Consider the following 55,861-nt stretch of genomic DNA (forward strand, 5'->3'; position numbering starts at 1 on the left):
CCGCGCATCTGGCCACCCATCGGGTCACCGAAGACAGCATCGCGGTCTCGCATTGGGACGACACGCCGCTCGACCGCCCGGCCATCGAAGCGATGATGCGCGCCGCTTCGCCCGAACAGGTCGCGCTCTGCATCCAGTCCTATTCGTCGACCTCTGTCGACGACATCCGCGACGTGTTCCGCCTCAGCTCGCGCGATCGTCGCGGTCCGAGCCTGGCGCCGGATCATATGGACGACGCTGCGGTCTTCGAGGTTCCGAAGGCACGATAGGCCGCCTCAGACGTCCCTCGTGAACTTGCTGATCACGTCCATGAACGGCTTCGGCTTGAACTCGCCGTCGAGCGGCAAGGGGCGATTCGGCTGCTTGTCCGCCCGGGCGAAGGTTCCGTTGATCCAGCTATAGCGATCCGAGAGGCCCCAGGTCAGGATCGAGCGCACCGGGCCGCTGGTCGAGATCGCGGTCAGCAGGTCGTCGACGCGCTTGGCGACGATAGCGTCGCGCTCCGCCGGATTGCCCGTCAGCTTCTGATCGTCGACGTCGAGCTCGGTGACGAGCACCTCAAGGCCCCACGAGCGCAGCTCGGTGACGAATTCGGCGAGGCCATGCGTGTCGATCTCGAGCTCGGCATGCAGATGCGACTGCAGGCCCACGGCGTGCAGCGGCGCGCCCTGGTCGAGCAAATCCATGATCAGGTTGCGGTACGCCGCGCGCTTGGCGATGAATGAGTCCTTCGCCGACTCGATGTCATATTCGTTGATTGCGAGCTTGACGAAGGGGTCGGCTGCGGCCGCCGTTCGGAAGGCCAGCGGAATCCAGCTGTTGCCCAGATGCTGCGTCCAGAACGTATCGCGCCGGTCGGTGACCTTCTTCGGATTGTCCGGGATCGGTTCGTTGACGACGTCCCACGACGTCAGCTTGTCCTTGTAGTAGGACACGACGGTGCCGATGTGGTCGACATAGGCACGTTCGACGCCCTTGGTGTCCCTGATCTGCTTGGTCCAGTCCGGAATGTCGTGATACCAGGCGAGCGCGTGGCCGCGCATCGTCAGGTCGTTGTCCCGCGCGAAATCCAGGATGGCGTCGGCGCGCTCGAAATTGAACGTGTGCGCGTTCGGCCGCAGCATCGGCCATTTCAGCTCGAGTACCGGCACCACCTGCGTGCAATAGGTGCTGATGGCTTCGCCGAGCCTGGGATCGGCTTGCAGGTCCCAGAGCGTGGCGGCAGCGCCAAAGCCCGGGCGGCGCTGCGCGAGTTTTGATGCCGGGGCGGCGGAGGCCGTTGCGCCCGCCGCGAGTGCTGCGGCGCTGCCGAGGAGAAATTCGCGTCTGTCGAGCCTGGTCACGTCAGGACGTTCCTTTTGGAACCAACGCGCCATCGTACCAAGCGACGCCTTGCGGCGCCGGGGTTTTCCTTTGTTGGGTTAACCTTTGCGGAGGTTCGGCGGGTCAACGCGCGTGGCGCTGCATCCCTGTTCCAGTCTGGATCATGGTTTCATTCATGATCGCGGAAACCGCTTCAGCGAAAGGGCAAATTTAACGCTAACGGCCGAAAGCGGCGCTGAAACCTCATTCGCCGCGCGATCTGCAGACTTATGTGACACTCTTGAGAGATGCTGGGACGCAGTTCGTTCGCCCTGCCAAGGCCCATTGATTATCGGCCGTCATCATCGCAACGGTCCCGCATGCTGAACCGCCATTTCTCGATTTATCTCGTTGCCTACATCCTGCCCGCAGCGGTGGGTTTCTTCGCCGTCACGGCCTACACGCGGCTGCTGACGCCGGCCGAGTACGGCGTCTATGTCGTCGGCATCAGCCTCGCCGGCATATTGGGCGCGATCTTCTTTGCCTGGATCAAGCTGTCGGTGTCGCGCTATCAGGCGATGTCGGCGGAGGTGGATTTTCGCGGCACGGCGATGGTTGCCTTCGCGCTGACGGCCGCGGTGCTCTGCGCCACCACGCCGCTGGTCTTCCTGTTCCGCAGCGACCTCAGTGTCGAGCTGCTGCTCGCCAGCATGTTCGTCGCGATCATGGCCAATGCCGTCGATGTCGGCCAGGAATTCGAACGCGCCAAATTGCGCCCCTACAGGTTTGCGGCAATCTCGATCGTCCGCAGCGTGTCGAGCGTCGGCTTTGGCCTGCTCGGCATCTGGCTCGGCTGGGGAGGGCTGGGACTGCTCGCCGCATTCGGCCTGGGCTCGCTCACCGGCATCATTCTCAATCTCGTCGGCGACCGCACGAAGATCGCGCGCTTCCAGCGCAGCCAGTTCTTGCAGCTGGCGCGCTACGGCCTGCCGCTGACGCTGGCCGGATTGTCCGTTGCGGTCTATTCGGCCTGCGACCGGCTCATCGTCGCTTATCTGCTCGGCAAGGACGCCGCCGGCATTTTCGGCGTCGCCGCCGATCTGCCGCGCCAGTTCATGGTCATGATCGCCTCCAGCGTCGCCGCGGCAACTGTGCCGCTGGTGTTCCGGTCGCTGTCGGAGAAAAACAGCGAGACGACGCGGGAGCGGTTGACCGAGAGCTTCGAGTTGCTGCTCGTCGTCGTCGCGCCCGTCGCCGTCTGGCTCGCGCTCGCGGCCGACCAGGTCGCGGGTACGCTCGTCGGCGTCGACTTCCGGGCCGGCGTCTCGGCGCTGCTGCCGACGCTGGTGCTCGCGCGCTTCTTCGGCATCGCCAACCAGTTCTACGTCCAGATCAGTTTCCAGCTCGCCGAGCGGCCCTTCATGCTGGCGGCGCAGTCGTTCCTCACGCTCGTCCTGAGCGTGGCACTGATGTTCGCGCTGGTCGCCGGCTACGGCCTCTACGGCGCGGCACTCGCCACGCTCGCCACCGAAGCGCTCGGCCTCGTCGTCGCCGTCGCCCTGATGCACCGCGCCCATCCCGTGCCGTTCGACTTCAACCGTCTCGTGGGCGTTGCCGCTTCGGCAGCGGCGATGGCCGCTGCTATCCTACTCGCGCGGTCGCAGGCCAGCGGCACCGGCATCGTGTCGCTGATCATCGTCAGCCTCGCGGGCGGCCTTGCCTATGCCGCTGCGGCCTGGCTGTTGAACGTCGCGAACGTGCGGACGTTGTCGCTCCGATTCCTGCGGACGTTCAACCGGAAGGCGCTCGGCGCATAGGGCTGCGCACTACCCCGCCAGAAACCCGCCATCCACGGCAACGACGGTGCCGGTCGCGTATTGCGAGGCCGGCATGCAGAGGAAGGCAACTGCGCCGGCAATGTCTTCCGGCTGCCCCCAGCGCTTGAAGGCGGTGCGATCGGCGATGCGCTGATAATGTGCGAGATCGGTGCGGCCCGCGGCATTGATCGCGGTTTCGATATAGCCGGGCGCGACGGCATTGACGCGGATGCCTTCCTCGGCCCACTTCAAAGCCAGTGCCTTGGTCAGCATCACGACGCCGCCCTTGCTGGCGCAATAGGCGGGAATTCGCGGCAGCGCCAGCGTGGCATTCATCGAGGCGATGTTGACGATCGAACCCTTACGCTCCGCGAGCTGGGGACGGAACGCCATGCAGGTCCGGAACGTGCCGGTGAGATTGACGTCGAGCACCTTCATGAAGGTCTCGATCTCGAATTCCTTGTCGCGCGCGAGAATCCCGGCGCAGTTGACCAGCGCGTCGACGCGCCGGTGCTGCCGGGCGAAGGACGTGACGGCCTGATCATCGGTGACATCGAGCGTCGCGAGCGTGAGGCCAGCGCGCGGCTTGAGCAGGGTGCGGGCCAGATCGGCCTCGTTCGCGCCGGTTGCAGTGACAGTCGCGCCGAGGTCGCAAAACTGGTTGCTGATCGCTGCGCCAATGTCGCCGGCGCCGCCGATCACGACGGCATGAAAGCCGGGCCCGAGGGAAAAATTTGAACTCATGGGGAGGGTCTCTCTTCAGGATTTCGCGGGCGAAGCCGTCGATTCGCGGACCACCAGCGAGAAGTCGATCTCGCGGTGCATGATGGTCTGCTCGCCGGCAAGGCTCCGCACCAGGTATTCGCCGGCGCGCTGCCAGGTCTCTCCGGTCGGAACATGGATCGTGGTCAGGCTCGGCCGCAAATGCCTGCTCCAGTCGAGGTCGTCGAAGCCGACGACAGACAGGTCGCGCGGCACGGAGAACCCGTCGCGCTCCGCCTCGAGCAGCACGCCGTAGGCGATGACGTCATTGCCGCACACAACGGCCGTCGGGCGGTCCTTGAGATTCAGGAGATAGCGCGCCGCCTCGCGCGCGTCGTCCAGCGTATAGGGCACCTCGACATGCCATTGCGGGGGAAGTGCGAGCCCGTTCTCGGTGAGCGCGCGGCGAAAGCCGGCGACGCGGGCGCTGGCGCGGTCGTTGTTACGCTGGAGCGCCGAGACGATCCCGATGCGGCTGTGGCCGAGTTCGATGACATGCGCGGCGGCGCGATGGGCGGCGGCTTCGTTGTTCGTTCCGACGCAAGGGTAGGGTCTGTCAGGCTGGTAGATGCCGACGTTGATGAAGGGCACCGCATTGTCCGCGAGCAGCTTGCGCAATCCCTCGTGATGGCAGTCACCACGCAGCACAAGGCCGTCGACGCCGCGGCTGATCAGATTGCGTGCCTGCTGCAGTTCGACGTCGAGATCGTATCCGCTGGTGGTGAGAAACAGCATGTATCCGACCGAGGAGAGATATTGCTGCAGCGAAGCGATGCCGCGCGCGAACATCGTGTTGTCGATCGTCGGCACGATCGCGCCAAGGGTACGCGAGCGACGTGACGACAGAATGCGCGCCGGCGCGTGCGGGATATAGCCCAGCGCGTCGATGGCCTGCTCGATGCGTGCACGCAAGGAGGGGCTCACCGCATCTGGATTGTTGAGGGCGCGCGAGACCGATGCGGTCGAAACGCCGGCCCGGGCCGCCACGGCGCGGATGCCCTGTTTCATGGACTTGGCGTTGGTCAGTCTCATGAATGTAACGTTACATCCTGTGCTGGGTGCGGCCTGGTAGCGAGAATGTCGTAAATCTGCCGCAGATTGTGCGGCTTGTCCATCGCTTGACACGGCGGATGTGAGGTCTATTTTGTAACCGTTTTCAAGTGGTGTGCAAACGAGTTCAAAATGGTCCGCCAACTTAAGGCGGCCAGCCGGGAGGAGAGTTCAATGAAGGCAAGGATGTTCGCGACCCACGTCGCGTTGCCCGTTCTCGCGATAGCCGCCGTCAGCGTGCAGGCGAACGCGGCCGATTTCGACTGGATGAAGTTCAAGGGCAAGACCGTCACCTTTCTCGCCAACAACAATCCGGTGGCGCAGGCACTCCTGACCTACAAGGCCGATTTCGAAAAGCTGACCGGCATGACCCTGAAGGTCGACGGCTATCAGGAACAGCAGATGCGCCAGCGTCTGGTCACCGTCATGAATGCGAACAGCGACGAGGTCGACGTGTTCATGACGCTGCCCTCGCGCGAGGGCGAGCAGTTCGCCGCCGCCGGCTGGTACGGCGATCTCACCGCCATGGCCAAGAACGAGGTCGCCAAGGAATACGACCCGGCCGGGCTGAGCCAGGCCCTGCTCAAGGCCGCGACCTTCGGCGGCAAGCTGACCAGCATGCCCATGAATCTCGAAGGGCCGATCTTCTATTACCGCACCGATATCTTCAAGAAGTGCGGCCTCGAGGCGCCGAAGACGATCAAGGACGTCGAGGCCGCCGCCGAAAAGATCAAGGCTTGCGACAGCGCGGTGACGCCGTTCGTCTCGCGCGGCCTCAAGCCCGCGGTTGCGTACACCTTCAGCAACATGCTGCACAATGTCGGCGGTACGTACATCGCCAACGGCAAGTCGAACCTCTGCTCGGCCAAGGGCAAGGAGGCGCTCGACACTTATAGCCGGTTGCTGCGCGACTTCGGACCGCCCGGCGTCGTCAACTACAGCTTCCAGCAGATTTCCGCGCTGTATCGCGGCGGCCGCGCTGCGATGGCGTTCGAATCTTCCAATGAGCTGCGTACAGTCATGGAAGGCGGCGCGCGCCTGAAGGACACCGGCCTGCTGCCATTCCCGGCGGGTGAAGCCGGCCAGGTGCCGACCACGATCGGCTGGGGCATGGCGGTGTCCTCGCACAGCAAGCAGCCGGATGCGGCCTGGTACTTCGTGCAATGGGCGACCAGCCCCGAGGTGCAGAAGAAGATGGCGCTCCAGGGCATTGCGCCGCCGCGTCCGTCCGTCGCGAACGATCCTGAATATCGCAAGTGGATCGACGAGGAACCGGTGCGGAAGGAATGGCAGGCTGCGCTCGACGTGCTCGCTACCAAGGGCTCGTCCGAAGTCGGCTATCCCATCGTCGCGAACCCGCAATCGCGCGAGTTCATCGGGCAGGCGGTGCAGGATCTGATCCTGAAGCAGAAGACCGTCGATCAGGCTTGCGCGGATGCCGACAAGGCGCTGGACGCGCTGATCGCGCTGAACTAACCGCCCGATGCCGGCCGGCTTCCCGCCGGCCGGCACCTAACTCGATCGAGGACACGAACGCATGTCTGACACGGCTGCGACACTCACGCAGGACCGGCAGAAGCTGGAGATGGCGGCGCTCTCGGCGCCGGCCGTGATCTTCACGGTCGCGATGATCGCGTTTCCGGTCATCTATACGGTCTGGCTCGGCTTCCAGACATTTTCCTCGACCGGCAAGCAGTCCTTTGCGGGCCTCGCCAATTATTCGAAGCTGATCTCCGACTACGAATTCTGGCACGGGCTGTGGATCACCATCGCGCTGTTCGTGCTGTCGCTGGTGCTGCAGCTCGTCTTCGGCGTCTGGCTTGCGCTGGTGCTGTTCCACGCCAAGCGCCTGCCGGGCATCGTGCGTTCGCTGTTCATCTCGCCCTTCATGATGCCGCCGGTGGTCGCGGGCATGATGTGGCTGGTGATCCTCGATCCCTCGCTCGGTGCCGCCAACTACATCCTCCAGTTGTTCGGCCTGCCGCCGTCGGACTGGCTGGCCTCGCCGATTTGGGTCATCCCGACCGTCGCGCTGATCGACAGCTGGCAGTGGACGCCTTATGTCGCCCTGATCGTGCTGGGCGGCTTGCAATCGCTGCCGCCGAGTGTTTACGAGGCCGCGCAGATCGACGGTGCATCTCCGTTCAAGACGTTTCAGCGCATCACGCTGCCGCTGCTGCTGCCGACCATCGTCACCGCGGCGATCCTGCGCAGCGTCGATCTCTTGCGCTTCTTCGACATCATCTACATCACCACCCAGGGCGGCCCGGGCAACGCCTCGAACACGCTCAACATCTACGGCTTCCGGGTCGGCTTCGAATTCTTCAACATCGGCTATGCCAGCGCCCTGATGCTGACGCTGACGGCGATCGTGTTCGGCGCCGTGCTCGCCTTCAATCGCCTGCGCGGCGCAGTGGCGTGGTGATGTCATGACCGATGCCGCCAACACCGACCGCTGGATCCGCTGGCTCAACACCGTGCAACTCGTGATCGCCGGCGTGCTCATCATGGCGCCGACGGTCTGGATGGTGCTGTCCTCGTTCAAGCCGTCCTTCGAGGTCACCGCCTATCCGCCCACGCTGATCTTCTCGCCGACGCTCGACAATTATGTCGAGCTGACCAGGACCACGCCGTTCCTGAGCTATGCGCTCAACAGCCTCATCGTCACCGTCGGCTCGACCGCGCTCGGGCTGCTGTTCGGAATCCCCGCCGCTTTCGCCGTGTCCTGGACGCGCATTTCGTGGCCGGCGATCCTGACGCTCGCGGCGCGCATGGCGCCCGGCACGCTGTTCCTGCTGCCCTGGTACGTCATGTTTCGGCAGGTCGGCATGATCGGCTCCTACACCGCGCTGATCCTCAGCCACGCCGTCATCACGTTGCCGATCGTGATCTGGGTTCTGCTGCCGTCGTTCGACGGCATTCCGCGCAGCGTGTTCGAGGCTGCGCAAGTCGACGGATGCAGCGTCACGCGCATCCTCTGGCGCATCGCGCTGCCGCTGGTGGCGTCCGGCGTCGCGGTTTCGGCGATCCTCGCCTTCGTGTTCTCGTGGAACTACTTCCTGTTTGCACTGGTGCTCTCCAATGGCGACACCAAGACGCTGATCGCGGCGGCCTTCAACTTCATCGGCGAAGGCTCGACGCAATGGGGCGCCCTCATGGCGGCTGCGACGCTGATCGCGTTGCCGCCGCTGGTGCTGGCGGCCCTGGTTCAGCGCTGGCTGGTGTCCGGACTGACCCTCGGTGCGGTGAAAGGCTAGGTATCGAAATGAACATGTCGCCCCGTCCGAATTCGATCATGCAGGCCGCGGTCTTCCACGGCAATGACCGCATCACCATCGAGCGCGTGGCGATGCCCGATGTCGGCGCCGGCGAGGTGCTGGTGCGAGTCTCGCGCACCGCGCTGTGCGGCTCGGACTTCAAGCTCTGGCACAAGGGCGCCGAGTTCACCGCCGGCCACGAGATCTTTGGCGTCGTCGAGCAGCCCGGTCATCGCCTGAACGGCCGCCGCTGCGCCGTCTACATCCCCTTGCACTGCGGTCATTGCGCCGCTTGCAAGCGGGGCGATACCCAGATGTGTCTGGAAGTCTCCAGCCTGATCGGCTGGAACAGGCCGGGCGGCTATGCCGAATATGTGCCGGTGCCGGAAAACTGCCTGCTGCCGGTGCCCGATGATATCGAGGATAGCCTCGCGCCGCTGCTGCTCGACACCATCGGCACGTCAGGACACGCCGTCCGCTTCGTCAGCCGCGTGGTGCCGGCGAACGAGGCCGGACCTGTCCTTGTCATGGGCGCGGGGCCTGTCGGCCTCGGCGTCGTGCTGGCGCTCCGCGCGCTCGGCTACAACGACATCCATGTGGCTGATCCCAACCCGGCGCGCCTGAAGATCGCGCAATCCTTCGGGGCGAAGGCGCATCCGGTCGGCGATACCTCGAAGCGCTTTGCCCTCATCATGGAATGCTCGGGCGCGCATGCGGCGCGCAACCTCGGCATCGAGCTCGTGCTGCCGCGCGGCGCGCTGGTGCTGGTCGGCGAGAATGCCGCGCCCTGGACCATCGAGGAGGGCAAGGTGTTCCGCCGCAAGGATTTCTACATGATCCGGACCTTCTATTTCCCGGTCTCGGATTTCGAGCCGAATGTCGAGCTGCTGCGCAAGTACAAGGACGAGTACCGCGTCCTCGTCGACGGCGAGTTCGGCCTACAGGCTCTGCCCGAAAATTTCGCCCGCTTCGCCAAGGGCGAGCTGATCAAGCCCGTGCTGGCGTTGGACTGACCGATCATGGCCTCGATCTCGATCCGCAACCTCACCAAGCGCTACGGCAATTTCACCGTGATCCCCGATCTCAATCTCGAGATCGCGGACCATGAGTTCGTCGTCTTCGTCGGCCCGTCCGGCTGCGGCAAGTCGACCTTGCTGCGCATCATCGCGGGCCTCGAGCCGATCTCGTCAGGCGACCTCTATATCGGCGACAAGCGCGTCAACGGCGTACAGGCCGCGCAGCGCGATATCGCCATGGTGTTCCAGGACTACGCGCTCTATCCGCACATGCGCGTCTACGACAACATGTCGTTCGCGCTGGAGCTGCGGGGCACGCCGAAGGCCGAGATCGAGGCCCGCGTGAAGCGCGCCGCCGCGCTCTTGCACATCGAGCCCTATCTCGACCGCAAGCCGAAGGAGCTCTCCGGCGGCCAGCGCCAGCGCGTCGCCATGGGCCGCGCGATCGTGCGCAATCCCAAGGCATTTCTGTTCGACGAGCCGCTGTCCAATCTCGACGCAAAGCTCCGCGGGCAGGTGCGCGCCGAGATCAAGGCGCTGTCGCAGCAGCTGAAGACCACCATGGTCTTCGTCACCCACGACCAGATCGAGGCCATGACCATGGCCGACCGGATCGTGGTGCTCCAGAACGGTACCATCCAGCAATACGACACGCCGGAGACGGTCTACGAGCGGCCGGCCAACCAGTTCGTCGCCGGCTTCATCGGTTCGCCCGCAATGAACTTCTTTCCGGTCGAATGGCGCCAGGAAAGGGCAGTCCTCTCGCAAGGTAGGACGGTGGTGCCGCTGGACGGCGAGACCGCAGGCCACTTGAGCAAGGCTGGCAATGCCGTGCTCGGAATTCGTCCCGAACATTTCGCCGTCGCTGCCGACGCCGCCGATGGCATCGCCATCGACGTCAAGTTGGTCGAACCGCTCGGCTCGGATACGCTGATCCATTTCGATCTCGCCGGTGGCTCCGCCATCGCGCGCGTCGATCCGGCGCTGCGGCCGAAGGTCGGCGATCGCATCACGCTGCGTCCGCAGCCGGGCAAGACGCATCTGTTCGATGCGGCCAACGGACAGGTTCTGCGGTGAGCACGTCGGCCAACATCGGAGATCTCGCGGACGTCGCGTCCCGCACGAAGCCCGTGCACGTGATCTGCCTCGGGCTGTCGGCGCTCGATCAGGTCTGGCGTGTCGATCGGCCGTTCGCGGGTGGAAGCGAGAAGATCAAGGCCATCGAGTACGGCACGCTCGGCGGTGGCATGGCCGCCAATGCGAGCGTGGCGGTGGCAAAGCTCGGCGCGTCCGTCGCATTCTGGGGGCGGGCAGGGAATGATGCCGCGGGGCACGAGATGCGATCGGCCTTCGCCGCTGAAGGCGTCGATGTCGAGAGCTTCCGGCTGTTTCCCGACGGCCGCTCGTCCGTCTCCGGAATCATCGTCGACAGCTCAGGTGAGCGGCAGATCGTCAATTTCCGAGGTCTTTACCCGGAGGCCGCGGATTGGCTTCCACTCGAAGCCGTCGCGCGCGCATCATCCGTGCTGGCCGATCCACGCTGGGTCGAAGGCGCGGCGACACTGTTCCGCGAAGCGCGCTCACGCGGCATCCCGACTGTGCTCGACGGCGACATGGCCGATGCCGAGGTGTTCGAGCGGTTGCTGCCCCTGACCGACCACGCGATCTTCTCCGAGCCTGCGCTCACATCCTTTGCCGGCTCGGCCAGGGATGATTCTCTGGCCGCGCTCGCGCGCTTCGGCTGTCGCGTCATCGCCGTCACGCGCGGCGAAGGGGGCGTGAGCTGGTACGAGAACGGCCGCCTGCTTCGACAGGCCGCCTATGCCGTCGACGTCGTCGACACCACCGGCGCGGGCGACGTCTTCCACGGCGCCTATGCGCTCGCGATCGGCGCCGGCCTCGATGTGCACGCCGCCATGGCGTTTTCGGCGGCGACCGCTGCCATGAAATGCCGCCACGCCGGCGGCCGCAATGGAATCCCCACCATCAACGAGTGTCTTGTATTCATGAGGACGAAGCCATGAGAACGATTGGAAAGAACCGCGGCCTGGCACGGCTTGCTGACGCGGACGGCCACTTTCGCATGGTCGCGCTGGATCAGCGGCCGCCACTGTTCGATGCCATTGCAAAGGCGAAGGGCATCACGCGCGACCAGGTCGAATATTCCGACGTCACGGCGGCCAAGCGTCTCCTCGTCGAGAACCTCGCGCCGCATTGCAGCTCGATGCTGTTCGATCCGAACTTTGCCGTGCCTGCCGCGATCGATCTGCTGCCGCCGCGCTGCGGCTTGATCATGACGCTGGAGGAGCATCGCGTCGAGGAAACCGCGGGCGGCCGCAAGTCGCGCGCGATCACCAACTGGAACGTGGAGAAGATCCGCGCCATGGGCGGCGACGCCGTCAAGGTGCTGGCCTGGTACCGGCCGGACGCCGATGCCGCGGTGAACGAGCATCAAAAGAAGTTCGTGCGCGAGATCGGCGAGGACTGCGCCCGCCACGATATCCCCTACGTGCTCGAGCTGCTGGTCTATCCGTTCCTCGGCACAGCCAATCACACCGCCGATTACGTGGAATCGCCGGGCAAGCTTCCGGGCCTCGTCATCGACAGCGTGCGCGAGTTCGCCAAGCCGGAATACAACGTGGATCTCCTCAAGCTGGAGAGCCCGCTTGCGGCCAACGGCCTGCCGGCCCGTGACGGCAGCGCGGAAGCAAAGGCCGCGCAGAAGGAGTTCGATGCGATCGGTGATATCTGCCGCGACCGCAGCATCCCCTGGGTGTTGCTGTCGGGCGGCGCTGCGCCCGAAAAGTTCGAGCGCGTGCTCGACTACTCCTATGCCGCAGGCGCAAGTGGCTTCCTGGCGGGCCGCACCATCTGGCTGGATGCCGTCCTGAAGAACTTTCCGGACCGCGCAGCGGTGTCGGCCAGCCTGCGCAAGGATGGCCTCAACGTGCTGGAACGGCTCAGCGAGTTAACCACGGCCAAGGGCACGCCGTGGAAGGCGCGCTATCCTGTCTTCACCGATATCAAGCAGGAAGGTGACTTCGCGCGCGCCTACTGAGATGGTAGCGATCCCGCGTGGTCTCATCCCGATCGCAGGATCTATAACATGACTGACAGCTTCACCATCCGCTCGATCGAGGCCTTCTGCTATCGCTATCCCCTGGCGACGCCGGTGGTGACGTCGTTCGGCAAGATGCTCAACCGTCCGGCCGTCTTCGTTCGCGCGCTCGACGAGGACGGCGTCGAGGGGTGGGGTGAAGCCTGGTCCAACTTTCCTGCACCGGGCGCCGAGCACCGTGCCCGGCTCGTCAACGAAGTGCTCGCTCCGGGTCTCGTCGGGCGCAGGTTCGACGGTCCCGCTCAGGCCTTCGAGACCCTGACCGAGGGTACCGAAGTGCTGGCGCTTCAATGCGGCGAGCCCGGTCCGTTCGCGCAGGCGATCTCCGGCATCGATCTCGCGCTGTGGGACCTTTTCGCGCGCCGTCAGAACTTGCCGTTGTGGCGGCTTCTCGGTGGACAGTCGCGCAGGATCAAGGTCTATGCCAGTGGCATCAATCCGGGCGGCGCCGCGCAGACGGCCGAAGCCGCGCTCGCGCGTGGCCATCGCGCGCTCAAGCTGAAGGTCGGATTCGGTGCCGGGACCGACCTCGCCAATCTGGCCGCGCTGCGCGCGATCGTCGGTGCGGGCATGCTCGCCGCCGATGCCAATCAGGGCTGGTCGGTAGATCAGGCGCTGGAGATGCTGCCGCGGCTGGCCAAGTTCGGTCTGCGCTGGCTGGAGGAGCCCATCCGCGCCGATCGACCGCGCGAGGAATGGCGCAGGCTGCGGGCGAGCGCGACGATGCCGATGGCCGCGGGCGAGAACATTTCGAGCGTCGAGGCATTCAAGGACGTCCTGGCCGAAGACGTGCTCGGCGTCGTTCAGCCTGACATCGCGAAATGGGGCGGGCTGAGCGCATGCGCTGGCCTCGCGCGCGACATTCTGAAGTCGGGCAAGACGTTCTGCCCGCATTATCTCGGCGGTGGCATCGGACTGCTTGCCTCGGCGCACCTGCTGGCGGGCATCGGCGGCGATGGCTGGCTCGAGGTCGACGCCAACGACAATCCGCTGCGCGACCGGTTCTGCGGTGCCGTTGCCAATGTCACTGATGGTACGATCGTCCTCGGCGAGGAACCCGGGCTCGGGTTCACGCCGGACCTGTCAGGGATCGCGGACTATCGCAGCCTGTAGACGGCTCCGACACCGGCGTCGTCGCGCCGCACGGACGAGTTTCCCCTTGCGTTCTATTCCTCGTCGCGGAAAGCTGCCGACGAGACGGGCGGCCGCCTTCACATTTCATAGCGACGGCCGGAGCCATGTCTTGCGGAGCTTGAAAACTAAAGTTCGTTCTGCTCATTAGAGGTCTGAAATTGCGCTGCAACATGCGCGAAAGATCCATCGACTAAAGTCGATAGCCAGCGAGGAAACGAAATGATGCGCAAGCTCACTTTGGCCATTGCCGTGGTCGCCCCGATGCTCGGCCATGCCGCGTCGGCCCAGGACACTCTCAAGATCGGCTACATCGATCCGCTCTCTGGCGGTGGCGCCAGCGTCGGCGAGGGCGGCCTGAAGACATTCCAGTATCTGGCCGACGAACTCAACGCCAAGGGCGGAATTCTCGGCCACAAGATCGAGATCGTGCCGCTCGACAACAAGACCAATCCGCAGGAGAGCCTGGTGCAGGCCCAGAAGGCGATCGATGCCGGGGTCCACTACATCACCCAAGGCAACGGCTCGTCCGTCGGCGCGGCGCTGTCGGACTTCGTCACCAAGAACAACACGCGAAATCCCGGCAAGGAAGTGCTGTACTTCAACTACGCCGCCGTCGATCCCAGCCTGACCAACGAGAAGTGCAGCTACTGGCATTTCCGCTGGGATGCGAGCTCCGACATCAAGATGGAGGCGCTCACCAACTACATGAAGGACACCGCCTCGATCAAAAAGGTGTACCTGATCAACCAGGACTATTCGTTCGGCCAGTCGGTGCGCACCGACGCGCGCAAGATGCTCGGAGCCAAGCGGCCGGACATCCAGATCGTCGGCGACGAGCTGCACCCGCTGCTCAAGGTCACGGACTTCTCGCCCTATATCGCCAAGATCAAGGCGTCCGGCGCCGACAGCGTCGTCACCGGTAACTGGGGCCAGGACATCGCGCTGCTGCTCAAGGCTGCGGCCGATGCCGGCCTGAAGGTCAATTGGTATACCTATTATGCCGGCGGCGCCGGCGGCCCGACTGCCATCAAGCAGACCGGTCTCGATCATCAGGTCTTCCAGATCACCGAAGGCTTTGCCAATTCCGGCAACAAGGCGGCGATGGATTACGAGAAGGCGTTCCGCGCCAAGGTTAATCTGTCGCTCTGGTACCCGCGTGCGGTCAACGAGATGCGCATGTTCAAGGCGGCGGCCGAGAAGGCCAACTCGATCGACCCCGTGAAGGTGGCGGCGGCGCTCGAGGACCTGAAGTTCGAGGTTCTGGACGGCGGCACCGGCATCATGCGCAAGGACGACCACCAGTTCCTTCAGCCGATCTACATTTCCTCCTTCGGCAAGCTGACCGAGAATGAGCCGTTCGATGAGGAAAACACCGGCTGGGGCTGGCACCTCGTCTCCAAGGTCGACACGGAGAAGGCCATGGTCCCCACGACCTGCAAGATGGCGCGGCCGTAATCACGACATCCGTCGTTTTCCCGCGGCCGCCATCGGTCGCGGGAAGGCGGTGGCCGGACTATTCTTGATTGGGCGATGTTCACCGGGGCCATCAGGCCCCGGACAGAGACGAGTGCGCTGTGCTTGAACTCATTGTCATTTCGACCTTGAACGGCGTGCTGTTCGGCATGCTGCTCTTCCTGCTGTCGAGCGGGCTGACCGTCATCTTCAGCATGATGGGCGTGCTCAACTTCGCGCATGCCAGCTTCTACATGCTCGGCGCCTTCTTCGGCTTCCAGCTCACCAAGTGGATCGGCTTCTGGCCGGCGCTGGTGCTGGCGCCGCTGCTGGTCGGCGCCATCGGCATGGCGGTGGAGCGCTACGGCCTGCGCAATACCCACAAGCACGGCCATGTCGCGGAATTGCTGCTGACATTCGGTCTGGCTTTTGCGATCGAAGAAATCGTGTCGATGATCTGGGGCAAGAGCCCGGTCGACTATCGCGTGCCGGCGCTGCTCGACTTCCCGGCCTTCACGATCTTCTCGACCAACTATCCCGCCTACAAGATCTTCATGCTGGCCGTGTCGGTCGTGATCTTCGTGGCGCTCCTGATCGTGCTCAAGCGCACCCGCGTCGGCCTGATCGTGCAGGCGGCGCTGACGCATCCGCACATGGTCGGGCATCTCGGCCACAATGTCGGGCGCGTGTTCATGGTGGTGTTCGGAGTCGGCAGCGCGCTCGCCGGCATTGCCGGCGTCATTGCCGGACCGGCCCTGGTGACGCAGTCGGACATGGCCGCGGCACTCGGGCCTATCCTGTTCGTCGTCATCGTGTTCGGTGGCCTCGGCTCCTTGCCGGGCGCCTTCGTCGCCTCGCTCGTCATCGGCCTGGTGCAGACTTTTGCGGTGGCGCTGAATGGCTCGCTCGCCAGCGCCTTCGGTCCGCTCGATCCGTCGGCGGGGCCCTCCGTGCTTACCGACATCTGGAACGTCACCATCGCCCAGGTCGCGCCGATCGTTCCCTATCTCCTGCTCGTGATCATTCTGATCGTACGCCCCATGGGCCTGATGGGGACGCGCGAATCATGAATACGGCCACGACCTCGACATCGAAAGCCCCGGCAAAGCCCGCCGGCGACGGCCTGCGCTTCTACGGCGTCTGGCTGGTCGGCATCGCCTTGCTGATCGTCCTGCCGATGATCTTCTCGTCCGGCGGCTCGCTGACGTCCTTCAGCCTGATCGGCATCGCGATCGTGTTCGCGCTGTCCTACAACATCCTGCTCGGCCAGACCGGCCTGCTGTCGTTCGGCCATGCCGTGCACTATGGCCTCGGCGGCTTCGCGGCCTGCCACATGATGAATGCGGTGGTGTCGCATGGCTGGCCGATCCCGCTGCCGTTCATCCCGCTGTTCGGCGGGCTCGGCGGTCTCGCCTTCGCGATGATTATCGGCTGGGTCATGACCAAGCGCGCCGGCACCGTGTTCGCGATGATCTCGCTCGGCATCGGCGAGTTGGTGGCGTCGTCCTCGCTGATCCTGCGCTCGGTGTTCGGCGGCGAAGCCGGCATCACGACGGATCGCACGGCGTTGCCCAAGATGTTCGGCTGGTCGTTCGGGCCGCAGCTTCAGGTATATTACCTCATCGCGTTCTGGCTGGTGCTGTCGGCGATTGCGATGTACGCGCTGACGCGCACGCCGCTCGGGCGGATCAGCAACGCGGTCCGCGACAATCCCGAGCGCGTCCAGTTCATCGGCTACGATCCGCACGTCGTCCGTTATATCGCCTTCTGCTTCGCCGGGTTCTTCGCGGGCGTCGCCGGCGGGCTCGCCGCGATCAATTTCGAGATCGCGAACTCCGCCTATCTCGGCGCGATCCAGTCGGGCCTCGTGCTGTTCTCAACCTTCATCGGCGGCACCGCCTATTTCTTCGGGCCGATCCTCGGCGCGATCCTGGTGACCTATCTGCAACTCGGGTTGACCAGTGTCACCAGCGTCTGGCAGCTCTATTTCGGCATCATCTTCATCGGCATCGTGATGTTCTCGCCGGGCGGTATCGCAGGCTTGTTGATGATGCACCGGCCGCTGGTTCGCGCGGGAACGCTGTGGACGGTGATCCCGTCCTATCTCGTCGCGATCGTGCCGACCGTGGCGCTCGCCTGCGGCGTCATCCTCACCATCGAGACGGTCGCGCGCTATTCCGGTGGCGACCCGATCAACCTGTTTGGCATTCCCTTCGATGCGAAGTCCCCGGTGACGTGGATTGCCGCAGCGGTTCTCGTGGTCGGCGGCTCGTTCGTCGCGCGGCTGACCTGGCGGAGGATCGCGGACGCGTGGGACAGGGCTGCGACGGTCGCCCGTGACCGGGGGTATCTGGCATGAGCGCAGCCATCGAAGTCCGCGCCGTCGAAAAGCGCTTCGGCAATGTCGGCATCATCCGCGACCTCAATCTCAGCGTCGCGAAGGGCGAGCGTCACGCCGTCATCGGTCCGAACGGCGCCGGAAAATCCACGACGTTCAATCTGATCAGCGGCCACATCAAGCCGACATCGGGCGAGGTGAAGCTGAACGGCGATGTGATCTCCGGCCTGCGGCCGTTCGAGATCAACCGGCGCGGCCTGTCGCGCTCGTTCCAGGTCACCAACGTGTTCGCGCGCATGTCGGTCTGGGAGAACGTCCGCTGTGCCGTGCTGTGGGCGACGGGGCATCGCTATGCCTTCTGGAAGAATGTCGACAGCCTGCCTGAAGTGCGCGAGCGCACGGCCCAGATCCTGGATGACATCCATCTGACGCATCGGCGCGATGTTCCGGCCGGACTTCTGACCTACGCCGAGCAGCGCGAGCTCGAGATCGGCATAACCATTGCGAGCGGGGCCACGGTCGTCATGCTGGATGAGCCGACTGCGGGCATGAGCCACGCCGAAACGGATCGCGCGGTGTCGCTGATCCGGCGACTGACCGAGGGCAAGACCCTCGTCATCGTCGAGCACGACATGAGCGTCGTGTTCGGCCTTGCCGACCGCATCTCAGTGCTGGTTTACGGCCACATCATCGCATCGGGCACGCCGGAGGAGATCCGGCGCGATCCGAAGGTCAAGGAAGCCTATCTCGGCGAGGAAGCGCACTGATGCTCGAGGTCAGGGATCTCCACGCCTATTACGGCAAGAGCCACATCCTCCAGGGCGTCGACCTCGACGTCGCCGCGGGTGAGGTCGTGAGCCTGCTCGGCCGCAACGGCGTCGGCCGCTCCACCACGGTCAAGGCGATCATGGGCGAGGTCGCGCCGCAAGGCACGATCCGCTTCAAGGGCAAGGACATCGCCGGCCTTCCCAGCTACAAGATCGCGCGCCTCGGCCTCGGCTATGTTCCCGAGCATCGCGATATCTTCCCGAGCCTGACGGTTCGCCAAAACCTCCTGCTCGGCGTCAAGGACACGCGCCGTCCCGGCAAATGGCGGCTTCAGGACATGCTCGACATGTTCCCCAATCTCGCCGCGCGTGCCGATACGGCCGCGGGCGTGCTGTCCGGCGGCGAAAAGCAGATGCTCACGACCTGCCGCACGCTGATGGGCGATCCGGACCTGATCATGATCGACGAGCCGACCGAAGGTCTCGCGCCGCTGATCGTGCATCAGGTCGGCGATCTCATCGCCCGCATCGCGCAGGCCGGCGTCGCAATCCTGCTCGTCGAGCAGAAGCTGTCGATCGCGATGCGGATCTCGAAGCGCGTCTACATCATGGGCCACGGCCGCGTCGTGTTCGAGGGAACGCCGGACGAGCTCAAGGCCAATGCCGCCGTGCGCCAGGAATGGCTTGAAGTCTGACGCATGGCTTGAAGTCTGACGCATGGCTCGAGGTCTGACGCTCACATTGTGGTGTGACGCACGCCCAAAATAGAACGGCTGCAAGCTGCGCATACGCATCTGAATTCTTCGCTACATCTCACGCTTCATAATCAAGGTATCGTCGCGCTCGCCGGCATCGCGATCGATGCGGCCGATGACAACCAAGAAGAAAGTGGAGGGCGCCGGCGGCAGCCTGTGAGCTCGCGCGTCGATGTGTCTTGCCTGGAGGAGATGCCGAGCATGCCGGGAAAACAACTGGTCCGTGGAGCTGTCGCTCTGCTTGCCGCACTGAGCGCCGCTTCGGTCGCTACGGCCGGAAATTACGACACCGGCGCGACCGACACGTCGATCAAGCTCGGCCAGACCATGCCCTACTCGGGACCGGCCTCGGCCTATTCCGCGATCGGCCGCGCCGAGATCGCCTATTTCAAGATGCTCAACGACAAGGGCGGCATCAACGGCCGCAAGGTCGAGCTGCTCAGCATGGACGATGCTTATTCGCCGGCGAAAACGGTGGAACAGGTGCGGCGCCTCGCCGAGAGCGACGAGGTCTTCGCGATGTTCTCGATGCTCGGCACCGGCCCGAACATCGCGGCGCAGAAATATCTCAATGCCAAGAAGATCCCGCAACTGTTCCCGTCGAGCGGCGCCAGCCGCTGGAACGATCCGCAGCATTTCCCCTGGACCACCGGCTCGCAGCCGACCTACCGGACCGAAGGGCGCATCTACGCCAAGTGGATCCTCGCGAACAAGCCGAATGCTAGGATCGCGGTCATCACGCCGAACGAGGATCCCGGTCGCGACTATCTCGCAGGCTTCAAGGAAGGGTTGGGCGAGCACGTCAACCAGATCGTGTCGGAGGCCGTCTACGAGACGACGGACCCGACCGTCGACTCCCAGATCGTGAAGTTCAAGGCCGCCGGCGCCGACGTTGTCTTCAACGAGTGCACGCCGAAATTCGCGGCGCAAGCGATCAAGAAAATCGCTGAGCTGGGCTGGAAGCCGCAGATCATCCTTCCGGCGGTCTCCAATTCCGTCGGCTCCGTGCTGGCGCCGGCCGGGCTCGACAATGCCGTCGGCATCGTCACCGGGGCCTTCCAGAAGGACCCCGGCGATCCGTGCTGGGAGAATGACGCCGGCATGAGGGCCTGGCGCGAATGGATGAAGACCTACAATGCCGGTGCCGACCCCGCCGACATCTTCAATGTCACCGGCTACACCATGGCGCAGATGATGGAGCTGGTGCTGCAACGCGCCGGCAATGATCTGACGCGGGCGAATTTGATGAAGCAGACGCAGTCGTTCAAGGACATCGAATTGCCGATGCTGCTGCCGGGCATCAAGCTCAACACGTCGGCCGAGCAGGTCACGCCGATCCGGCAGTTGCAGATGGCGCGCTTCAACGGCAAGTCCTGGGAGCTGTTCGGCGACGTGATCGGCGAATAGGATCGACGCATCGTGACGGGCGGGCAGGGCACCAGCCTTGCCCGCGTGTCGTGTCCACATTGATCGCTTCCTCCAGCCACAGTGAACAGATGATGACACCGACCGGCCCCCTCAGCGGTATCCGCGTTCTCGATCTGACGAGCGTGCTGTTCGGCCCCTATGCCGCGCAGATGCTCGGCGACTGGGGGGCCGACGTCATCAAGGTCGAGCCGCCCGCGGGCGACACTTGGCGCTACACCGGCGTGTTCCGCAACCGCGGCATGAGCGGACAGTTCATGGCGGTCAACCGCAACAAGCGCAGCCTCGCACTCGACCTGAAGCATCCGGACGGCAAGGCGGCCCTGGCCAGGCTGATCCCGACGGTCGATGCGCTCGTCACCAATGTACGGCCGGCCGCGATGGCGCGGCTCGGCTTCGGTTACGAGGCCTGCGCAAAACTCAACCCGCGGCTGATCTATGCCGCGGCGACCGGCTTCGGCCAGGACGGCCCGTGGGCGGCGCGCCCCGCATTCGACGAGATCATCCAGGCGGCTTCGGGTTTGGCGTCGTCGATCGGATCAGACGAGGAGCCCGAATTCATCCCGAGCCTCGTCGGCGACAAGATCTGCGCGCTCGCAATGGTCGGCGCGGTGTCCGCGGCCTTGTTCCGGCGCGAGCGCACCGGGCAGGGCCAGATGGTCGAAGTGCCGATGCTGGAAACCATCGCGGGCTTCAACAGTATCGAGATGCTGGGCGGGCACGCGTTCGATCCGCCGATCGGCCCGACCGGCTACAAGCGGATGAAAAACCGGCGCCCGGTGCAGACCAAGGACGGCTGGCTGACGATGCTGCCTTACTCCGGAGACAATTGGTGCGCCTTCTTCGAGGCTGTCGGCCGCCCCGAGCTGATCGAGGAGCTTGGGGTGCGCGATCCCGTGCTGCGTTCCCAGAACATCGACAAGGTCTACGACCGCATGAGCGAGATCGGGCCGACCCGCACCACGGCGGAGTGGGAGGAGCTATTGCTCCGGCTGGATGTGCCGCACACGGCCTTCGCCCGACTCACCGAGATCGGCGAGCAGCCGCATCTCGCGGCCGTCGCACTGTTTGCGGACATCGATCATCCCTCGGAAGGCCGGATCCGGCAGGCGCGGCCCGCGACGAAATTCTCGGAAAGCCCGGCCGGCATCCATCGTATGGCGCCGCGCCTCGGCGAGCACTCGCGCGAGGTGTTGCGGGAGGCGGGCTTGAGTGATGCGGAAATCCAGGCCGCGGTCGACAGCAAGGCGGTTGGTGTTGCGTCCTAGGCCGGCCGGTGTTCAGGAACCGTCACGCGTCTCTGTGATGACCGTCACATCCTGCTGTCTCGGGCGGATCTAGCGTAGGTCTGTTCATCTTCGCCCCGGATACGGTCATGACCGCCACCGACTTTGCTTTCGTTCTGCGCAGGCTGGGTCTTGCCGCCGCCCTCATCTGCGTCCTCCAGAGCCTTACCGTGTTCGCGGTCCTGCTGGTCGTGGAGCACGAACCGGTTGGGCAGGCTGCCGCGCTTGCTCTGCCGCTCATGGTGTTTGCGCTGTTCGGCCTGTTCGGGGTTGCAATGACACGGCTGATCGGGCGCCGCAGCCATTAGCCGGACATTGCGCCGCAGCGATTCGTGACCAGCCCCGGTCCAGCCCCGACCCCAGGCCACCTTCCGCCTGCGCGAGCCCTCGTATATGAGAGATTTGCCGCCGAACCGGTCCGAATATTGCCGGATACGGAACGCAAGGTGGCTGCGAATTCTTAATCCTAAGATCGCAATCTGACGTGACGTAAGGCGCGGATTGGTACCGGACCGGGGAATGGCATGAAAGACCTGATGACGACGGCGCAATCCACCACCGAGATGCGGCGTTGGCGGCCTCCCGGACTTGCTGCGCTCGCGACGGTCGCCGCCCTGACGGCACTGACCGGCAGCGCCGAGGCGGCCAAGCAGGCCCGCCAGCCGGTCGAGGCGGTGGCGCCGCGCGAGGCCGGCGAACCGATCATGGCGATCGTGTCGATCAAGAGCCAGCAGGTCACCTTCTACGATTCCGACGGCTGGATCCTGCGTGCGCCGGTCTCGACTGGCACCACGGGACGCGAGACGCCGGCCGGCGTCTTTGCCATCGTCGAGAAGGACAAGGACCACCGCTCGACCATGTATGACGATGCCTGGATGCCCAACATGCAGCGCATCACCTGGAACGGCATCGCGCTCCACGGCGGGCCGCTGCCCGGCTATGCCGCCTCGCACGGCTGCGTGCGCATGCCCTTCAACTTCGCCGAGGGCCTGTTCGACAAGACCAACATCGGGATGCGCGTGATCATCTCGCCGAACGACGCGGCCCCGATCGATTTCACGCATCCCTCGCTGTTCGTGCCGAAGCGCGAGGCCATTGCAGCCGTGCCGAGCCGGGCCGACAAGCTCTCCGCTGAAGCCGAGGAGGCGATCCAGGCTGCCGCCGAGGCCAAGAAGGCTGCGACCGCGGCCGCGAAGGAGGCCGCGTCGCTTCCCGCGTCGCTGCGCAAGCTGGAACAGCAGAAGGCCAAGGCCGACGCCGAACTCGCTTTTGCCGACAAACAGCTCGCCGCCGCCAAGACCGATCAGGCCCGCGCCAAGGCCGAGGAGCTGAAGCAGAAGGTTACGACCAAGGCCGCCGACGCTGCGTCGGCGCTCGATGCCGCCAAGGCCGCCGCACAGCCGAAGCGCGACGCCGTTCTCGCCACCAAGGAGGCCGCAAAGGTCGCGGCAACCAGGAAGGCCGACGCCGTGACGGCTGCGACCGACGCCAAGCTCGCGCTCGAGCCGGTGTCCGTTTACATCAGCCGCGCGACGCAGAAGCTCTACGTGCGGCGGAACACGCACAAGCCGGCGCCGGATGGCGGCGGCGAAGTGTTCGATACCAGCATCGAGGTTCCGGTCACGATCCGCAATCCCGACCAGCCGCTCGGCACGCATATCTTCACCGCGATGGCGAAGAACGATACTGGCCTGCGCTGGAGCGTGGTCACGATCGACAACGGCGACGACGCCAAGGACGCGCTCGACCGCATCACCATCCCGCGAGACGTGTGGGATCGCATCGGGCCGACGGCATTGCCGCGTTCGTCGATCATCATCTCGGACGAGCCGCTGAGTGCCGAAACCAACTACCGCACCGAGTTCGTGGCAGTTCTGAGCAATCATCCGCAGGGCGGCTTCATCACCCGCAAGCCGACCGCGCCGCCGCCGATGGAAATGGCAAGCGACGACAGCTGGGGCAATGGCGGCAACGGCTTCGGCTTCTTCTTCCAGCAGCAGCCGAACCCGCAGCCCGTCAATCCGCGCCGGCGCGGCCAGTATCAGTATTATCAGCCGGCCCAGCCAATGCAGCGGGGTTTCTGGTAGGACGCGGCACGCAGCATCCGGATGATCTCATCCGAGATCTGCCACCGCCGCACCAAGCCGCAACTCGATGTCAGAACGCCGCTGCAATCCGCGTTCCAGCAGGGACGCGGCCCGCGCTCGCGTCGCCGGATGAGTAGCCGAGGTGAAGAAGGCCTTTAGCGCCGGCGGGAAGACGCTGTCCGCCGGCAGTGTCACGTCATTCATGAGCGCCTTGGCGCCAACCAGCGCATGCTTCTCGAATGAGGCCATCCGGCGAGCGAAGGCCTCGACGAACGCCTCGATCTCCGCGTCGGGCAGCGCGCGGTTGACGTAACCGTAACGCTCGGCGAGTTCGGCCGAAAAATCTTCCGCGCCCAGGATCACCTCGAGGCCGCGCCCGCGCCCCATCAGGCCGGCGAGCCGCGCCATGGGATTTCCGCCGGGGACCGAGCCGAGCCCAACCTCGAACTGTCCGAGAATGCCCCGTTCGATGCTGGCGAAGCGCATGTCGCAGGCAAGGACAAATTCGCTTCCCGCACCCCGCGCGCGGCCGCGGATTTCAGCGATGGAGGCGACCGGTGCGCGCGCCAGTCGCACGAGCACGTCGATCCATGGATGCATGCCGGTCGGGCCGGGCGGCATCGCTGCCACTTTCGCCTTGTCGGCGAGCACGTCCCAATGCGCCAGGAAGAAGTCCGGGTCCGTGCTTCGAAACACCACGACCTTGACGTCCGCATCGCTCTCCAGCGCCGTGAGCAGGTCCTGGAGCTCGCCGATCGTGTCGGGGTCGATCAGATTGATCGGCGGATTGCTGAAGGTCGCAATCCACAGTCCGGAGGACGGCTTGTCGATGATGATCTGTGGGCTCATAGGAGTCTCCTTGTTTGTCGATTTCACTGAATCACCTCGTCGGCGCGTGCGAGCAGGCTTGCCGGAATATCGAGCCCCGCCACGCCGGCGGCCTTTGCGTTGATGACGAATTCGAACGTCGTCGGTTGGACGACAGGCAGGTCGGACGGCGAGATGCCTTTGAGAATCTGGCCGGCGTAAAGTCCGATTTGCCGGTAGCCGTCGGGCGGGGAGACGCCGTAGCTCATCAAGGCGCCCTGAACGGCGTATTCGCGGAATTGGTGGATCGCCGGAAGCCGTTCCTGTGCCTCGAAAGCCACGATGTGCTTTCCGCGCGTGTCGAAAAACGGGGACGCGCAAACGAGCAGGCCTTCGGCGCCCACGGTCTTCAGTCGCTCGAAGACAATCGCGAGATCGTCGTCGTTGCTCGCGTACACGATCTCGACGGGCTGCTCGATGTCCTCCGCGGCCCGCGTGATCTCGAGGATTTGCGTTCCGGACTCCTGAAATTCGCGGTCAATGAGAACGCCGAGCACTTTTGCGCGAGGCAATAGCTCGTGCAGGATTCCGAGCCGCTTGGCCTCCAGCTCCGTGGCCAGCAGGCTCACGCCCGTCATGTTGCCGCCGGGCCGGTTCATGCTTCTGACGAGGCCGATCTTCACGGGATCGCCACCGACGGAGAAGACAGTCGGGATCTCGGCCGATGCGGCCTTGGCCGCGAGCGCGGAGGGCTCGCCCCCGGCGGCGATCAGCACGGATGGTTTAAGCCTGACGATCTCGGCCGCCAGCGCCGGAAGCCTTTCATAGTCGCCTTCGGCCCAGCGGTAGGCGATCGTCGCGTCCTGGCCTTCGACGTAGCCGGCCTCGGTGAGCCCCTTGCGAAAGGCAGCGACGATGCGGGCCGAATCCTCCGGCGTCCGGCTGCTCAGGAAGCCGATGACAGGCTTGCTGTGCTCCTCCTTCGCAAAGGAGGGCCACAAGGCAAATCCGGCGAAAATTCCAAGAAAATCGCGGCGTCTCATGATCGAGCCTCCAGATTTGGTTCTGAGCTGCTCTTGCCTCGCCGGATCCGGCCAGGCTGTGTGGCGTGGTTGCCCGTCCGGATCCTTCGTATCGGTTGGCCCGACTACGCAGCGACCACTGCGGACGGATCCGACGCCAACGCCTCGACGATCTCCTTCGTGGTCACGATGGCGCTGGCGTAGTTCGGCATGTTGATCTCGAGTGCGGCATGCATCATCTCGTCGGAGTAGTCGGCGACGGCGTCCTTGATGACCGTGACGTCGTAGCCGAGCTCGGCGGCGAAACGGACGGTCGCTTCGATGCAGGTGTGCGCGATCAGTCCGATGACGATGAGGCGCTGGATGCCGTGCCGTTTGAGCTGCAGATCCAGGTCGGTGTTGGCGAAGCCGCTGGAGCACCAATGTTCGCCGGCGACGATTTCGCCGGGCTCAGGCACGAACTCGGCGCGGAATTCGCCACCCCAGGTGCCAAACTCGAAGCTCTTGGCCTTCCACGCCCTCCGCTGGACCGGCGCGACGTACTTCCAGGATTCGTAGTCGCCGGGGCGGTAGCGGTGATGCATGGCGTAGAAGACCCGAAGCTTCGCATCGCGTGCGGCATGCAGAACCTGCTGCATGTGCGGAACGCAATTGTTCGCTTCGGCCACGGCCTTGATCCGTGGCCAGATCTTGCCGCCCTCCGAAATGAAGTCGTTGTAGGGATCGACCACGAGGAGGGCGCTGATGCTCCTGTCGTAGGAAGAAGGTGTCATGGAACTCTCCATTGCGACGATGCAGACGGATTGTCAGGCGTTCGCCAGCGCAGCGCGTTCGATGCTGGCGGCGAACAGGGGTGTTTCGCTCTGATTGTGGGCGATCGAAGCAGGCTGGCGCTGCGCGCGGAACAGGTCGAACGGGATGCCCTGCTTGTCGATGAAGGCCATGAACTCGTCGGTCGCGTGCGACCGGACGCGGTTGGTGAACTCGCACTTGCCGGGTTCGATTTCCTTGACGCTCAATTCCCAGGTGACGTGAATGGTCGTCCGTCCGGTGGGTGTGAAGACGTCGGAGGTCGAATCGAGGATCAGATGGTCCTTCTCGCCGAGCGTCTCGACGTAGTGCTGTACCATCAGGCTGCCGCCGATGGTCTCGACGTTGATGGACATCCGCTTGCCGTCCGGCGCAGTCGTGAAGCCGGCGGCGATGTGCGCCGGCGAGCAACCCTGATATTCACGTTCGGACAGGTTGAAGCACCATTCGGGAATGTTGATCTTGTCCTTCGGGGCATTGATGATGGCGGTGAAGCTGGAATCGACGATCTGGTTGCTGGTCATGTCTCAATCTCCTCGTTGCGTTGCGCGCCGTTGACGGGCTCAAGACTTCACGGCTCCGTGTTCCGACCTGCGCGGCGCATTCGCAGATCTGTCGAACGGGTCGATTGGCCGCTCGTCCTGCAGCTAGCTTGGTGCAGACGATCGGAATTTGCTCGTTATGGATTGTTATGGATCGTTAGCCCCTCACGGAGCCGCGAGCAGCCTGCGCCAAACTAGCCGGCGGCGCCTTTCCGGCGGTCGGAAGGCTGCGTGTTAGAGGCTGCGAGATATTGTTATGACCGGCGGTTTCAGCGTCGATGCCGCCCGCTCGTCCTTCCAGGCCAAACGGGTCCCGCACAGAATGCCGGAGAATTCACAAGGCATTGTCGCCCAAGCCGAAAATGCAGGCGCCATTGCTGCGCAAAACGGCGGGCCGCCATGTCGGGACGTGGTGTCGTAGCCCTACTCTTTGCCCCGGAGATCGGATATCACGATCAGTACCATGCCGGTCTCCACCGCCTTTCCGCGATCACCCGATTGCAGCGCGCGACGCCGAGAACACGCCCATAGATGCCAACAGCGCAGAACACGGAGATCATTTCGTTCGGTTCGTTCCGTCTGAATCTGACCGAACGGGTGCTGACCCGGAACAGCGAGCACGTGGAGTTGAGGGGGCGGGCCTACGACCTCCTGGTCGCGCTGCTATCGCGGCCCAACGAATTGATCAGCAAAGCCGAGTTGCTGCGTCAGGTCTGGCCTGGCCTGGCTGTCGAAGAAGGTGCCTTGCGCTTTCACATGACCAACCTACGCAAGGCGCTCAGTAAGGGCGGCGAAGTCAGCCGCTACATCGTGACCTCCTCCGGGCGCGGCTACACTTTCGTTGCCCAGGTTGCCCGTTCGGTCGATCAAGAGCCCCAAGCAACCGCCGCGCCGTCCTTTCAGCAAGCCAATCTGCCGGTGCGCCTTCCGATGATCGACCGCGAGGTCGAGATCGAGGAAATCCCCGCGCGACTGAAGGCGACACGCTTTGTGACCATCGTAGGGGCCGGCGGCGTGGGCAAGACGACGCTCGCGATCGCCGTCGGACACCGGTTGATGCAGAGTTTCGATGGAGCGGTCCTCTTTGTCGATTTCAGCATGGTCAGCGATCCGGCACTGGTCGGCACGGTCGTCGCCTCCCTTCTCGGATTGTCGGTGCAATCCAGCGACGCGACGCCCAGCATCGTCGCCTATCTCCGAGCCAAGCGGATATTGCTGATCCTAGATACCTGCGAACATCTGGTCGAACCTGTCGCCGCGTTCGCATCGTCGGTGTTCGCGACTGCGCCAAACGTCCATATTCTCGCGACGAGCCGCGAAGCGCTTCAGGCCGATGGAGAGAATGTCTACCGTCTCGAGACCTTGGCCTGTCCGCCCGAGGGTACGGACTTGACGGCAGAAATTGCCAGGGCATTTCCGGCCATCCAGCTATTCGTCGAGCGAGCCCGCGCGAGCGGCGCCCAGCTGCAGTTCAGCGACGACGAGGCGCCCATCGTTGCCAACATGTGCCGCAAGCTTGACGGCGTGGCGCTTGCCATCGAGCTCGCTGCCCGCCGTGTCGAGAGCTATGGCGTACATGGGACAGCCTCGCTGCTGGACCAGAGGCTTGGGCTGTCCTGGCTTGGACCGAGGAGCGCGCCGCCCCGCCAGAGAACGCTGCATGCGACGCTGGACTGGAGTTTTGGCCTTCTCTCCGATCTGGAGCGAATAGTTCTCCGCCGGCTTGCCGCCTTCGTCGGGCACTTCACGCTTGATGCCGTGATCTCCGTCTGCGGACGCGATGTCAGCGAGAGGGATATTCTCGGCGCGATCGACAGTCTCATCGCGAAATCGATGGTCGCGACGCGTCCGGTCGGAACCGTGATGAGCTACCGTCTCCTGGATACCACGCGCGCCTACGCGCGGGACATTCAAATCGCTGAGGACGAAGCCCATGACCTCGCAGTCCGGCATGCGACCTACTACCGCAATTGGCTGGAACAGCGGGGCCGCGACTGGTCGACCTTCGCGAGCGGAGCGGAACGAGCGTTGCACTTCGCCAGCATGAGCAACGTGCGTGCGGCGCTCGAATGGTGTTTTGGAGAGCGCGGAGAGATCAGGCTCGGCATTCAACTCGCCGCGGCGGCCGTTGACGTCTTCCTGGCGATGTCCCTGCTTGCGGAGTGTCATCGCTGGTCCCAGCGTGCACTGATCGCGCTCGACGCAGCCACCGTCGGAAGTTCCGACGAGATGCGGCTCCAGGCCGGCCTTGGGGTCTCCTCGTCGCAGATGTACGGGGAGAGCGACGCCGTCAATGACGCCCTGAACAGGAGCCTCGCGATTGCCGAGGCGCGGGGCGATACGGCCTACGAGGCCGGACTGCTCAACATGCAGTACATCTTCCACGGCCGCAGCGGGCATTTCAAGATCTTGCTCGACTACGCCCAGCGGTGCCACGGGCTCGCCGAAAGATCCGGCGATCTTGCGATCAGAACGCTGGCTCATTCCGCCCTTGGCATGGCCTTGCAGTTTTCAGGCGATCTCGCTGGCTCGCGCCGCGAGCTCGAGTCCTTGATGGGTATCCTGTCGCACGCTCAGCAGGGATCCGTCTTGTTGGGCTACGATCCGCACTACCGGTCGATCGTCGCGCTGGCGCGAACGCTCTGGCTGCACGGCTATCCGGATCAGGCAGCGGATCGCGCGAGAGAGGCGGTCAAGGCCTCGGAAGCTATGGGGCATTCGGCTGCGCTGGCTCTGGTGCTGGCCGGCGCGGGAACCGTCTTCCTCTGGCGCGGCGATCTCGACGCCGCGCAGCACTACGTCGATCGCTCTTATTCGCTGGCTGAGGCAAACGCCATGGGACCGCTGATGGCGATCGGGCGTTGCCGCAAGGCCGAACTGACAATCCGGCGAGGAGATGTGAGGCGAGGCGTCGACGATCTGCGGGCCGGCCTCAAGCCGATTCACGCGGCGCGCCACGAACTGCTCACCACCGAGTTCAACATGGAGCTCGCGCTGGGCTTGCTCACGCTCGGGCAAGCCGGGGATGGGCTCCCTCTCGTCAACGCGGCGATCGATCGGGTGAACGGGAGTGGTGAGCTGTTCCAGATGCCGGAATTGCTCCGCGTGAAGGGCAAGCTGCTCAGTGCGACGCCGGCGGCGAGCCGAGACGAGGCGGAAGCGTGCTTCCAGCAATCAGTCGACCTGGCGCGCGCGCAGGGCGCGCGTTCCTGGGAACTGCGCGCGGCAACGGATCTGGCGGCGCTGATGGCCGATACCGAACGATGCGATAGCGCGAAACGGCTGCTTCGAGACGTATACGGTCGATTCTCCGAGGGCTTTGAATCGGCGGATCTCAAGCTTGCTGCCAATCTGCTCGCGACGCTGGCCTAGCAGCTCCTGCAACTACCGCGCCTCGATCACGATCGCCTGGATCTTGCCTTCGACCGCTCCGGACCCGTGGCGCGTTCGAAGCGCCTCGGCAACGAGGTCAGTTGCAGCCTGGAGCTTGCTGGCATCCCTGGCCTCGATCTCGCTGCGCAGCGGCGTGCCCTGGCAGAGTGCGATCGCGACATACTCGGATGACGGGGCGTGGCTGATTTCAGATCGTGTTTCGATCGATATGTCGCGGAAGCCCGCACGTTCGAGATCGGTTCTGATGGCGGCCTTGTCGTGATAGCCATGCGGCGTGCGGATCATGAAGCGGGGCGGATCGTCGGGAAACATCTTGCCGAGCGCGATCGTCGCTTCATGCGTCAGCACATTGTCCTCGATGCGATCCCAGACGTTGAACACGAACGTGCCATCCGGCTTGAGGACGCGCTTCACTTCCCCGTATGCCTTGACGCGGTCCGGAAAGAACATGGCGCCGAACTGGCAGCAGACCACGTCGAATTCGGCGTCGCCAAAGGGCAGGGCCATTCCGTCCGCCTGGCGCCAGGTGATGCGATCATCCCCCGCCTGACGCTGCGCGGCGACTGCAAGCATCGGCTCGTTGAGGTCGGTCGCGACATACCGGACGTCGCGCGGCAACGCCGCCGCCACGGCGCGCGTCACGGCACCGGTGCCCGCGGCGATCTCGAGCAGCACCGAAGGAGAGAGAGCCGCGACGCGCCTTGCGATGTCGTCTGCATAGACGGAGAAGATCATCGGGACGAGATACTCGTCGTAGAGCTTCGGGATCGAACCGGCGAAAACCTTGTCAGTATCGGACATGCTTGCCTCGCTGAAGGTTCAGACACGAGGCTCATGCTACCATGGATCGCGGTCTTGCCGCACCTGCGCCTCTTCCGGTCGCCATCCGGCGGTCGGATCTTAAGGTTTCGCTCCGCCGACCTCGCGGATCGGCCGCGTCCCGTCCCAGGTCATCGCCGCCTGCCGGACCTTCTCGAAGAACGGCCCCTTGGTGCCGCTGATGTCGGAGATCTCGATGACGGTTCCCGGATGGGCCTGCGTGTCGAAATAGGCAAAGCGCCCCTTGTCGCCGCCGATCTGGCCTTCGTGGCCTATCCTGTAGCCGAGCCCGATCGCCTTGTCGTAGAGCGCCTGGTAGTCGTGGCTCCAGTAGGACATGTGCTGGAGGCCTTCGTGGCCGGCGTCGAGAAACTCCTTGTACAGCGAGGGCGCGTCGTTGCGCTGCTGGATCAGCTCGATCTGGAGATCGCCGGAATTGGCGAGCGCAATGCTCATCTCGACCGCGGAGTCCTGGCCGCGATGGCGGAACCAGTCGGTCTTGACGCGGTCCATGTAGTACCAGGGGCCGACGCCCATCACCTCGATCCAGTGCTTCATCGCGGCTTGGATGTCCCGCACGACGTATCCGTTCTGGCGCACCGCGCCGAAAATGCGGCTCATGCCCGCGCTCCCTTCTGATCGCTCGCGATCGTCACTTCACTTCGATGCCTGCGTCCCTGGCAACCTGCTTCCAGGCCGCGATGTCGCGGGCGTTGATGTCGCGCTGCTCGTCGCCCGGCACGAATTGCGGGGTGATGCCGAGCCCCAGAAGCTTCTCCTTCACCTCGGCATCGCCCAGCGCGTCCTTCAACGCAGCCGACAATTTCTGTGCGATCGGTGGAGCGAGGCCGGCGGGCGCATACATCGCCCAGGACAGGCTGCGGTCGAACGGCACGCCCTGTTCCTTGTAGGTTGCGACGTCAGGCAGGCTCGGCGAGCGCTCGCCGCAGGCGGCCAGCGCCTTGATAGAGCCCTCCTTCACCAGCGGCGTTGCGGTTGCCATGTCCAGCGTTGCAAGCGAGATGTGGCCGCCAAGCAGGTCGCCCGCGAGTTTGGCGATGCCGTTGAACGGCACGTGATCCATCTTGATGCCGCTCTGCTGCATCAGGATTTCCGCACAGAATTGTCCGGTCGAGCCGACGCCCCAGCTTCCGTACTGGATCGGCTCGCCCTTCTTGGAAAGCGCGATCAGGCTCTTGATGTCATTGGCGGGAAAATCCCTGGTTGCCACCAGCATGATCGAGGACGTCCCGATACGCCCGATCGTCGTAAAATCCTTGATCGAATCGTAGGGCAGTTTTGGATAGATCGCCGGCGCCAGCACATGCGTGGTCATGCCGCCGACGGTGATGGTATAGCCGTCGTTCGGCGACACCGCGACCATCTGCGTGCCGAGTGTGCCGGCAGCACCCGTGTGGTTCTCGATATAGACGCTCTGTCCTAGCGTCTTGCCCATCTTGTCGGCGAGCAGCCGGCCGATCACGTCGCCGCCGCCGCCGGCCGCATAGGGCAGAAGCATTTTGATCTTGTGGGTGGGGTAGGCGGCAGGATCCTCGGCCCGTGCCGGCAGCGCCGCCGACAGCAAAGCGAGCAATGACAGCGTGACGGTGCGCAACTTCATGATGGCTTCCCCTAATCCTCGAAACGAAATCTGTAGGCCTCGCCGTGCCGGATCACGCGCCCGGCGGTCGGCGCCGGAAAATGGCCAGTGAGCAGATAGCTCGGCGTGTCCGCGAGTTCTTCGAGCAGCGCCATCCGTGTCGCGACCGCCGCGGCCGGATCGACATCGGCGGCATTCGACAGCCACGGCGCCGCGCACTGGATCGGATGATGGATGACATCGCCCGACATCACTGCATGATCGTGGCCGCCATTGAGGTGGATCTGCATATTGCCGGCGGTGTGGCCCGGCGCAGGCGCAAAGCGTAAGCCTGCGTCGCGATCGCTGAACACGCGATGATCGGTCTCGACCAGCTCGGCGAGGCCGGCTGCGACGACCGGCAGCACGGAGTCCTCGAAAGAGCCGTGGTTGACCGGGCGTTTCGGCGCGGCATTGTGCGCGGCCTCGAAGTGGCGGTACTCCTCGCGTCCCATCAGGTAACGCGCGTTGGGGAAGGTCGGTACCCAGCGGCCGTCGAGAAGGCGCGTGTTCCAGCCGACGTGATCGACATGCAGGTGCGTGCACATCACGAAGTCGACCTCTTCAGGGGCAACGCCCAGCGCCTGCATGTTGTCGAGATAAGGCCGGTTGAGATTGTCCCACACCGGCACGCGCGGCCGCGGCTTGTGATTGCCGCAGCAGGTGTCGACGATGGCGGTCCAGCGCGGCGTGCGCACGAGATAGGAGTGGTGGCTGAGGATGAAGCGTCCCGTCTTCGGCTCGATATAGCGGTGATCGAGCCAGCTCCGGTTCTCCGCGATCACCGCGTCGGTGACGTTGGCGAACAGCCAGGTCTTGTCGAAGGCAAGCGAAGGGATCTCGCTGACGAGATCGATCCGCATGCTGCCGATTTTGACCTGCCGCATTGGCTCAGTTCTTCAGGAGATCGCCGAACGGCACCCAGCGCGTGCCGTCGAAGCGGATCAGCTGGAGGCTCGTCATCGGCGTATAGTGCTCGGGCGAATTGTTCACCGCGGTGCCGTTGATCAGCATCGGCAGCTTGACGTCCTTGAGCGTCGTCGCCTGCTTCATCACATTGGCGCGCGTGAGGTCGTTTCCGGACGCCTTCAATACCGTCACCAGCGTCTGCGCGATGGTGTAACCATAGACATTGAGCCAGTCGCTCTTGTTGGCGTCCGGCAGGTACTTGTCCATGAACGCCAGCCATTCCTTATAGCCGGCGTCGTCCTTCGAGGCCGGGTCGGTCGCGTCCTTCAGATACTGGCTGGAGATGACGCCGGTGGAATTGTCCTTGCCGGCCGGCTCCAGCACGCCGCTGATCGAGGCGGAGACGTTGGAGATGATGGTGACAGGCTTCCAGCCGATCTCGCCGATCTTGCGGATCGCTTGCGCTGCGAATTTCGGCGTCGCCGCCACCAGCACCACGTCAGCGCCGGCGGTCTTCAGTTGCAGGATCTGCGTGTCCACGGTCGGGGCCGAGGTCTCGTAAGCGGCGCGCGCGACGATCGCCTCGCCGCTGCCGAGCCCTTCCTCCAGCGCCTTCAGATAGTCCTTGCCGAGATCGTCGTTCTGGTAGAGCACGCCGATCTTCGCATTGGCGTGGCTCGCCTTGATGTATTTGGCGTAGGCGATCGCCTCGTCGCGATAGGTCGGCTGCCAACCGACAGTCCATGGAAAGTTCTTGGGGTCGTCCCACTTCGCGGCGCCCGAGCCCAGGAAGAGCTGCGGTACCTTGCGGTCGTTGAGATATTTGTGCACGGCGCTGTTGGTCGGCGTGCCGACGCCGCCGAAGATCAGCAGCACTTCCTCGCTCTCGACCAGACGCCGCGTCTGCTCCACCGTCTTGGGCGGGCTGTAGGCATCGTCCGCGATGATCATCTGGATGCGCCGCCCGTTGACGCCGCCCTCGTCGTTCACCTTGCGGAAATAGGCTTCCGCCGATTTCGCGATCTGCGCGAAGGCCGAGACCGGGCCGCTCAGCGGCGCGGTGGTGCCGATCCTGATGGTCTTGTCGTCGGCGCCGGGATCGTATTTCGCGGTTTGGGCTTGGGCAGCGCTTGCCGCGAGCAGCGGCAACAGGATGCAGGCCGCACGAAGGCGAAGGCGGGCAAAGCGCGCCATGACGTCGTCTCCCCAGATTTGCTCTCCGCTTCTCGAAGGAGCGGAGTTGAAACGCGAGAACAGCGCCCGAAGCGGACTTGCGGGCCGCGACCGTTGCCGCCAGACTGGCGAAACGAACGATCGTTCGTACGGTTGACTAGCGAACGATCGTTCGTTAGTCAAGCCACATGGCTGTCCACACCTCCAGCGCGGCGGAAGCGGCTGCGCCAACGACCCGCGAGCGCATCCTCTCCGAAGCGCTCAATCTGTTCGCGCAGAGCGGCTATGGCGGCGCCTCGATGCGCGAGCTCGCGCGCCGCGTCGGCATCCGCGAGAGCAGCCTCTACAACCATTTCTCCGGCAAGGCCGCGATCCTGGAAGCGATCGTGGCCGAGCACGGCCCCGCCAGTTCGGCGAGCCGATTGGAAGAGCCGCGCTACAGGCAGCTCGCGCGCCAGCCCGCCGCGTTCTGCCGGCAGTTCGCGCTGGACCTCGTCGAGCAATGGTCCGATCCGCGGGAGCATCAGTTCCAGAAGGTCATCACCGCCGAGCGTAACCGCGTGCCCGGCATCCGCGCCAAATTCGCCGACCATTTCTATGCGCGCGAGCAGAGCATGATGACGGATTATTTTCGCGGGTTTGCGCTCGCCGGTCTGGTTACGACGCCGGATCCACGCGAGACCGCGCGGTTGTTCGCGGCCGGCCTGATCTATATCCGTCTCGAACATTACGTGATGGGCGCGGCACCTTCGCCGCGGCCGAAAGTGATCGAGGCGATCGACTACTATCTCGCTTTCTTCCTGTCGCTGATCGCGGCGGATGGCGGGACAAACGACAACAAGAAACGGAAACCCAAGGGAGAGACGCGTGGCAAGGCTGCCCCTGATTGATCCGGAGACGACGAGCGGCGACATCCGCGCCTCGTTCGACCGCATGCCGGTCAAGCTCAACATCTTTCGCATGATGGCCCATGCCGAGGCCAACATGATCCCGGCGATGCGGCTCGGCAATTCGATCCTGCACAAGCAGAAGCTTAGCCCGGTCAATCGCGAGCTGCTGATCCTGCAGGCCGCGCAGCTCGAAGGTGGCGCCTATGAATGGCGCCAGCACGTGCCGATCGCGCTCGGGGTCGGCTGCACGCAAGGACAGATTGATGCGGTGGAGCGCAGCGAGTACGACTCTGCTGTGTTGAGTGAGGCCGAGCGCGCGCTTCTCAAATTCGGCCGCGAGGTCGTCGAGAATGTCCGCGTTCTCGAAGCAACCTTTGCTGCTGCGCGAAAACATTTCAGCGACCAGGAGATCGTCGAATCCATCGTCGCGCTCGGCTTCTACATGATGATGGCGCGCCTCACCGAGGCCACCGAAACCGATCTCGATCCCGCGGCCGGCATGAAAGTCTATGACGGCGGCAAGAAGTAGGCGGATCGCATGTCTGAGGATTCCGAGACCAAGCCGGACCGTTACGTCCGTCCGCCGAGCGCGGAGTCATTGGGCGAAGCCCCGGGCAGGGGACGGCTGAAAGGGCGCCGCATCCTGATCGTCGGCGGCGGGCAGCGCGTGTTCGATGCCGAAACCGACCCGATCGGCAACGGCCGCGCCATGAGCATCCTTTGCGCACGCGAAGGCGCGAAGGTTGCGGTCGCCGATCTCAACCGGACCTCCGCACAACAGACCGTCAAGCGCATCACCGACGAAGGCGGTGAGGGCTTTGCCATCGCGGCCGACGTCACGTCGGAAGCCGACGTTCAGCGCATGATCGACGAAGCTCACCGCGCCATGGGCGGTCTCGACGGCATGGTGCTGAACATCGGCACCTTCGGCAAGACCGGGCTCGATGCCGTCAGCCCCGAGGAGTGGAACAGGATCTACGACGTCAATGTCCGCGGCCCCATGCTGTGCTGCCGCGCCGCGATGCCGAGATTCGACAATGGCGGCGCCATCGTCTTCATCTCCTCGATCGCCGCGCTGAAAGCGGGATCGCAGATGGCGGTGTATGACTCGTCGAAAGCCGCGCTCGGCGGCCTCATGCGCAACATCGCGCATCTCGGCTCGCGCCGCGGCATCCGCGCCAACCTCGTCTATCCCGGCCTCGTCGACACCCCTAACGGCCGCGAAGCCGGCGCCGGCCGTCCCAACCGCGGCAAGGGCCACGTCCCCTTCGGCCGCCAGGCCACCGCATGGGAGATCGCCTATGCCGTGCTGTTCTTCCTGTCGGATGAAAGCGTCTACGTCACCGCACAGACGCTCGCGGTGGATAGCGGCCTGAGCGGAATGTAAGACGCCGGCGAGCAGAGGCTCTCTTCATTGCGGCGAGGACTCAATCTTCGGAGTTTCCGACGCGTTCATCTGTTCAAGTGTTTCCAGGAGGGTCTCGCAGGCCTTCTCGGCTTCAGCGAAGGTACTGAAGGGGGAGCCGCCAAGCTTGATTGCGGACTTGTTCACCTGGACGGGTCGCCATGAGGCAACCAGGCCAGGCTTTCCATGAAGGCCAGGACCGGTGCGGCTTTCGTTGCTGATCACAAACGAAAATCCGCCGCTGCATGCCATCCAGATTTCAAGCTCATTCACCGGAGTATCGACACGAGTAAAGTGCAGGGCCATATCACTTTCTCCAGAGTATGCTCCGCAGAATTGGCCACGGGCGCGAGCCGTCAATGCCTACCCGTGCGAATCCCGGGCAGCCGCAAGGCCCGAGGTCTCTGATTCCTCGGCTCTCCATGCCGACAAGTCGCCTGGGAGTTGAATGGGATCGTTTTCAACTTGCTTGTTGCGGCTAACGCCTAAGCCAATGAGCCCGCCCAATACCAACGCGGAGCCTGCAATTATCAACCAATGCGGCAAGTCCAACACGGGCATTGCAATTCTCCCACTGAGAGGAGCGCGTTACGCAATTGCCTGGCCGAAGTGCGAGCGGATTACCTTTAAGTAAGTGTATGGATTATTGCGGCATGCCAAGCGTCGTGCAAGGCACCCAAAAGGGGTAGATGTCTGACCTAAATTGCCGCCGGCGAGGGCAAGGGGAAGCGGCCGCTCACTTGGCCGACGCCAGCTTCCATCCGTTTCCCATCCCGAGATTCAGATTGCGCGCGATGGCCATACCGCCTAATAGTCTTGGACAATTGACCAAATAAGATGGTCGCGCGTTGAAGCCGCGACCGCGGAGGAGCGGCCGGCATGCGCGCGGGTGTGCGCGCCGGCGGCCAGGTTGAGGATGGATATCGCAGCATGTCGCAGGCAGACGGCTTCGCATTGGCCGGCGTGATCGGGCTCCCCGTCGCGCATTCGCGCTCTCCCGTCATTCATAATTTCTGGCTGAAGGCGCACGGCATCCGCGGCACCTATGTGCCGCTCGCGGTGAGGCCGGAGCGGCTGGAGGATGCGCTGCGCGGTCTCGTCGCGCTGGGCTTCCGCGGCTGCAACGTCACCATGCCGCACAAGCAGACGGCGATGCCGAAGCTCGACCGTGTCAACGAGACCGCCCGGCGCATCGGCGCCGTCAACACCATCGTCGTCGAAGAGGACGGCACGCTCTCCGGCTTCAACAATGACGGCAACGGCTTTGTGCAGAGCCTGCGCGATGCCAGGGCGGATTGGCGCGGCGACGCCGGGCCGATCCTGCTGCTGGGTGCGGGTGGCGCATCGCGCGCGGTGGTCGTGGCGCTGCTGGAGAGCGGCGCGCGCGAGATTCGCATCGCCAACCGCACCCCCGACAAGGCGCAGGCGCTGGCGAAGGACTTCGGCTCCGCGATCAGCACCGTTGCGTGGGACGATCGCGGCGCGGCGCTCGGCGACGTCGCGCTGCTCGTCAATTGCACCGATCGCGGCATGGTCGGCAAGAGCGCGCTCGAGATCGACCTGTCGCGCCTGAGGCCCGAGACGCTCACCGCCGATCTCATCTACACGCCGCTGGAGACGCCGTTCCTGGCAGAAGCCCGTGCGCGCGGCTGCACCACCGTGAACGGGCTCGGCCTGTTGCTCAACCAGGCCCGGCTCGCCTTCAAGGCCTGGTTCGGAGTCACGCCCGACGTGACGCCCGAGCTGATCAAGGCCATCGAGGCGACGTTCTGACACGGCTGCCGGGAGCTTTGCGCCATGACACTGCCGGCGTCCCCCACGATCGATTGCCACATCCACGCCATCGATCCCGTCCGCTTTCCCTACGGGGCTGATGCGCCGTACCGTCCGAGCGGACAGGAGATCGCACCCGCCGCGCAGCTCATCCGCGTCTTCGACGCCTTCGATGTCAGGCACGCGCTCGTCGTCGCCACCAACACCGGTTACGGCAGCGACAGCCGCATCCTGCTCGATACCCTGAGCCAGGGCTGCGGCCGCTTCAAAGGCGTCGCCGTGGTCGAGAACGACGTCGACATCAAGGAGCTGGAACGGCTGAAAGCCGCCGGCGTGATCGGCGTTGCCTTCAACGTGCCGTTCCACGGCGCCGGCTACTATCTCCGCACGGCGCCGTTGTTGGAAAAGCTGATCAGCCTCGGCCTGTTCCTCCAGATCCAGGTCGAGCACGATCAGTTGCTCGACCTGCTGCCGCTGGTCGAGAAATCGAACGTGCGCCTGGTGATCGACCATTGCGGGCGGCCGTCCGTCGCGCAAGGGCTGAAGGGCAAAGCCTTCCAGGCTTTGCTCGCGATCGGCCGCGACCGCGACGCGCACGTCAAGCTATCCGGCTACTACAAATTCTCGCGGCAGCCGCACCCTTATGAGGACACCTGGCCGTTCATCGCTGCGCTGGTCGAAGCCTTCACGCTCGATCGCTGCGTCTGGGGATCGGACTATCCATTCCTGCGCGCGCCTGAACGGCTCGATTACGGGCCGCTGCTCGCGGTGCTGACAAAGCTGTTTCCGGATCCCGGCGATCAGCATCGCCTGCTCTGGCGAACGCCGGCACGGCTGCTCGGCTTCGACGACATGACGGATCAGTCATAAAAAAGAAAGCAAAGGGGAGGAGGACATCATGAGGCATCCTGCAGGGGTATTCGGCATCGCGTTCGCGGCATCGCTGTGGACGGGTGCAGCCGGCGCGCAGAGCACGGTCTACATCCCTGATGTCATCGAGCTGTCCGGCCCCGGTGCGGTGTCGGGCACGAACTGGCGCGACGGCGTCGCGCTCGCGGTCGACGAGATCAATGCTGCCGGCGGCATTCTGGGCCGAAAAATCCAGACCGAGCATCTGGACACCCAGAGCAATCCCGGCATCTCGCGCGCGCAGGTGCAGAAGGTCCTGGACAAGGAGCCGTATGTGGTGCTCGGACCGATTTATTCCGGCTCGGTCAAGGTCAACATGGCGCTGACGCAGGCCGCCGAGATCCCGCAGATCGTCGGCGCCGAGGCGGCCGACATCACCACGCAAGGTAACCCCTGGGTGTTCCGCACCGCCTTCGGCCAGCAATTCTCGATGCCGAAGATCGCCAACTATCTGCACGACAAGCTCAAGGTGAAGACGGTTGCGGTTCTCTGGGTCAACAACGATTTCGGAAAGGGCGGCCACGACAATTTTGTGAAGGAGATGAAGGCGCGCAACATCGAGGTCGCGGCCGATATCTCCACCGAGCAGGGCCAGGTGGATTTCGGCTCCGACGTGATCAAGCTCAAGGGCGCCAAGGCGGATGCCGCCTTCGTCTACACCAACGAGGAGGAGAGCGCCCGCTTCCTGATCGAGGCGAAGCGGCAGGGCCTGACGACGCCGCTGTTCGGCGAGACCACACTGCTCAGCCAGAAGGTGGTCGAACTCGCCGGCCCCGCCGCAAATGGCGTGCGCGGCCATGTCGGCTTGTCCGCCGATGCGCCGGTGCCGGCGATCGAGGATTTCACGACAAAGTTCAGCGCGCGCTACAAGTACCGGCCCGACCACAACGGCATCAAGGGATACACCGCGGTCTATCTCGTCAAATACGTCACCGAAAAGATCGGCAAGTTCGACAGCAAGGCCTTTGGTGCCGCCATGAAGGGCCTGACGCTGACGCCCGAAAAGGCGCCGGGCATGCTGATGGAGGCAAGCTGGGACCAGAACGGTGACATCGACCGCGCCAGTTTTCTGGCCGAGATCGTCGACGGCAAGCAGAAGATCGTCGAGACGCTGCCGAAGCTCAAGGGGGGCAAGGGCGAGTGAGGGGAGAGTAGGCTACGAGCTCAGGCGCAAGCCTCGCTCAATCCTGCGATGGGATCAAACTGCCGGGCAGTTTTTGCAGCGTTGTGCGAAGTCCGCGCGCTTCGACAGGGAAAGCCGATAGGAATCAATGGCGCTTTCGCTGGCACAAAAATTGCTGATTGTTTCTCCGCAATGACCACAGGAATGAAGCCGTGACGAGCGTCAGCTACACCGTCCCGCCGAACTGGACCGCAGGCTCCGACAAATCAGGCGCGAGCAAGAACAAGAATCCGAACGATCCGAACATGCTGACGACCGGCGCTTATGGCAGCGCGTTCGAGCTGATGCTCGACAACCGCGCCAACGCCGACGGCACCACCACGGAGACGCTGACCTACAAGAGCTACACCGGCAAGACCAACGGCAGCTTCTCTGCGACGGCCGAGACGGGCACGGGTGCCGATCTCAGCAGTGCCTATCAGTCGCTGCTCGCCACGCTTCAGGCCAACGGCGAGATGGACGACAAGACCGCCGCGCAGCTCAACGACGCCATGGGCCAGCTCGACACCAAATCCGAGGGCGGCGCCAAGGACGCCGAGGTGTCCGGCGGCGCGATGCTGGTGCAGGCCGGCGGCCCGGTCTATTTCAACGGCATCTCGGCCTACCAGAACCAGTTCGTGGATTCGCTGGTCAACGAGTTGAGCACCAGGCTGAACCTCGACGCGAAGGCGTAAGGGCGCGTTGTTCGTCAAACGGGTTGGCAAAGCCGCACGAGCGCGCGCATGATGTGCTCATGATATCGGTCCACATGCGTTTCCCGGACGGCTTCAAGTCATGAAAACCACGCTGCTGAAATCCGAAGACTACACCCGCTCGCCCTGGAAGAACGGTGGCGGCATCTTCACCGATATCGCGGATGCGCATCGTGCAGGTAGCCCGGCGAAGGATTGGGACAGCCTGCTCTGGCGCTTCGCGTCGACGCCGATCGTTGCGCCCGGTCCATTCTCCTACATGCCCGGCATCGACCGCCTGCAAATGGTCGTTGGCGGGCGCGGGCTGGTGCTGAAGTCGCCCACGCAGGAGTTCGACGAGCGTGAACCTTTTACGACGGTGCGCTTCGCGGGCGAGCTCGATATCGTGACCGCGCTCGAGGCGGGTCCGGTCGAGGTCGTCAACCTGATGGCCCGGCGCGGCGCGGCGGAGATCGAGCTGCTGGCACTCAGGGAACCCAGCGAGCGACCATTGTCCGCCGGCACGCACCTGGTTTACGCGGTTTCCGGCGAATGCAGCATTCGTCTCGATCACGTGGACTTTCTCGTCTCCGATGGCAGCACGCTGAAGGTCGAGCTGACCGATGCGTCCACGCTGGCGCTCGTCTCGGGGCTGGCTGTGATGGCGTCGATTCAGCTCGTCGGCTAGGCGCCTCTCCCGCGTTCGGCGGGCATCCTGCCTGTCTCGTCATGCCTTCAGCGCGTCGATCACGGCGCGCAGGCCTGCGGTCTGATGCGCGCGGCTGGGGAAATACAGGAACAGATCCTCGTCGACCGGGCACCAGTCCTGCAGGCACTTCAGCAGCTTTCCCTCGCGAAGAGCGGATGCGGCGCGGTGCTCCCAGACATAGGCAAGGCCGAGGCCGCGTGCTGCGGCGTCGACCATCAGCTCCTGGCTATCGACGGTGAGCGGGCCGTCTACCGGCATCTCGATCGTCTCGCCGTTCTGCTCGAACACCCAGTGCAGCACCGTTCCGCTCGGAAATGCGTAGCGGATGCAGACGTGATCTTGCAGCTCCTGAGGCGTTGCTGGAGCCGGCCGTTTTTCGAAATAGGCGGGGGCACCGACCACGGTGAAACGCAAGTTGGAGCGGATGCGCACCGCGATCATGTCCTGCGCGAGCCGTTCGCCGAGGCGGATACCCGCATCAAAACCTTCCTCGACGATGTCGACGCGGCGGTCCGTCGCTGCGATCTCAAGCCGGAGGCCCGGATTGGCTTTCAGCAGCGTTTCGATCGCATCGCCGAGCACGAACGGCGCGATCGTGTTGGGCACGTTGAGCCGGACGGTGCCGAACGGCGTATTGCGCCACGAATTCAATTCGTCGACGGCAACGCCGATGTCCGTCAGTGCCGGGCCGAGGCGCGCGAACAGCGTCTGACCTGCATCGGTCAGCGAGACGTTGCGCGTGGTGCGATGGATCAGGCGCACACCGACGCGATCCTCCAGGCTACGCACCGCGTGGCTCATCGCAGAGGCCGACGTGCCCCGCTCTAGCGCGGCCTTGCGGAAGCTGCGATGGGCCGCCACCGCCGCGAAGGCGGCCAGTTCCGACAGCTCGCTGTTCTCGATCATTGGTGAATCTGCTTCAGCATCGAGTGCAGGTTGGATGATCTTATCGGACGGCGCGACTGCGTCCAGATAGGTGGCGATCACTTGACGACGATCTCATCTGGGAAACGCCAACATGCGCGCACTCATTATCGACACCTATCAGAACGCCCGCTTTCGCGAGGCGGATATAGAATCGCGATCTCCCGGGGAAGGCGAATTGCGGATCCGCGTTCACGCCAGTGGGGTCAATCCGGTCGATGGCCTGATCCGCACGGGCCAGGCGCCGTACGCGATGCCGAAGCTGCCAGCCGTGCTCGGCACCGATGCTGCCGGAATCGTCACCGACGTGGGTCCCGGGGTAGAGGGATTTGCGGTCGGCGACGAGGTCTATGGTCTTGCCGGCGGCGTGCGCGGATTGCCGGGCTCGCTCGCGGAATTCATGACGGTCGATGCCACGCTGATGGCGAAGAAGCCCGTCAATCTCACCATGCGCGAGGCCGCGGCGCTGCCGCTGGTCGCGCTCACCGCATGGGAAGGGCTGGTTGACCGGGCCCACGTGCAGCCGGAGCACAAGGTGCTGGTTCAGGGCGGTTCCGGAGGTGTGGGTCATGTCGTGATCCAGCTCGCCAGAGCGTTCGGTGCCGATGTCTACGCAACGACCCAGGCCCATAAGCAGGATCTCGTCCGCGGGCTCGGCGCAACGCCGATCGACTACACGCGCATGAGCGCCGAGCAATATGTTGAGAAATACACCGGCGGGAAGGGCTTTGATGTCATCTACGACACCGTCGGCGGCAGCACGCTCGAAGCCTCGCTCGGCGCCGTACGCCACTACGGTCACATTACGAGCTGTGCTGCGTTTGAATCGCATAATCTATTGACCTCATCACTGCGTTGCGCCGTCATCAGCGCCGTCTACGTGCTCTATCCGATGCTCAGCGGCGAACGCCGCGCCCGTCACGGCGCGATCCTGCGCGAGATCGCCAAGCTGGCGGATGCCGGCAAGATACGCCCGATCGTCGATCCCCGCCGGTTCACGCTCGACACGGCGATGGCCGCGCACGACGCCGTCAGGGGCGGCGCCAACGTCAAGATCGTCATCGACGTCGCGGCCGAGCTGTAGGCGCGAAAGTAGGTTCGAAATGCCGAAGCAATACATCAACCCTCAGGGTCTTTCCATAAGCCCGGCCTTTACCCGTGTCCTCACCGTCACCGCGCCATCAAAGCTGATCTACATCGCGGGCCAGGTACCGACCGACAAGGAAGCGAAGCCGCTCCATGTCGGAGACATCAGGTCCCAGTTCATTGCGATCCTCGATGCGTTGACCGTCCAGTTAAGCGCCGCCGGTGCGACATGGGATGACGTCGTGTTCCGGCGTACCTATACGGTGGACGTACCGGCGTTCGTGCAGCGCTGCATCCGGGACGAGCTGTTTCCGTTTCCCTGGAGCCGCGAGCGGCCCTCGCCGAGCACGCTGATCGGCGTCACTGCACTTGCGAATCCCGCCTTCCTGGTCGAGCTCGAGATCGTGGCCGTGATCGCCGATTGAAGCAGCAAAGATCGGGCCGGCGAGCGCCGGCCGGATCTTCGTTGATCTCTCGAGATGCGCGCTCAACTCTCCGGAACCGGCACGTCGAACGTGTTCAGCGTCACCGACACCATGCAGTAGAAGCCGATGAAATAGGACAGCTCGGCGGCGCCTTGCCTGCCGAACTGCTCGACGGCCGCCTTGTAGGTCAGCTCCGGCAGGATGCCGCCGGAGATCAGCGCGGATGCGAAGTCGTAGGCGACCGCCTCCTGCCGCGTCAGATCCACAGGACGCTGGCCCGACACTATCGTCGCGAGCTTCTCGTCGGACAGTCCCCGCCGCTCCGCCATGCGGACATGCGCATAGAGTTCGTAGGGTGCCTTGAAATGCGTGCCGGTCACCAGGATCGCGATCTCCCGGACCGCGGCCGGCACGGACGGATTGACGGCCATGGCCTTGGCGAGATCCCAGATAGGCGTGCCGAATTTCGGCTCGTGCAGCCAGGGATTCCAGGGACCCATCAGGGCGCCATCCTCGCGGATGTTGACGAAGCCCTGGTACTTCTGGGCGATCTCTTCTTTCATGTCGGCCGCCAGAGTGGCTTGCTCTGGTGTCAGCTTGTTGGGTGGGATGATCGGCAAGCGCATCGGTTGGTGTCCTTCTTCGTCATGGCCCCGCCTGGAATCGTCAACTGCGCAGAGCTTTCCCGCGCCCGGAGAAGTGAGATGGCTTCAGCCGTGCGATGAAGGTGCTCCGACCTGCCAATTGGTGGTGCTCCGGGTAGGGCACCAGAGCGGGGAATGCGACCTATCTGGACATCATCGTGCGATCGGATAAGACGTTCGCCCGCGCATGCGATACTGAACCACATTCAGCAATGGCTGTGCCCGCTGTGTCGGGCCGGCCAGTGGCGACGACCTTGATCGGCCTTTGCGCACAATCCGTGCAACTGGCTAGGTTGGCGGGGCCCGGCCGGCGCACTATATCTGCGCAAATGCAGACCGCCGCCGAGGGCAGGATATGACCGCGCCAGACCAAAATCGCCGCACCACGCTATCCGACGGCGTCGTCGACTGGCTGACCAACGGCACGCGCGACGAGCGCTTCATCGACAACATCTTTGCCGAGATGTGCATCCGCCTCCAGCAGGCGGGCATTCCACTCAAGCGGTCGACGATGCACGTCCGGATCCAGCATCCGCAATGGCTCGGCGCCGCCTTCATGTGGTTGGATGGCATGCGCGAGGCGAAGATCTCGCGCGTCGACTTCGACGTGCTCGAGCGATCCGAGTTCATCGGCAGCCCTGTCAGCGAAATGCTGGACGGTGCGAGCGAACTCCGCGAGAACCTCGAGGGCGATCCGTCGCTCGGCCGCAGGCACGCGGTCTATGACGAGATGCGCGCGAAAGGTCTGACCGACTACGTCGCCTGGCCGCTCCACCACACACTTGGCAAGCGTCATCTCGTCACCTTCGCGACCGATCGCCCCGGCGGCTTCGACGACGCGCATCTTGTTGCGCTCAAGAACTTGTTGCCGGTGCTGGCGCTGGTCAGCGAGATCCGCGTCAAGAACCGCCTGGCGCGAACGCTGCTCGAGACCTATGTCGGCTCCCATGCCGGCGAGCTCATCCTGGCCGGGGCCACGCGGCGCGGCACCGGCACGACGGTGCGTGCCGCGATCATGATCTGCGACCTCCGTGACTTCACGAAGATCTCGGACAACTGGCCGCGCGACGATGTCATCGATCTCCTCAACGACTATTTCGACGCGATGTCGGAGCCGATCGCGCGGCACGGCGGCGAAATCCTGAAATTCATCGGCGACGGCCTGCTCGCCATTTTCCCGCTCAGCGGGCCCAACGCCTGCGCGAACCTGCTGCATGCCGTGACCGAGGCCCGGCAGGCCATGGCCGCGCTGAACGAACGGAACAACGGCACCGGCCGCGCGCCGCTGAACTACGGCATCGGCGTCCACGTCGGCGACGTAATGTACGGCAATATTGGATCGTCCAGCCGGCTCGACTTCACCGTCATCGGTCCCGCCGTCAATATGGCCTCCCGTCTCGAAGCCCTGACCAAGCAGCTGGGACGACCGGTGCTGCTCTCGCGCGCCTTCGCTGACCTGGTCGAGCGGGAGTTCGAGCTCGAGCACGTCGGCAAATACGAGGTGCGCGGCTTCAGCGATCCGATCGAGCTGTTTGCGTTTCACGGTTGAGGTCGGTGGTCGCGGTCGCGCGGCCGGTTGGAATCTCGCTGGCGCAAGATTGTCGATGACCCGCGCCGCCGATTGCACCGCGTGGCGGCCACGGCCAGCTTGCCGTCGTCCTGCAAACACCGGCAGTCCCCGAACGACGACGGCGTCGCCGCCCGTCATGGCTTGGATGTGCCGTGATTAACGGTGCATGCGGGCGCCGCTATGACGTCGATCCTGTTCCGGAATCGGGCGATCGCGCAAAACGCACAATTGCCGGGATGCATCGCCTGCACGCGACACAAGTCGTGCTTATGGGCAATATCGGACGCGTTGTTGAAAGATATGTTCGCGCAGGACGCCTAGGTTGGCTTCACTGGCGGCGTTGCGATTGATGCCGCAAGATTTGGTCGAGGACAGTCGATGCGGCTGGCTCGATGCAACAGAAAAGGTGATCGACACATCGGACGCGACCACAAGAGGAGACGACAATGCCAAACTGTTCCCAAGTTTCTGGAAGTCGAACCGCTCGCTGTGCCGCGTGCGACGGCAAGTTTGGCCTGGTCCGCTACTACTCTTGGCGAAAGCCCCTTTGCTCGAAAAAGTGCGTCGAACGTTTGGCGGCGCGCCGGCAGGATGAGCGCGACTGGTTGGGTCGATTTCCGTCGGTTGTCGACATGTTTCCGGAAAACCGCGCGAGGCGCCTATGACCATGCAGATGTCACGACGAGGAAAGGAATATCTCGAGACGGCGCAGAGCCTGCTGCGCGCGGCCCGGACCATGACGGACACCGCGGTCGCGGCCCGTCTCGAGATGCTGGCCAATGACTATCAGCGGCGCGCCGAGAGGGCATCCAGCGTCGATGCGGCGAGGTCATCGGCGCGTTCGGCCGGCGCGCGATACGAATCGTACCCGTGATTGAGGGTTGCGCGGCGAGCCAGTCGCCCAACCAGGATCGTCAGTTTCCTCTCTTGCCATCCCGTGGAGCCGATATGGGCGAAGTTGTTCGACTGGTCACAAGGGCCGAGCGCGAGCGCGAGCGGCTGATCCGGGAAGCACGCGCCATCTATGACGCCGTGTTTCCGCCGGCCGTTCCCGACGGCGAGTGGCCCGTCGAGCCGCGGTCGACCACTCGGGCGGCGACGCAGAGCCCGAGCACGTCGAAGGAGCTCTCGTGACATGATCAAGATCATTGCCGTGCTCTGCAGCCTCGCGTCGCCGACAGATTGCCGCGAGCAGATCGTCACGACCTCGGATTTCGCTGACGTGACGATGCAGTCCTGTCTGATGGGAGCGCCGCAGCTCGCCGAATGGATGGCGCAGCATCCAGCCGAACGTCTCGCGGCGTGGCGCTGCTCGATCGGCAAGCAGGAGGCTCGCAGGGGAGCGTAGGGTGCGAGGAGCCCTGTTGCCAATGCAGGAATGTGCGAATACGTTGGTCGCAGGTCCGCCCAAACGTTCCGTCGACTGGCCGCGCGTTCATGCCAAAATTCCTTCGCATCGGAATCCTTCAGTCGAACGTATCGGGATACACGTCGAAGGCGTGGTGTGTCAGGCGCGTCGGCTCGGCGGTTTTCCTGAAGTGGGGCGCCGTGGAGGTCCAAGGCACCGGTGCCGGGCGCAAGGTCTACTGGACGCGCTCGCCGCAGGAGAAGACGGTTCGGTGCGGCACGGCGCTGCGTGCCCAGGATTACGCAAAGGCCGCGATCGCGCGTCGCCGCAGCCATCGCTATGAGCCGCTGGCCGGAGCTATCGCGCTCCGGCGCCGTCCCGCCGAGCGCGGCACCGATCTCAAGCGGGCGCTTGCCACCATCCTGATCGTCGATATCGTCGGCTCGACCGCCAAGGCCGCGAAGCTCGGCGATGCGCGCTGGACCAAGGTGATGAGCCATTATTACGCAGCCGTCCGCAAGGAGCTGAAGAGCTCGCGCGGAAGGGAAGTCGTGACAACGGGCGACGGCGTGCTGGCGACGTTCAAGGCGCCGGCGGCCGGGATCAGCTGCGCGACCGCGATCCAGAAGGCCGTGCGCACGCTGGGGCTCGAGATCAGGGTCGGCCTGCATGCGGGCGAGTACACGATCAGCGGGGGCGAAATGGTCGGTCTCGCCTTCCACATCGGCACCCGCGTCGCCGCGAAAGCGCGGGCCGGCGAAGTCTTGGTCTCGAGCGCGGTCAAGGATCTGCTGAAGGCACAATCGACGATCAGCTTCAGGGATCACGGTGTGCACCAGCTCAAGGGCGTGCCGGAGCGGTGGAGGCTGTATCGGGTGGAGGATTGAGGCGTCCGAAGGGTGGACACCGGTCCGCCGGCACAGCTTCAGTGATGCGGCAGAATTTCGCCGAGGAATTTTTTTCGTGCGCTCATGTTGCGGACCCCTGAAAAAGATTTCCGGCTCCGCCTCCTCGACGATCCGTCCCTCGGCCATGAAGATCACGCGGTCGGCGACCTGCCGGGCGTCTCCGTCCGACTAGGTCGTTCCCCGCTCACCTTGCCCGAGCGCCGCGTAGCGCTCGCGCAGGTCGATGCGCCGTCGCGCCGTCGCAGCTTCTGCGATCGCGAGCGTCACCAGCAGGCTTCGCGCGCCGTCCTCGACCGGTTGCAGCGACGGCGCCACGCCCCGGACCACATCGCGGAAATGATCGAGCTGCGCAACGTAAGGATCGATCGACGCCGCGTGGTTGGCCTGCGCTTGGATCGGCTTGTTCCAGTCCTGCGCGCCGTTTCCTTGCGTCCATTGATCGAGGCTCGGAAACTCGATCGCGCCGCGGCGGCCCATCACGCGGTAGCTGCTCTGTCCGCTGAACGGAAACTCCGGCGCCTCGCCAAGGCCCTGCTCCATCGTCCACGGGCTCACCGCGCAGTCGCTGAGGAAAAACGTGCCGAGCGCGCCGTTCTCGAACTCGAGCAGCGCGGCGGCGGTATCCTCGACCGCGAAGCCGCGCTGCCGGTTCGCTGCGATGGCCTCCACGGCGACGATCTCGCCGACCGCAAAGCGCAGGAAATCGATCTCGTGGATCAGATTGATCAGGATCGGCCCGCCACCGGCCTGCGAGCGCCAGGGCGCCGTCTTGAAATAGCCCGCCGGCTTGTGCGTGGCCCAGATCGCCGAGACGCCGACGACATCGCCGATACGGCCCTCGCCAAGCAGCGCCTTCAACGTCTTCACCTGCGTATGATGGCGTCGGTGATGCCCGACCAGCGATTTGACGCCGGACTTGCGGACTTCCGCGATCAGATCGGCGGCCGTCTGCAACGTGTCCGTGACCGGCTTCTCGATCAGGATGTGGATGCCGCGCCTCGCGCATTCGACGCCGTTCTCGGCGTGGAGCTGATTGGGCGATGCGATGATCACGGCCTCGGGCCGCGCCTCGTCGAGCAGCTTCCGGTAATCGGCGGAAACGCGCACGCCGGGCTGCTCGGCCGCGACCTGCTCGGTATTGATGTCGGCGATGCCGGCGAGCTCGTAATCGCCGTGCTCGGCCAGCTTGCGCAAATGCTTGCGCCCGATCAATCCCGCGCCGATCACGCCAATCCTGATTCTCGTCATCTCATGCATTCCGTTGGTCGGAGCTGGAGCGGCGGTCGCCGATCAAGCGCATGTGTCCCCTTGCCTCTTAATTATCCAACCGATTAATTGATAATTATCCAGTGGGATAATTGATGTCAAGCCGCCTCGATTGCCCTATGGATGGGTGGCGAGGGAGCCGGCGGCCGAAGCGAAGGACCGAACTGCGAGATGGCAAGTGTGAAGAAGCAGCCGGCGCGGGCGGCGAAGCCCGCACCGATCAAGCGGCGCGATCGCCAGCGGACACGGCAGGAGATCCTCGACATCGCGTTCGAGGAGTTCGCCGAGAACGGCTTGTCCGGCGGCAACACCGACGCCATCGCCGCCCGCGCCAACATCACCAAGCGGCTGATCTTCTACTACTTCAACTCCAAGGAAGAACTGTTCACCGCGGTGCTGGAGATGGCCTATGCCGAGATGCGCGCCGCCGAGGAGGACCTGCATCTCGAGGCGCTGGAGCCGGAGGCCGCGATCCGCCGGCTAGCCGAATTCACTTGCGATTTCCACCAGGCCCATCCGCAATTCGTCCGTCTCGTCAGCATCGAGAACATCCATCGCGGACGGCACATGGCCAGCAGCCGCAGGCTCAAGCAGATGACGCAGCCGAGCATCAGCCAGATTGCCAAGGTGCTGGAGCGCGGCGAGGCCGGCGGCGCGATCCGGCCCGGCATCGATCCGATCGAGCTGCACATGACGCTGAATGCGCTGAGCTTCTTCGCGGTCGCCAACCGTCACACCTTCGAGGCGCAATTCGCCTCCGACATGTCCTCGCCAAAGGCAAAAGCCCGGCGCCGCGCCGCGATCGCCGACCTGCTCTGGCGCTACGTGCGGAAAGATTGAATCACGCGCGCGCGAGCCATCGGCAAATCTTCGATCGGAGGGGGCGGCGTGACGCGCGAGGTCGCGTTGGCAAAACTCAGTATTTTGCTGGGCGCCGGGCCGCCGGCCGCGGCCTGTCGGGACTGGATGGGCGTGAGCTTCTTCGGCGAGCTATGATCGTTGAGCGGACGCGGATACCGCCCGCACGCTTCGCTCAGCGCTTCTAGTGTGGCACGGGCTTGCCTGGCCGAAGCTCGCGAAGCGAGCCTAGGCTGGAGCCAGACCGTTATGAGCGGCGGAATATTGGTCAGCTTCGTTGATCTTCCTGCGTTTTGGCCCGATCCGACTGCTTTCGTTCCGCGTCGTTCGGGCCGTTTCCGGGCTCTTCGCGGTAATCTCGGCATGGGTCTGGAGGCACGTGCTGGACAACCGCGTTCGCTTAATGGGCGTTTAACGCTTTTGCGCAACAGATAGGTCACCAGCGCGGAATTAGTCCTAGTTACAAGTGCGAGCCGAGCTCCCGAGGAGGGGAATCGGATGGGACTGCTTTTTGTCGGAGTGCTGGCAGGAGTGCTGATCGGCTTTGGCTGGTTCGCGCCTTCCCGAGGGTATTTCCTCGGGTGCGTGTCACGCCCCTGTTTCGACAGGGTCGCTGTCGCCCAACCCGCGCAGCCAATGCCGACGGCGTTGGCGCAAGAGCCTGCGGCTGTCAGATCGAGTTCCGCAACGCCGGCAAGGCCCGGCAAGTCATCATCTCCCAAGACATCATCCCCCAAGACGTCATCTTCGAAGACATCACCTCCGAAGAAACGCGGATCGACCGACCTTGCCAAGGCGGCGCCTCCCCAGACGAGCATCAGCGTCCCGGCACCCGAACGGCCCGCGGAAATGTCGGACCCTGCTCTGGACAAGGCGAAGGTTGCGATCGCGACGCAGATGGGGGAGCTGGAAATGGCGGAATTCAGCGACGTGAAGCGCGCAATGCGAAAGAACATGCTTGGACGCCGCGTGGATACGATTTGCGGGCGCGTGAAAGGAAGAAGCGCGTCAGGCGGCGAGACTGGAGAGAGGCTGTTTCTGTATCTCGTGAAGGAGGATGAAGCATATGTCGTCGACGGCAAATCAGGGTCGGCGGCGTCAACCGCGTATCGAAATATCTGCAATTGAGGGAATGCGTCGACTGCGCCACGGCGTGGTGCGCGTCCAAATGATTTGAGCGGAAAGAATTTCCACCCAGGCGCCAGGTGATCCCGCAGTGGATATGGCACTAACGACGGCACTGCGCCGCTCTCGTGATGATGCATTCAGGTTGAATGCAGCGGCAGGGGAGACGCAATACGGAATGGGAATATCGCGGAAGTTCTTTTCATCTCGAGGAAATCATGCACGACATAACCAACACCTCGAAACGACTCAATGGCTCGCTGCACTTGCCGGTTCTGGTGATCATCGAGCCGCTCCTGTTGCCTCGCACATGCATTCTGAACGTCCTCAGGCGGGAATTGGACGAACTTGAGATCCTTGACATGGCAACGGTCCAAGGCCTGGACTGCATGTCAGCCCGCGATGTTCGTCTGGTGGTGCTGAGTATCGCCGACAAGCCCATCGGCGATCCCTCGGTTGAGGACGATCTCGGCTTCGTTGCGGAGTGCTGTCCCAACGCCGCCGTTGCAGTCCTGTCAAACCTTGACGACGAGCCGACCGTGCAGGCCGCGATGCAGCGGGGCGTGCGCGGCTTTCTTTCCACCTCGCTACCGATCGAGATCGTCATAGCCGGCCTGCGCCTTGTTCTTGTCGGCGGTGTCTACAGGCCGTTGCCCGTGACCGGGATGATCAGGATACCGGACTTCGAGCCGCCGGATGTGCGCGGACCTGCGCCCGCATATCTGATGAATGAGGGAGCCAGAGCGGCGATCGAGAGGAGCGTGACCGATCTTACGCCTCGTGAGCAACAGGTCCTGGCGGAATTGGAGCTCGGCCTGCCCAACAAGCTGATCGCCGCCAAATTGAACCTCTCGGAAAGCACCGTCAAAATGCACATCCAGCATATCATGAGGAAATGTGCTGCGCACAATCGCACGGAAGCCGTCCTCCGCTGGCGCGGCCGGTTGCCCGCGCCGAGTCGCGAGCACGACCCTGGCGTGGCTCCGATGCCGGAGACCTAATCCTCTTTGAATGCTCCACGGAAGCTGTCGAGCAGGGGCCTGAGTGCGTAGAGAGCCACGGTACCGCGCCCTGTCGTGATGAACACCTGAACCGGCATGCCGGGGACGATCTGGATGTCGTTCGCGACGAACTGCGCATCGTCGATCCGGATCTTGGTCGCGTAGTATGGCTGGTCGGTCCGCTTGTCGAGGAGGCGGTCTGCGGATACGTGTACGACGGTTCCCTTCAGGCGAGGCACGCGGCGCTGATTGTACGGTACGAGGTGAACCTCGGCATTGAGGCCGGGATGAACCACATCGATGTCCTCGGGCCTCAGGCGCGCGGTCACGATCAGGCGGTCTTGCCGGGGCACCAGGTCCATGAGCGGAGCGCCCGCTCCGATGACGCCGCCGGCCGTATGAATCCGCAGATCGGTTATCACGCCGTCCTCGGGCGCCTTGATCTCCGTTCGCGATAGCTGATCCCTGGCCGCAAGCAACCGCTCGCGGAGCTGGAATATCTGGTTCTGCGCTTCACGAAGCGACTGTGCGATCTCGTTCTGCCTCTCGCTCTCGAGCTTGAACAATGTGGCCTGCTGTTCGCTGATGACCTGGCCGGCGCGGGAAATCTGCGCGACGATCTCGCCGCGGCGGCCCTCGACGTCGGCCAGCTCCCGCTGCAGGTTCAGAAGCCGCGGCCGCCGCTCGAGTCCCTTGTTCACGAGGGTCGCGACCATATCCAGTTCCTCCCGAACGATGTCGACCCGCTGCCCGGTGGCGGTTTCCTGAGCCTTGAGACCTTCGATCTCCTTCTCGACTTGACGCCTTCGCTCGCGAATGACCGCAAGCTGCGACTCGTGAACCTGCAGGCGTGCCTGGAAAATGAACTGCTGCGCCGACACCGCAGCGGCGGCCACTCCGCTCTGCTTGCTGTCCTGTTCCAGCGTGTCCGGGATCGCGATCTTCTCGAATCTCTGCTGCTCGGCTTGAAGCCGTGCGGCACGGGCAGCTGCGTCCCAAAATTGGCTTTGAAGGCTTTGCACCTCCGAGCTCGCCCGGGTGTCCTCCAGCGCGACCAGCGTTTGGCCGCTTCGCACGATGTCGCCATCCGAAACAAGGATCTTGCTGACGATACCGCCTTCCAGATGCTGGATCGTCTTGCGGCTCGATTCCGATTCCACGACGCCGGCCGCGATCGCGGCGCTCTCGAGCGGCGCGAGGCTCGCCCATGTCCCAAGCCCCAGCATGAAGCAGAGCACCAGCAGATTGCCCGCGACGGTGATGCCGCGAAGCCTTCCGCGCGGAGAGGTCGGCGTGGGCGTCGAGCACCATGGAAATTCCAGAGGCTCGAAATCGTCGATAGCGGTCACCACGACGCCCGATCGCCGGGCCGGCGGGGGGCTCGCCGGCGCTCGCATGAGCTGGTCCCAGATCATGGGAAGTCTCGAGACGGCGGGATGCTTCCAGATGGTGAGAGAGTTCCAGGTCATGGCGCAATCTGCGAAGTAACCTGGGGTCGGCTCAGGTGCCGTTCAAAGATGTCCTCGCTGTCGCCGAACGCGGCGACCGCACCGCCCTCCATGATGGCAATCTTGTCCGTGGCGGCGAGGAGACCCATCCGGTGAGTGACGACGACAAGGATGACGCCGGCGAGCTTCATGTGCTCGATGGCATCCAGGAGCATTCGCTCGCCCCCGTAGTCGAGGCTGGCGTTGGGTTCGTCGAGAACGACGAGGCGTGGACTGCCGAAAAAGGCGCGGGCAAGGCCGAGGCGCTGCCGATACCCGCGCGAGAAGGTCGCTTCACTCTGAACCACCGTGTCGTACCCCAGCGGCAGGCGCGTGATCGCCCCATGGATACCGACGAGCTTGGCCGCTTCGACGACCTTCTGCCGGTCGGCATCTTCAAGGCGTGCGATGATGTCGTTGATGGTGTCGCCGAGCAGGTTGATGTCCTGGGGGAGATATCCGAGGCGGTCGCCGTTTCGGCCCTCGCGCAGCAGCGAGACGTCGGTATTGTCGAGGAGGACACGGCCATGCGTTGGCATCGACAGCCCGGCGATCACCTGCCCGAGCAAGGACTTGCCTGACCCGGACGGACCGATAATGCCAAGGCATTCTCCGGGCATGAGGCTGAACGAGACACCGTTCAGCAGAAGATGGTTGGTCCCCGCAAGCCTGACGTCGACATTGTCGACGACGAGGCCGCTTGGCGCCTGCAGCGGAGAAACCTCCGCGCTCTGCTGCCGGGCGACGGGGAACGCGGCGAGGAGAGCGCCGAGCCGCTGACAGGCGCTCACGGCCGTCACGAGCGATTTCCAGCCTGCGACCGCACTTTCGACCGGCGCGAGCGCCCGGCCGAACATCAGCGTGGCAGCAAAGATGATGGCCGGACTCTTCCCGTGATCGAGGACGAGCCATGCAGCAGCCCCCATGATCAAGACCTGCGACAGCGCGCGAACCGGCTTGGTGGCCAGCGAGACGATCTCGCCTCGCCGGAGTGCCACA

57 protein-coding genes and 1 pseudogene (2 of these 58 running past the window's edge) are annotated in these 55,861 nt (G+C 64.2%); 39 read left to right on the top strand and 19 right to left on the bottom strand.

Going from position 1 to position 55,861, the window contains the following annotated elements; genetic code table 11:
- Positions 1-269: the 3' end of a DUF6492 family protein gene (locus JQ627_RS24915; protein ID WP_212486739.1), read on the top strand. 682 nt of this gene lie to the left of the window's left edge; only the last 269 of its 951 coding nucleotides appear in the window; its start codon lies beyond the left edge, outside the window; its stop codon occupies positions 267-269.
- Between the two features lie 6 nt (positions 270-275).
- Here the strand turns inward: JQ627_RS24915 and JQ627_RS24920 are convergent, their stop codons facing one another.
- Positions 276-1,343, bottom strand: coding sequence for an endo-1,4-beta-xylanase (locus tag JQ627_RS24920; RefSeq protein WP_212486740.1), 1,068 nt, complete (start codon positions 1,341-1,343; stop codon positions 276-278).
- A gap of 339 nt (positions 1,344-1,682) precedes the next feature.
- On the opposite strand from JQ627_RS24920, the gene JQ627_RS24925 reads away from it, so the two are divergent.
- Positions 1,683-3,119, top strand: coding sequence for a lipopolysaccharide biosynthesis protein (locus JQ627_RS24925; protein ID WP_212486741.1), 1,437 nt, complete (start codon positions 1,683-1,685; stop codon positions 3,117-3,119).
- Positions 3,120-3,128: 9 nt separating this feature from the next.
- Here the strand turns inward: JQ627_RS24925 and JQ627_RS24930 are convergent, their stop codons facing one another.
- Positions 3,129-3,863, bottom strand: coding sequence for an SDR family NAD(P)-dependent oxidoreductase (locus JQ627_RS24930; protein WP_212486742.1), 735 nt, complete (start codon positions 3,861-3,863; stop codon positions 3,129-3,131).
- Between the two features lie 15 nt (positions 3,864-3,878).
- The gene (locus tag JQ627_RS24935; protein WP_212486743.1) at positions 3,879-4,913 is read right to left on the bottom strand and encodes a LacI family DNA-binding transcriptional regulator; all 1,035 of its coding nucleotides are present in this window, start codon (positions 4,911-4,913) and stop codon (positions 3,879-3,881) included.
- Positions 4,914-5,105: 192 nt separating this feature from the next.
- On the opposite strand from JQ627_RS24935, the gene JQ627_RS24940 reads away from it, so the two are divergent.
- From JQ627_RS24940 to JQ627_RS25020, 17 genes are all read left to right on the top strand, one after another.
- A complete protein-coding gene (locus JQ627_RS24940) occupies positions 5,106-6,407 on the top strand; it encodes an ABC transporter substrate-binding protein (RefSeq protein ID WP_212486744.1) in 1,302 nt (433 codons plus the stop codon).
- A 61-nt stretch (positions 6,408-6,468) separates the two neighbouring features.
- Positions 6,469-7,356, top strand: a complete 888-nt coding sequence (locus JQ627_RS24945; RefSeq protein ID WP_212486745.1) for a carbohydrate ABC transporter permease — start codon at positions 6,469-6,471, stop codon at positions 7,354-7,356.
- 4 nt (positions 7,357-7,360) lie between these two features.
- A complete protein-coding gene (locus JQ627_RS24950; RefSeq protein WP_212486746.1) occupies positions 7,361-8,188 on the top strand; it encodes a carbohydrate ABC transporter permease in 828 nt (275 codons plus the stop codon).
- 8 nt (positions 8,189-8,196) lie between these two features.
- Complete coding sequence (locus JQ627_RS24955) at positions 8,197-9,201, top strand: zinc-binding dehydrogenase (protein ID WP_212486747.1); 1,005 nt, start codon at positions 8,197-8,199, stop codon at positions 9,199-9,201.
- Positions 9,202-9,207: 6 nt separating this feature from the next.
- Complete coding sequence (locus JQ627_RS24960) at positions 9,208-10,281, top strand: ABC transporter ATP-binding protein (RefSeq protein ID WP_212486748.1); 1,074 nt, start codon at positions 9,208-9,210, stop codon at positions 10,279-10,281.
- Complete coding sequence (locus JQ627_RS24965; protein WP_212486749.1) at positions 10,278-11,228, top strand: sugar kinase; 951 nt, start codon at positions 10,278-10,280, stop codon at positions 11,226-11,228. The genes JQ627_RS24960 and JQ627_RS24965 overlap by 4 nt, the downstream gene beginning before the upstream one ends.
- On the top strand, positions 11,225-12,262 hold the full coding sequence (locus JQ627_RS24970; protein ID WP_212486750.1) for a tagatose 1,6-diphosphate aldolase: 1,038 nt from the start codon (positions 11,225-11,227) through the stop codon (positions 12,260-12,262). The genes JQ627_RS24965 and JQ627_RS24970 overlap by 4 nt, the downstream gene beginning before the upstream one ends.
- A gap of 48 nt (positions 12,263-12,310) precedes the next feature.
- Positions 12,311-13,435: a mandelate racemase/muconate lactonizing enzyme family protein gene (locus JQ627_RS24975; protein WP_212486751.1), complete on the top strand. Its 1,125-nt coding sequence runs from the start codon at positions 12,311-12,313 to the stop codon at positions 13,433-13,435.
- Positions 13,436-13,678: 243 nt separating this feature from the next.
- Positions 13,679-14,911: a branched-chain amino acid ABC transporter substrate-binding protein gene (locus JQ627_RS24980; protein ID WP_212486837.1), complete on the top strand. Its 1,233-nt coding sequence runs from the start codon at positions 13,679-13,681 to the stop codon at positions 14,909-14,911.
- 119 nt (positions 14,912-15,030) lie between these two features.
- Positions 15,031-15,978 (top strand): branched-chain amino acid ABC transporter permease, encoded by a 948-nt coding sequence (locus JQ627_RS24985; protein ID WP_212486752.1) that lies wholly within the window; start codon positions 15,031-15,033, stop codon positions 15,976-15,978.
- The gene (locus JQ627_RS24990; protein WP_212486753.1) at positions 15,975-17,267 is read left to right on the top strand and encodes a branched-chain amino acid ABC transporter permease; all 1,293 of its coding nucleotides are present in this window, start codon (positions 15,975-15,977) and stop codon (positions 17,265-17,267) included. The genes JQ627_RS24985 and JQ627_RS24990 overlap by 4 nt, the downstream gene beginning before the upstream one ends.
- On the top strand, positions 17,264-18,013 hold the full coding sequence (locus JQ627_RS24995) for an ABC transporter ATP-binding protein (RefSeq protein ID WP_212486754.1): 750 nt from the start codon (positions 17,264-17,266) through the stop codon (positions 18,011-18,013). The genes JQ627_RS24990 and JQ627_RS24995 overlap by 4 nt, the downstream gene beginning before the upstream one ends.
- Complete coding sequence (locus JQ627_RS25000) at positions 18,013-18,708, top strand: ABC transporter ATP-binding protein (protein WP_212486755.1); 696 nt, start codon at positions 18,013-18,015, stop codon at positions 18,706-18,708. The genes JQ627_RS24995 and JQ627_RS25000 overlap by 1 nt, the downstream gene beginning before the upstream one ends.
- A 252-nt stretch (positions 18,709-18,960) precedes the next feature.
- Positions 18,961-20,175 (top strand): ABC transporter substrate-binding protein, encoded by a 1,215-nt coding sequence (locus JQ627_RS25005; RefSeq protein WP_409363816.1) that lies wholly within the window; start codon positions 18,961-18,963, stop codon positions 20,173-20,175.
- 89 nt (positions 20,176-20,264) lie between these two features.
- Positions 20,265-21,461, top strand: coding sequence for a CaiB/BaiF CoA-transferase family protein (locus JQ627_RS25010; protein ID WP_212486757.1), 1,197 nt, complete (start codon positions 20,265-20,267; stop codon positions 21,459-21,461).
- A gap of 107 nt (positions 21,462-21,568) precedes the next feature.
- Positions 21,569-21,787: a hypothetical protein gene (locus JQ627_RS25015; RefSeq protein ID WP_212486758.1), complete on the top strand. Its 219-nt coding sequence runs from the start codon at positions 21,569-21,571 to the stop codon at positions 21,785-21,787.
- 216 nt (positions 21,788-22,003) lie between these two features.
- Positions 22,004-23,566 carry a L,D-transpeptidase gene (locus JQ627_RS25020; protein WP_212486759.1) on the top strand — a complete coding sequence of 521 codons (1,563 nt, stop codon included), beginning with the start codon at positions 22,004-22,006 and terminating at the stop codon, positions 23,564-23,566.
- Between the two features lie 27 nt (positions 23,567-23,593).
- Here the strand turns inward: JQ627_RS25020 and JQ627_RS25025 are convergent, their stop codons facing one another.
- The 4 genes from JQ627_RS25025 to JQ627_RS25040 all read right to left on the bottom strand — a co-directional run bounded on the left by JQ627_RS25025 (position 23,594) and on the right by JQ627_RS25040 (position 26,729).
- On the bottom strand, positions 23,594-24,415 hold the full coding sequence (locus JQ627_RS25025) for an enoyl-CoA hydratase/isomerase family protein (protein ID WP_212486760.1): 822 nt from the start codon (positions 24,413-24,415) through the stop codon (positions 23,594-23,596).
- Between the two features lie 23 nt (positions 24,416-24,438).
- The gene (locus tag JQ627_RS25030; protein WP_212486761.1) at positions 24,439-25,416 is read right to left on the bottom strand and encodes an ABC transporter substrate-binding protein; all 978 of its coding nucleotides are present in this window, start codon (positions 25,414-25,416) and stop codon (positions 24,439-24,441) included.
- Positions 25,417-25,520: 104 nt separating this feature from the next.
- Positions 25,521-26,168 (bottom strand): isochorismatase family cysteine hydrolase, encoded by a 648-nt coding sequence (locus JQ627_RS25035; RefSeq protein WP_212486762.1) that lies wholly within the window; start codon positions 26,166-26,168, stop codon positions 25,521-25,523.
- A 33-nt stretch (positions 26,169-26,201) separates the two neighbouring features.
- On the bottom strand, positions 26,202-26,729 hold the full coding sequence (locus tag JQ627_RS25040; RefSeq protein WP_212486763.1) for a hypothetical protein: 528 nt from the start codon (positions 26,727-26,729) through the stop codon (positions 26,202-26,204).
- A gap of 549 nt (positions 26,730-27,278) precedes the next feature.
- Between JQ627_RS25040 and JQ627_RS25045 the strand changes: the two genes are divergently transcribed.
- Positions 27,279-30,119 (top strand): winged helix-turn-helix domain-containing protein, encoded by a 2,841-nt coding sequence (locus tag JQ627_RS25045; RefSeq protein WP_212486764.1) that lies wholly within the window; start codon positions 27,279-27,281, stop codon positions 30,117-30,119.
- A gap of 12 nt (positions 30,120-30,131) precedes the next feature.
- Here the strand turns inward: JQ627_RS25045 and JQ627_RS25050 are convergent, their stop codons facing one another.
- From JQ627_RS25050 to JQ627_RS25070, 5 genes are all read right to left on the bottom strand, one after another.
- Positions 30,132-30,941: a class I SAM-dependent methyltransferase gene (locus JQ627_RS25050; protein WP_212486765.1), complete on the bottom strand. Its 810-nt coding sequence runs from the start codon at positions 30,939-30,941 to the stop codon at positions 30,132-30,134.
- Between the two features lie 99 nt (positions 30,942-31,040).
- The gene (locus JQ627_RS25055; protein ID WP_212486766.1) at positions 31,041-31,580 is read right to left on the bottom strand and encodes a VOC family protein; all 540 of its coding nucleotides are present in this window, start codon (positions 31,578-31,580) and stop codon (positions 31,041-31,043) included.
- A gap of 31 nt (positions 31,581-31,611) precedes the next feature.
- Entirely contained in the window at positions 31,612-32,580 is a 969-nt protein-coding gene (locus JQ627_RS25060) for a tripartite tricarboxylate transporter substrate binding protein (protein ID WP_212486767.1), read from the bottom strand.
- Between the two features lie 11 nt (positions 32,581-32,591).
- Positions 32,592-33,485 carry an MBL fold metallo-hydrolase gene (locus JQ627_RS25065; RefSeq protein WP_212486768.1) on the bottom strand — a complete coding sequence of 298 codons (894 nt, stop codon included), beginning with the start codon at positions 33,483-33,485 and terminating at the stop codon, positions 32,592-32,594.
- A gap of 4 nt (positions 33,486-33,489) precedes the next feature.
- Positions 33,490-34,701 carry an ABC transporter substrate-binding protein gene (locus tag JQ627_RS25070; protein ID WP_212486769.1) on the bottom strand — a complete coding sequence of 404 codons (1,212 nt, stop codon included), beginning with the start codon at positions 34,699-34,701 and terminating at the stop codon, positions 33,490-33,492.
- 167 nt (positions 34,702-34,868) lie between these two features.
- Between JQ627_RS25070 and JQ627_RS25075 the strand changes: the two genes are divergently transcribed.
- The 3 genes from JQ627_RS25075 to JQ627_RS25085 are packed head-to-tail and all read left to right on the top strand — an operon-like array spanning position 34,869 to position 36,957.
- Positions 34,869-35,570 carry a TetR/AcrR family transcriptional regulator gene (locus JQ627_RS25075; RefSeq protein WP_212486770.1) on the top strand — a complete coding sequence of 234 codons (702 nt, stop codon included), beginning with the start codon at positions 34,869-34,871 and terminating at the stop codon, positions 35,568-35,570.
- The gene (locus JQ627_RS25080; protein ID WP_212486771.1) at positions 35,548-36,099 is read left to right on the top strand and encodes a carboxymuconolactone decarboxylase family protein; all 552 of its coding nucleotides are present in this window, start codon (positions 35,548-35,550) and stop codon (positions 36,097-36,099) included. The genes JQ627_RS25075 and JQ627_RS25080 overlap by 23 nt, the downstream gene beginning before the upstream one ends.
- A gap of 9 nt (positions 36,100-36,108) precedes the next feature.
- Positions 36,109-36,957 (top strand): SDR family NAD(P)-dependent oxidoreductase, encoded by an 849-nt coding sequence (locus JQ627_RS25085; RefSeq protein ID WP_212486772.1) that lies wholly within the window; start codon positions 36,109-36,111, stop codon positions 36,955-36,957.
- A gap of 24 nt (positions 36,958-36,981) precedes the next feature.
- Here the strand turns inward: JQ627_RS25085 and JQ627_RS25090 are convergent, their stop codons facing one another.
- A complete protein-coding gene (locus JQ627_RS25090; RefSeq protein WP_212486773.1) occupies positions 36,982-37,281 on the bottom strand; it encodes a hypothetical protein in 300 nt (99 codons plus the stop codon).
- Between the two features lie 624 nt (positions 37,282-37,905).
- Here JQ627_RS25090 and JQ627_RS25095 point away from each other — a divergent pair.
- The 5 genes from JQ627_RS25095 to JQ627_RS25115 all read left to right on the top strand — a co-directional run bounded on the left by JQ627_RS25095 (position 37,906) and on the right by JQ627_RS25115 (position 42,199).
- The gene (locus tag JQ627_RS25095; RefSeq protein WP_212486838.1) at positions 37,906-38,748 is read left to right on the top strand and encodes a shikimate dehydrogenase; all 843 of its coding nucleotides are present in this window, start codon (positions 37,906-37,908) and stop codon (positions 38,746-38,748) included.
- Between the two features lie 24 nt (positions 38,749-38,772).
- Positions 38,773-39,618 (top strand): amidohydrolase, encoded by an 846-nt coding sequence (locus JQ627_RS25100; RefSeq protein WP_212486774.1) that lies wholly within the window; start codon positions 38,773-38,775, stop codon positions 39,616-39,618.
- 28 nt (positions 39,619-39,646) lie between these two features.
- Entirely contained in the window at positions 39,647-40,801 is a 1,155-nt protein-coding gene (locus JQ627_RS25105) for an ABC transporter substrate-binding protein (RefSeq protein ID WP_212486775.1), read from the top strand.
- Between the two features lie 191 nt (positions 40,802-40,992).
- Positions 40,993-41,514, top strand: coding sequence for a hypothetical protein (locus tag JQ627_RS25110; protein WP_212486776.1), 522 nt, complete (start codon positions 40,993-40,995; stop codon positions 41,512-41,514).
- 100 nt (positions 41,515-41,614) lie between these two features.
- On the top strand, positions 41,615-42,199 hold the full coding sequence (locus JQ627_RS25115; RefSeq protein WP_212486777.1) for a HutD family protein: 585 nt from the start codon (positions 41,615-41,617) through the stop codon (positions 42,197-42,199).
- A 39-nt stretch (positions 42,200-42,238) separates the two neighbouring features.
- Here JQ627_RS25115 and JQ627_RS25120 read toward each other — a convergent pair whose 3' ends face one another.
- Positions 42,239-43,123 carry a LysR family transcriptional regulator gene (locus tag JQ627_RS25120; protein ID WP_212486839.1) on the bottom strand — a complete coding sequence of 295 codons (885 nt, stop codon included), beginning with the start codon at positions 43,121-43,123 and terminating at the stop codon, positions 42,239-42,241.
- A 115-nt stretch (positions 43,124-43,238) separates the two neighbouring features.
- Between JQ627_RS25120 and JQ627_RS25125 the strand changes: the two genes are divergently transcribed.
- On the top strand, positions 43,239-44,228 hold the full coding sequence (locus JQ627_RS25125) for a zinc-dependent alcohol dehydrogenase family protein (RefSeq protein ID WP_212486778.1): 990 nt from the start codon (positions 43,239-43,241) through the stop codon (positions 44,226-44,228).
- A 19-nt stretch (positions 44,229-44,247) separates the two neighbouring features.
- Complete coding sequence (locus JQ627_RS25130) at positions 44,248-44,655, top strand: RidA family protein (protein ID WP_212486779.1); 408 nt, start codon at positions 44,248-44,250, stop codon at positions 44,653-44,655.
- A gap of 62 nt (positions 44,656-44,717) precedes the next feature.
- Here the strand turns inward: JQ627_RS25130 and JQ627_RS25135 are convergent, their stop codons facing one another.
- A complete protein-coding gene (locus JQ627_RS25135; RefSeq protein ID WP_212486780.1) occupies positions 44,718-45,281 on the bottom strand; it encodes a carboxymuconolactone decarboxylase family protein in 564 nt (187 codons plus the stop codon).
- 373 nt (positions 45,282-45,654) lie between these two features.
- Here JQ627_RS25135 and JQ627_RS25140 point away from each other — a divergent pair, with 373 nt between their 5' ends.
- From JQ627_RS25140 to JQ627_RS25165, 6 genes are all read left to right on the top strand, one after another.
- Entirely contained in the window at positions 45,655-46,848 is a 1,194-nt protein-coding gene (locus JQ627_RS25140) for an adenylate/guanylate cyclase domain-containing protein (protein ID WP_212486781.1), read from the top strand.
- 343 nt (positions 46,849-47,191) lie between these two features.
- Positions 47,192-47,464, top strand: coding sequence for a hypothetical protein (locus JQ627_RS25145; RefSeq protein ID WP_212486782.1), 273 nt, complete (start codon positions 47,192-47,194; stop codon positions 47,462-47,464).
- A gap of 66 nt (positions 47,465-47,530) precedes the next feature.
- Positions 47,531-47,743 (top strand): hypothetical protein, encoded by a 213-nt coding sequence (locus JQ627_RS25150; RefSeq protein ID WP_212486783.1) that lies wholly within the window; start codon positions 47,531-47,533, stop codon positions 47,741-47,743.
- Positions 47,744-47,817: 74 nt separating this feature from the next.
- Positions 47,818-48,003, top strand: a complete 186-nt coding sequence (locus JQ627_RS25155) for a hypothetical protein (RefSeq protein ID WP_212486844.1) — start codon at positions 47,818-47,820, stop codon at positions 48,001-48,003.
- 1 nt (position 48,004) lies between these two features.
- Positions 48,005-48,217, top strand: a complete 213-nt coding sequence (locus tag JQ627_RS25160) for a hypothetical protein (RefSeq protein WP_028158981.1) — start codon at positions 48,005-48,007, stop codon at positions 48,215-48,217.
- Positions 48,218-48,306: 89 nt separating this feature from the next.
- Complete coding sequence (locus tag JQ627_RS25165) at positions 48,307-49,104, top strand: adenylate/guanylate cyclase domain-containing protein (RefSeq protein WP_212486784.1); 798 nt, start codon at positions 48,307-48,309, stop codon at positions 49,102-49,104.
- A 38-nt stretch (positions 49,105-49,142) separates the two neighbouring features.
- Here JQ627_RS25165 and glnQ read toward each other — a convergent pair.
- Both glnQ and JQ627_RS25175 read right to left on the bottom strand, forming a co-directional pair.
- Positions 49,143-49,287 (bottom strand): annotated as a pseudogene (gene glnQ, locus JQ627_RS25170) (glutamine ABC transporter ATP-binding protein GlnQ); the annotation flags it as partial.
- 6 nt (positions 49,288-49,293) lie between these two features.
- On the bottom strand, positions 49,294-50,373 hold the full coding sequence (locus tag JQ627_RS25175) for a Gfo/Idh/MocA family protein (RefSeq protein ID WP_212486785.1): 1,080 nt from the start codon (positions 50,371-50,373) through the stop codon (positions 49,294-49,296).
- Positions 50,374-50,562: 189 nt separating this feature from the next.
- On the opposite strand from JQ627_RS25175, the gene JQ627_RS25180 reads away from it, so the two are divergent.
- From JQ627_RS25180 to JQ627_RS25190, 3 genes are all read left to right on the top strand, one after another.
- Positions 50,563-51,231: a TetR/AcrR family transcriptional regulator gene (locus tag JQ627_RS25180; RefSeq protein ID WP_212486786.1), complete on the top strand. Its 669-nt coding sequence runs from the start codon at positions 50,563-50,565 to the stop codon at positions 51,229-51,231.
- Positions 51,232-51,747: 516 nt separating this feature from the next.
- A complete protein-coding gene (locus tag JQ627_RS39160; RefSeq protein ID WP_249143345.1) occupies positions 51,748-52,377 on the top strand; it encodes a hypothetical protein in 630 nt (209 codons plus the stop codon).
- A gap of 215 nt (positions 52,378-52,592) precedes the next feature.
- Complete coding sequence (locus tag JQ627_RS25190; protein ID WP_212486787.1) at positions 52,593-53,375, top strand: response regulator transcription factor; 783 nt, start codon at positions 52,593-52,595, stop codon at positions 53,373-53,375.
- Here JQ627_RS25190 and JQ627_RS25195 read toward each other — a convergent pair.
- On the bottom strand, positions 53,372-54,844 hold the full coding sequence (locus JQ627_RS25195) for an HlyD family type I secretion periplasmic adaptor subunit (RefSeq protein WP_212486788.1): 1,473 nt from the start codon (positions 54,842-54,844) through the stop codon (positions 53,372-53,374). The genes JQ627_RS25190 and JQ627_RS25195 overlap by 4 nt on opposite strands.
- A protein-coding gene (locus JQ627_RS25200; protein ID WP_212486789.1) for a type I secretion system permease/ATPase crosses the window boundary here: on the bottom strand, positions 54,841-55,861 show its 3' portion. 716 nt of this gene lie beyond the right edge of the window; 1,021 of the gene's 1,737 nt are visible here — the last part of the coding sequence; its start codon lies off the right edge, out of view; the stop codon is at positions 54,841-54,843. Before JQ627_RS25200 ends, JQ627_RS25195 begins: the two co-directional genes overlap by 4 nt.

The organism is Bradyrhizobium liaoningense (assembly GCF_018130785.1).
Lineage (GTDB): Bacteria > Pseudomonadota > Alphaproteobacteria > Rhizobiales > Xanthobacteraceae > Bradyrhizobium > Bradyrhizobium liaoningense_A.

Bases quoted from the DNA above. Each gene is read 5' to 3' on its own strand.
- JQ627_RS24925 (WP_212486741.1), top strand. From the start codon at position 1,683: ATGCTGAACCGCCATTTCTCGATTTATCTCGTTGCCTACATCCTGCCC.
- JQ627_RS24930 (WP_212486742.1), bottom strand. From the start codon at position 3,863: ATGAGTTCAAATTTTTCCCTCGGGCCCGGCTTTCATGCCGTCGTGATC.
- JQ627_RS24935 (WP_212486743.1), bottom strand. From the start codon at position 4,913: ATGAGACTGACCAACGCCAAGTCCATGAAACAGGGCATCCGCGCCGTG.
- JQ627_RS24940 (WP_212486744.1), top strand. From the start codon at position 5,106: ATGAAGGCAAGGATGTTCGCGACCCACGTCGCGTTGCCCGTTCTCGCG.
- JQ627_RS24945 (WP_212486745.1), top strand. From the start codon at position 6,469: ATGTCTGACACGGCTGCGACACTCACGCAGGACCGGCAGAAGCTGGAG.
- JQ627_RS24950 (WP_212486746.1), top strand. From the start codon at position 7,361: ATGACCGATGCCGCCAACACCGACCGCTGGATCCGCTGGCTCAACACC.
- JQ627_RS24955 (WP_212486747.1), top strand. From the start codon at position 8,197: ATGAACATGTCGCCCCGTCCGAATTCGATCATGCAGGCCGCGGTCTTC.
- JQ627_RS24960 (WP_212486748.1), top strand. From the start codon at position 9,208: ATGGCCTCGATCTCGATCCGCAACCTCACCAAGCGCTACGGCAATTTC.
- JQ627_RS24970 (WP_212486750.1), top strand. From the start codon at position 11,225: ATGAGAACGATTGGAAAGAACCGCGGCCTGGCACGGCTTGCTGACGCG.
- JQ627_RS24975 (WP_212486751.1), top strand. From the start codon at position 12,311: ATGACTGACAGCTTCACCATCCGCTCGATCGAGGCCTTCTGCTATCGC.
- JQ627_RS24980 (WP_212486837.1), top strand. From the start codon at position 13,679: ATGCGCAAGCTCACTTTGGCCATTGCCGTGGTCGCCCCGATGCTCGGC.
- JQ627_RS24990 (WP_212486753.1), top strand. From the start codon at position 15,975: ATGAATACGGCCACGACCTCGACATCGAAAGCCCCGGCAAAGCCCGCC.
- JQ627_RS24995 (WP_212486754.1), top strand. From the start codon at position 17,264: ATGAGCGCAGCCATCGAAGTCCGCGCCGTCGAAAAGCGCTTCGGCAAT.
- JQ627_RS25000 (WP_212486755.1), top strand. From the start codon at position 18,013: ATGCTCGAGGTCAGGGATCTCCACGCCTATTACGGCAAGAGCCACATC.
- JQ627_RS25005 (WP_409363816.1), top strand. From the start codon at position 18,961: ATGCCGAGCATGCCGGGAAAACAACTGGTCCGTGGAGCTGTCGCTCTG.
- JQ627_RS25010 (WP_212486757.1), top strand. From the start codon at position 20,265: ATGATGACACCGACCGGCCCCCTCAGCGGTATCCGCGTTCTCGATCTG.
- JQ627_RS25015 (WP_212486758.1), top strand. From the start codon at position 21,569: ATGACCGCCACCGACTTTGCTTTCGTTCTGCGCAGGCTGGGTCTTGCC.
- JQ627_RS25020 (WP_212486759.1), top strand. From the start codon at position 22,004: ATGAAAGACCTGATGACGACGGCGCAATCCACCACCGAGATGCGGCGT.
- JQ627_RS25025 (WP_212486760.1), bottom strand. From the start codon at position 24,415: ATGAGCCCACAGATCATCATCGACAAGCCGTCCTCCGGACTGTGGATT.
- JQ627_RS25030 (WP_212486761.1), bottom strand. From the start codon at position 25,416: ATGAGACGCCGCGATTTTCTTGGAATTTTCGCCGGATTTGCCTTGTGG.
- JQ627_RS25035 (WP_212486762.1), bottom strand. From the start codon at position 26,168: ATGACACCTTCTTCCTACGACAGGAGCATCAGCGCCCTCCTCGTGGTC.
- JQ627_RS25040 (WP_212486763.1), bottom strand. From the start codon at position 26,729: ATGACCAGCAACCAGATCGTCGATTCCAGCTTCACCGCCATCATCAAT.
- JQ627_RS25045 (WP_212486764.1), top strand. From the start codon at position 27,279: ATGCCAACAGCGCAGAACACGGAGATCATTTCGTTCGGTTCGTTCCGT.
- JQ627_RS25050 (WP_212486765.1), bottom strand. From the start codon at position 30,941: ATGTCCGATACTGACAAGGTTTTCGCCGGTTCGATCCCGAAGCTCTAC.
- JQ627_RS25055 (WP_212486766.1), bottom strand. From the start codon at position 31,580: ATGAGCCGCATTTTCGGCGCGGTGCGCCAGAACGGATACGTCGTGCGG.
- JQ627_RS25060 (WP_212486767.1), bottom strand. From the start codon at position 32,580: ATGAAGTTGCGCACCGTCACGCTGTCATTGCTCGCTTTGCTGTCGGCG.
- JQ627_RS25065 (WP_212486768.1), bottom strand. From the start codon at position 33,485: ATGCGGCAGGTCAAAATCGGCAGCATGCGGATCGATCTCGTCAGCGAG.
- JQ627_RS25070 (WP_212486769.1), bottom strand. From the start codon at position 34,701: ATGGCGCGCTTTGCCCGCCTTCGCCTTCGTGCGGCCTGCATCCTGTTG.
- JQ627_RS25075 (WP_212486770.1), top strand. From the start codon at position 34,869: ATGGCTGTCCACACCTCCAGCGCGGCGGAAGCGGCTGCGCCAACGACC.
- JQ627_RS25085 (WP_212486772.1), top strand. From the start codon at position 36,109: ATGTCTGAGGATTCCGAGACCAAGCCGGACCGTTACGTCCGTCCGCCG.
- JQ627_RS25090 (WP_212486773.1), bottom strand. From the start codon at position 37,281: ATGGCCCTGCACTTTACTCGTGTCGATACTCCGGTGAATGAGCTTGAA.
- JQ627_RS25095 (WP_212486838.1), top strand. From the start codon at position 37,906: ATGTCGCAGGCAGACGGCTTCGCATTGGCCGGCGTGATCGGGCTCCCC.
- JQ627_RS25100 (WP_212486774.1), top strand. From the start codon at position 38,773: ATGACACTGCCGGCGTCCCCCACGATCGATTGCCACATCCACGCCATC.
- JQ627_RS25105 (WP_212486775.1), top strand. From the start codon at position 39,647: ATGAGGCATCCTGCAGGGGTATTCGGCATCGCGTTCGCGGCATCGCTG.
- JQ627_RS25115 (WP_212486777.1), top strand. From the start codon at position 41,615: ATGAAAACCACGCTGCTGAAATCCGAAGACTACACCCGCTCGCCCTGG.
- JQ627_RS25125 (WP_212486778.1), top strand. From the start codon at position 43,239: ATGCGCGCACTCATTATCGACACCTATCAGAACGCCCGCTTTCGCGAG.
- JQ627_RS25130 (WP_212486779.1), top strand. From the start codon at position 44,248: ATGCCGAAGCAATACATCAACCCTCAGGGTCTTTCCATAAGCCCGGCC.
- JQ627_RS25135 (WP_212486780.1), bottom strand. From the start codon at position 45,281: ATGCGCTTGCCGATCATCCCACCCAACAAGCTGACACCAGAGCAAGCC.
- JQ627_RS25140 (WP_212486781.1), top strand. From the start codon at position 45,655: ATGACCGCGCCAGACCAAAATCGCCGCACCACGCTATCCGACGGCGTC.
- JQ627_RS25150 (WP_212486783.1), top strand. From the start codon at position 47,531: ATGACCATGCAGATGTCACGACGAGGAAAGGAATATCTCGAGACGGCG.
- JQ627_RS25155 (WP_212486844.1), top strand. From the start codon at position 47,818: ATGGGCGAAGTTGTTCGACTGGTCACAAGGGCCGAGCGCGAGCGCGAG.
- JQ627_RS25160 (WP_028158981.1), top strand. From the start codon at position 48,005: ATGATCAAGATCATTGCCGTGCTCTGCAGCCTCGCGTCGCCGACAGAT.
- JQ627_RS25165 (WP_212486784.1), top strand. From the start codon at position 48,307: ATGCCAAAATTCCTTCGCATCGGAATCCTTCAGTCGAACGTATCGGGA.
- JQ627_RS25175 (WP_212486785.1), bottom strand. From the start codon at position 50,373: ATGACGAGAATCAGGATTGGCGTGATCGGCGCGGGATTGATCGGGCGC.
- JQ627_RS25180 (WP_212486786.1), top strand. From the start codon at position 50,563: ATGGCAAGTGTGAAGAAGCAGCCGGCGCGGGCGGCGAAGCCCGCACCG.
- JQ627_RS39160 (WP_249143345.1), top strand. From the start codon at position 51,748: ATGGGACTGCTTTTTGTCGGAGTGCTGGCAGGAGTGCTGATCGGCTTT.
- JQ627_RS25190 (WP_212486787.1), top strand. From the start codon at position 52,593: ATGCACGACATAACCAACACCTCGAAACGACTCAATGGCTCGCTGCAC.
- JQ627_RS25195 (WP_212486788.1), bottom strand. From the start codon at position 54,844: ATGACCTGGAACTCTCTCACCATCTGGAAGCATCCCGCCGTCTCGAGA.